Raw genomic sequence first — 57,671 nt, forward strand, 5'->3', positions numbered from 1 at the left:
GGCCCGAGGTCATCCGGTTCCACAGGTAGCCCTCGAGGGTGCGCGGCATCGATCGGCCCAGCGCCTGCAGCACGGGACCCGGTGCTGGCCTGCGCAGTCGGTCGGACGGGCGGACGATCCGTCCCGTCCCGTCGCCGTCCACATCGACGGTGCCGACGGAATCGAGCAACGACTCGCCGGTCGTGCCGATCAGTCCGGGCACGCGAAGCTCGACGACCCGGGTGTCGGGGCCGGGAAGAGGCACGTGGCACGCCTCCTAGCTGGGTTGATGCGTTCTACGGTGGCCGAACTGCCACGGTAAACGCCGAGCGCGAATGTGCCGTGTCGACGCACCAGCGCGTCCGACGGTTACCCCACACGGGTGGTGGACGCGTGGGCTGCGCCGGTGTGCTAGAGCCACCCGGTGGAGTGTTGTCGCGTCAGAGGTGAAACAACTCGTCGTTGACTTCGCCCCGGCCGGTAGCGAGCCACGAGGAGCTGGACGCGCGGTCGACCGGACTCGGCACGGCGGTCGGATTCGTCCTCGGCCGCCCCCATCGAGGCGCTTCGCGGTGCTGTCGCCCGCCCGTCGTCCGGCCGTCGCCCGGCCGCCGCCCCCCAATGAGGCGCTTGGCGCCGCTGGCTAGTCTGCACTCGTGGGTCGATTGGTGGTCATCGAAGGGCTGGACGGCGCGGGCAAGCGCACGCTGACCGACGCGCTGACGGCGGCACTGCGCGACGCGGGTGCGAGCGTGGCCACGACCGCCTTCCCCCGGTACGGCGCGAGCGTGCACGCCGACCTCGTGCGCGAGGCACTGCACGGCGAGCACGGCGACCTCGGTGAGTCCGTCTACGGGATGGGTCTGCTGTACGCGCTCGACCGCCGCGGTGCCGCCGACGACATCCACGACCTGATCGTCGGCCACGACGTCGTGCTGCTCGACCGGTACGTCGCCTCGAACGCCGCCTACCAGGCGGCGCGGCTACGCGAAGGGGCCGACAGCGACGTCGTGCGCTGGGTGCGCGAGCTGGAGATCGACCGGTTCGGTCTGCCCGTGCCCGATGCGCACCTCCTGTTGCGGGTGACGCCCGACGTGGCCGCCACCCGTGCCCGCGGCCGCGCCGAGGCGGACACGGCGCGGGCCCGCGACGCGTTCGAAACCGACGACGACCTGCAATCCCGCTGCTCGGCCGTCTACGACCAGCTGGCTGCCGCGAATTGGCTGTCGCCGTGGCACGTGATCGACGGCGCCGACCGCGTCGATGCCGTCGACCTGGCGAAACGACTCCTCGCCTGATCGGCGCGTCCCGCGTCCCGTCGGTCTGGCGGAGATGGGAACTGCGAGGGGCAGACTCCGCGAGGGGAAGCTCCGGGGCGTTGAGCGCCCCGAAGGTGCCCTTGGGGGCACTCACTGAGCCGGGAGCGGGTGGTTCGCCAGGAACGTGCCGCCCGGGTCCACGCGGTCGCGGAGGTGCCGCAACCGGTCGGCAGCAGGCGGGGTGAACGCCGAGCACACCTCGTCCGGTGTCGACGGGCCGAAGGTGAACGACAGGTTCGCGCCCAGCACCTCCGGTGCGAACGGTGCGAGCACGTCGGCGTGCAGCGCGGCCACCTCGTCGCCGGTGGCCTCGGACGTGGGCGCCACCGGCGAGAGCACCGACACGAGGTACTCGGCCTCGCGGTACCCGACGGCTCCCGCCACCCGCGGCGACCGCGCGAACGCACCCCCGAGATGCCGGAGCCCGGCTACACACATCACCGGCGCAGCGGGTCCCACCGCGGCCGGGAACCGCGCCAGTGCGCCGGGCTCCAGTGACCGGAGCATCGCGGTCCGCGAACGATAGGCGTAAGGCCGGTCGGGTTCGTCGAAGATCGCACCGGAGTCCGAGAACGGCCGCATGCACAGCGTGTCCCGTAGCACCGGCACCGCCTCCCGCAGCCGTTCGACGCTGCGCACTCCATCGTCACTGTGCACCCCATCGACGCTGTGCTGGTCGTCGTGCGGCACGTCGCCGGCCGGCGCCACGCACACCTGCAGCTGCGCGACGTGGCGGCCGCGGAGGTCCTCCGGGACTCCGGGCACATCGGGGAGGACGAGCATCGCGACGCCGGACGTCACCTCGTCCGGTACCGACGCGGTCCACCGGCGCCAGCGTTCGAGGACATCGCCCGCTTCGGCCACGTCGACGTAGAGACTGCCACCGTAGACCTCGGCGACCGTCACGAGGTCGATCTCCATCGCCGTGACGATGCCGCTGCCGGCTCCACCGCCGCGCAGCGCCCAGAACAGCTCGCGTTCGAGCTCGCCTTCCGACGCCGACGTCACCCGGCGGAGTGTGCCGTCGGCGGTCACGACTTCCCATGCGCGCACGTGATCGGCGGCGTAGCCGTAGCGCCGTCCCAGCAGCCCCATGCCGCCGCCGAGCGTGTACGGGACGGCGCCGACGTGCGGGGAGCTGCCCGACAACGGCGCCAGGCCGTGCGGGGTCACCACGTCGAGCACGTGTTGCCACGTCGCGCCGCCCTCGACCCTCGCCGTGCGCCGCGCGGGGTCGACGTCGACGCGCGTCAGGCCGCGCAGGTCGACGAGTACGCCGCCGTCGAGCGCAGTGGTCAGGCCGTGTCCGCTGACCTGCGCGGATGCGTGCAGGTCGTGGTCAGCCGCGTAGGCCACCGCGGTGCGCACGTCCTCGGCCGAGCGCGCCGACACGACGCAGCCGGGCCGGTGGACGGCAGCGCGCTGATAGCCGGTGCATGCGGCGTCGAACCCGTCGTCGCCGGGCAGGCGGGCGGCGCCGTCGAGGTCGGGGAATGCAGGGTCGGCGGAGCTGCCTGCAACGGAGCCGTCGGAGAAGGAACTGGTCGGGCCGGTCGTGTTCGTCATGGCGGTGACCGTAGGAACACTCGAGGACACATCACGTCCTCGAATCGTGGCAGTGTTACCGGCATGTCCGTTCGTCAGGAGATGCCGGGCAGACTGCTGCGGCTGCTGGCCCTGTTGCAGAGCAGGCGCGAATGGCCGGGGCGGGAACTCGCCGAGCGGGTCGGCGTGACCACGCGGACGCTGCGCCGCGACATCGACCGGCTGCGTGCGCTGGACTACCCGGTGGAGAGCACGGGCGGCACCGGTGGCGGATACCGGCTGGGACGAGGCGGCAGACTCCCGCCGCTGGTGCTGGACGACGACGAGGCGGTCGCCGCCGGCGTGGCACTCGCGGCGGCCGCGTCCGTGAACCCCGGCCTCGGCGAGAGCGCCACTCGGGCACTGGCCAAGCTCGGCCAGGTGCTGCCCGCGCGCCTGCGGCCCCGGTTGGCGGCCGCGGGGTCCGTCGTGGTGGCGCCGGCGCGCGGTGTGCCGGCGGACGACTTGCCCGGCGAACCGGACCAGTCCGGCGGACCCGGCGGCGACATCGGAGGCGGACTCCCCGCCGTCGACCCGGACCGGCTCGCGCTGCTCGCGGCCGCGTGCCGGGACGCCGAGGTCGTGTCGCTGCGCTACGTGAGCAGGGGCCGCGACACCGACCGTCGCGTCGAACCGCAACGGCTCGTCGTCGCCGAGGGGCGCTGGTACCTGTCGGCCCACGACCTCGGCCGCGACGCTGCGCGGATCTTCCGGCTCGACCGGATGCGCGACGTCACCGCGACGGGGCGGCGGTTCGTGCCGCGACCACAGTCCGAGGACCCCGTTGCGCAGCTGCGGGAGTCGTTCGCGGCGGCAACGTATCGCCACACCGCGCACGTGACGATCGAACTGCCCGAACCCGAGGTCCGCCGGTGGGTGCCCGCGCTGCCGGGCGGGCTGTCGGCCGACGGTCCGGACCGGTGCCGGGCCCGGGTCTCGGCCGATTCGGCCGAGCTCGTGGTGCAGTACGTGGCGCTGCTCGCCGCACTGGCGGCCGCTCGTGGTGCCGGGGTCACCGTCGAGGCAGGACCTGAGGTGACCGGACCGCTCCGCAGCCTCGGCACGACGCTGGCGGCCACCCCGTGAGGGTTGGCCGCCAAGGGGCCGGTGGCTGTGCATGAGCCGACGCCGGGTGGGCAGCGCCTGTGCGGCCGCCCACCCGGCGCCGGGTCCCCCTCGGATCGGTTCAGCCCAGCACCGGGCGACCCAACGGCAGGGGCTTGCCGCCCGTGAGCTGCCCGCCGCGTGGGCGGACGAACTGCGGGTCGTGTCGATGCCGTGTGTGGAGTGGTTCGATCACCAGGACCGCTCGAATGAGGGCGTAATCGCCAATGTCGCCACGATTTGTCGTTTTCCGAGAAGCATGCACGTGCGGTTCGTTCGGGCTGTCCGCGTGCCCGGGCGATCTCGCTGTGCTGACTTTACCCGCAGGAACAGGAGACCATGATGCAGTCTCAGAATGAGATTACCCCGATGAATCGTGGCGATATTCGAGCGCTGGAGGCCGTGGCGCTGGAGGCGACCCGGAGTGCCGCGGTCGCGAGTTACGAGTGGGTCGGCCGTTACGACCAGGACGCGGCCGACGCCGCGGCCACCAGGGCCATGCGGGAGGCGTTGGCCGGCGCGCCAGGGCGGGGGACCGTCGTGATCGGGGAGGGTGAGAAGGACGACGCCCCGATGCTGTTCAACGGTGAGGTCGTGGGCAACGGGTTCGGCCCCGAGTTCGACATCGCCGTCGATCCGCTCGAGGGAACCTCGTTCTGTGCGAAGGACCTTCCCGGTGCACTGGCCACGATCGCGTTCGGGGAGCGGGGCACTCTGTGGTCGCCGGGGCCCGGGTTCTACATGGAAAAGATCGTGGTGCCGCCGGAGGCGAAAGACCAGATCGATCTCGACGACCCGCCGGAGCAGACGCTGGCCGACGTCGCGAAGGCTCTCGGAAAGCAGGTCGGCGAGCTTCGTGTCATGATCATGGGCAAGCCACGGCACAAGAAGCTGATCGAACGCGTGGTGCAGACCGGTGCGTCGGCGGCACCCCCGAAGGAGTCATGACGGCTGCGGCGGTCGGCGCGCTGGGCGGGGGCATGCTGGGTCGCCTGGCTCCCCAGCGTGACGAGGAGGCGGATGCCATCCGCGTGGCGGGAATGTCGCTGGACCGCATCTACAGCTGCGACGAGCTCGTGGCCGGCGATGCCTTCTTCGTCGCCACAGGCGTCAGCGGGGGCAACCTTCTCGGGCGGCCACAGGCCCGCGACGGCGCGGCCACCGCCGAATCACTCCTGATCTCGCGGAATCAGATTCGCCGCATAGCCCACACGACGTTCGACGAAGCCGCGGGTTAGGCCGCATCGGCTTCGTTGTGCAACCCGCCATATTCGATGACGACCAGGGAGCTTCGGTGACGCTGCATATCGACGACCTCCGCGTTCGTCATCTCGGCGAGTGTCGTTACGATTCGCCGCTCTCCGAGATGCTCACGACGAAACAGACCTCTCCGCACTACGTCGCGGAGGGCGATCGGGTCCTGCTGGAGGACACCGTGTCCATGCTCGCCGGGCACGACGTTCCTCCGGAACAGGTCCCGAGTTTCGAAGCCGCGGGGCCGCGCAAGAAGACCTATTTCGACCCCTCCTCGGTCACCGCCGGAATCGTCACGTGCGGCGGACTGTGCCCGGGGATCAACAACGTCATCCGAGGGCTCGTGCAGGAACTCGCCGTGCACTACAAGGTGAAGCGGATTCTCGGGTTCCGGAACGGACTGCGCGGCCTGACGTCCGAGTACCGCGACGACACGGTCGAGCTGACGCCGGAGCATGTTCGCGACATCCACAACGCGGGCGGGACCATCCTGGGCAGTTCGCGCGGCAATCAGGACCCCGACGAGATGGTCGACAGCCTCGTCGAGCACGGCGTCGACGTCCTGTTCGTCATCGGTGGCGACGGTGGTATGCGGGCCGCGACGTGCCTCAGCACCGCGATCGAGGCGCGGGGACTGGACATCGCCGTCCTCGGCGTGCCGAAGACGATCGACAACGACCTGCCTTTCACGGATCAGTCCTTCGGGTTCCAGAGCGCGTTCGCGAGCGCGATGGACTTCATCTCGTCGGCCTCGGTCGAAGCCGCGGCCAGCCCGAACGGTGTCGGACTCGTGAAACTGATGGGCCGCCACTCCGGATTCATCGCTGCCTATGCCGCGTTGGCGGCCAACGGTGCCGACATCGTCCTGATCCCGGAGATCGCGTTCGCGCTCGACGGGCCCGACGGGCTGTTGGCCTACGTCGAGCAGCACGTGCGGAAGAAGGGCTACGTCGTCATCGTGCTCGCTGAAGGGGCGGGTCAGGATCTGCTCGAGGAGCCGGGGCTGCCCCACCGGAACGGCCAGGCGACCGATGCCTCCGGAAACCTCAGACTGGGCAAGATCGACGACCTGCTCAAGGAACGCATCACCGATCACCTGACCGCGGTCGGCCTCGCCCCCACGATGCGCTACATCGACCCGAGCTACGCCATCCGCAGCGTCGTCGCGAACGCCTACGACAGCGTCTACTGCCTGCGGCTGGCCCACGCCGCGGCGCACGCGGCCATGGCGGGCCGGACCGAGGTCGCCGTCGCGCGCTGGCGGCGGCGTTTCGTGCACGTGCCACTGTCGCTGATGACCAGCCGCCGGAACCAGGTCGATCCCGACGGTGACCTGTGGATGTCGGTACTCGAAACCACGTGCCAGCCTGCGGAGTTCGGGGTGCAGCGGGAGGGCGAGAAGGTCCCCTCCGGGTTCTGTTGACCACGTGGCGCGGTCCCACGGCGACGGTTCGGTGCGCCGAGTCGTCGCCCGCCGAGCGCAAGCACCGGCCCTTCGCGTTCGGTGCCTGCGCCGTCGTGGTGCACGGCGACGTCGCGACGAGGCCGGAGCGGCGGTGGGAGGCGTCAGGTGGGGAAGTGGCCGAGCTGGGCGGACAGCTCCATCGCCGCTTCCCGCATCGGGCTGATGATCTGCCGGATGCGCTGCCGCGACAGGCGGTACGACGGGCCGGAGGCGCTCATCGCCGCGATCACCGAACCGCCGTCGCCGTAGATCGGCACCGCGACGGCGTGCAGCCCGAGTTCGAACTCCTCGAAGCACGCGGCGAAGCCGTCGTCGGCGATGCGGCTGAGTTCGGCCGTCAGCTCGTCCGGCGCGGTCGTGGTGCGGGGCGTGTACTCCTCGAGCCGGTCGCGGAGCATGTCGCGGCGTTGCGCGGGCGGCAGGTACGCCAGCAGCACCTTGCCGCTGGACGTCGCGTGCAACGGCGTGCGCCTGCCCGTCCAGTTCTGCGCGGTGATCGACGCCGACCCGACCGCCTGGCTGATGTTGATCGCGATGCCGCCGTCGGCGACAGCGATGTTGACCGTTTCCCCGAGCGAATCGGCGAGGCTCTGACAGGTCTGATTGCCCAGCTTGGCCAGGTCCATCCGGCCGGTGGCGGCGCCCGCCAGCCGCACGATCCCGAGGCCGATCTGGTATTTACCCCGGTCGCTGATCTGCTCGACGAGGTTGCGCATCTCCAGTGCGGACACGAGCCGTGACGCGGTGGACTTGTGCACTCCCAGTTCGTCGGCGATCTCGGTGATGCCCGCTTCACCGTCTTTGGCCAGGTGCTCGAGGATGCTCACCGCACGGTCGACGGACTGCACCGGGCTCCTCGGCTCCTCGCTCTTCGGCTCCTGCCCGGGGGCGGGTTCCGCGGCCGGGCCGGGTGCGAGGTCGGTCCGCACCGGGTCGGCGGCGCTCAGCGGAGAGTCGTCGGAGTTCCCGGCGGCGGAGGGGGCAGCGTCGGAGTTCCGCATAGCGCAACAGTAACTCCTGTAGCGGCGAGAATCGCCCCGTTCGGCGGTAGATGTGAGGTATCACCTTGATAAGCCCGCCGCAGCCACTCTGTCGAGTAACCCGCCCGGCATTCCTATGGGGCACCCGGTTACGCCGAACGGACCAGTGCCGGTGTGGCACGGACACGCCGAACCAGGGTCTCCCGCAGCCGCCGAGGACCGCAGTGCGAATATGTTGTTCATGAAGGCACGTGTGCTGGTCGTCGACGACGACCCCGCTCTCGCGGAGATGCTGACCATCGTGCTGCGCGGCGAGGGCTTCGAGACCGCGGTGGTGTCCGACGGTTCCCGCGCGCTGTCGGCGTTCCGCGAGATGAAGCCCGACCTGGTGCTGCTCGACCTCATGCTGCCGGGGATGAACGGCATCGACGTCTGCAAGGCCATCCGTGCCGAATCGGGCGTTCCGGTCGTCATGCTCACGGCCAAGAGCGACACGGTGGACATCGTGCTGGGCCTCGAATCCGGCGCCGACGACTACGTCGTCAAGCCGTTCAAGCCGAAGGAACTCGTCGCACGTGTACGCGCGCGGCTGCGTCACAACGACGGCGAACCGGCGGAATCGCTCGTCATCGGTGATCTCACCATCGACGTGCCCGGCCATCAGGTGACCCGCGAAGGGGAACCGATCTCCTTGACGCCGCTGGAGTTCGACCTGCTCGTGGCGCTCGCGCGCAAGCCGAGGCAGGTGTTCACCCGCGAGGTGCTGCTCGAGCAGGTGTGGGGCTACCGGCACGCCGCCGACACGCGACTGGTCAATGTCCACGTGCAGCGACTGCGTTCGAAGGTGGAGCGCGATCCGGAACATCCCGAGGTCGTGCTGACCGTGCGCGGGGTGGGCTACAAGGCGGGCCCACCATAATCGGCTCATGAGGGAACGCCTGACCGGACTCGGCGCGCTGCTGCTGGGACTGGCCCGCCGCGTCGCGGCGTTCGGGCGGCGCAAGAGCACCGCGTTCAGCGAGCTGTGGCGGCATTCGCTGCAGTTCCGTGTCACTGTGTCGACGCTGGCGATGTCGGCCGCGGTCGTGTTCGTGCTCGGCATGGTCCTGCAGAACCAGATCACCGACCGGCTCATGACGACCAAGGAGGACGCGGCCGGCGCGCAGCTCGGCGCAGTGGTGCGCACGGTCGAGAGCGAGCTCGTCGGTGACGCGGGCCAGGACGATGCGCTGCGCGAGCGGCTCACGAACGCGGTCAACCGGATCACGACCAGTTCGGTCGCGGCGCAGGACGCGTCGAGTTCGGCAGCGGGCACGTTCGAGCCGGTGCTCGCAGCCGGTGATCCGGAACGGCCTGCGGAGAGCACGATCTCCGCAGGGCCGTACGACAAGGTCTCCGAACGGCTGCGCGGGTTCGCCGAGAACAACACTCCCGCCAAGGAGTTCCACACCGCCGCCGGCACGACGTACCTCGCGATCGGCGCACCGATCACGACGACGACCCGGCCGCTGCAGGTGTACCTGCTGTTCCCGCTCACGTCGGAGCAGAACACGGTCGCGACGGTGCAGAACACGCTGATCGTGGGTAGTTTCGCCCTGCTGGCGCTACTGGCCGGCATCACCAACATCGTCGTGCGGCAGGTCGTCCAGCCGGTGCGGCGGGCCGCCGGTGCGGCCGAGGAGTTCGCCCACGGCGAATTGGATCGCAGACTCGAGGTCATCGGCGAAGACGATCTGGCGAAGCTGGCGGTCGCCTACAACGAGATGGCGGCGAGTATCCAGCGGCAGATCCGCCAGCTCGAGGAGTTCGGCGAGCTGCAACGGCGGTTCACCTCGGACGTCTCGCACGAGCTGCGCACCCCGTTGACCACGGTGCGCATGGCCGCCGACGTGCTGCATGCCTCGCGGGAACAGTTCCCCGCGGGACTGGCGCGCTCGACCGAGCTGCTGACCGACGAGCTCGACCGGTTCGAACAGCTGCTCGCGGATCTGCTGGAGATCTCCCGCCTCGACGCCGGCGTGGAGGAACTGTCCTCCGAGGTCACCGATGTCCGGCAGATCGCGGAACGTGCAGTCGAGCAGGTGAGCGGGCTCGCGGAGTCGATGGGGAGCCCGATCGAGGTCGACCTTCCGGACGAGCCGGTCGACGCAGAGGTCGACGCCCGTCGCATCGAACGGATTCTGCGGAACCTGCTGGCCAACGCCGTCGACCACGGCGAGGGCAGGCCGGTCCGGCTGCATCTCGCCGCCACCGCCCCCGAATCACCCGCCGAGGGAGAGACCGGCGCCGGGCCGGCGGCCACGGAGCCCGGTATCGGGGAAGTGGCGCTCGGGGAAGCGGGATCCGGCGAGGCCGCCGAGCAGACCGGAGCCGTGGCGATCACGGTGCGCGACCAGGGCATCGGACTGCGCCCCGGGGAGGCCGAGCTGGTGTTCAACCGCTTCTGGCGTGCCGACCCGTCGCGGAACCGTCGCACCGGCGGGACCGGGCTGGGGCTGGCGATCAGCCAGGAGGACGCGCGCCTGCACGGTGGCACACTCGATGCGTGGGGCGAGCCCGACAACGGGTCGTGTTTCCGTCTCACGCTGCCGCGCAAGGTCGGCGGTGCGTACGTCACGAACCCGCTGCCCGTGCCGCGGGAGGACGACGGCCCGGCCGCCGATACCGACGCGGACGGCGACCTCCGGTCCGATGCGCAACCAGGGGAGACGGTGTGAGGACACAGGACCTGCGTGCCGCGGTGCGCCCGCGACGACTGCGCGCATGCGCCGCGCTGGGCATGGCCGCCCTGCTGGTGGCCGGCTGCGCCGCGATCCCGGCCGAATCGCAGCCCGAGGCGCTGCCGCAACAGCAACGGGGCCAGCAGACCGAGGCGGTGCCGGAACCCGAACCCGGCCTGGACCGGTTGTCGCTCGTGCGTGAGTTCGTGGAGGCCAGCGCCGACCCGGCCAGTGACTACGCGGCGGCCCGCGCGTTTCTGTCGGAGCAGGCGCGTGAGCAGTGGGAGCCCGACGCATCGGTCGCCGTGATCGAGGACGAGTTCAGCACCGTCTACACCAGTGACGACGAGTCGTCCACGTCCGCCACCACCGGACCGACCGCACCCGGCGAGCGCCTCGGCGAACGCGACAACGGCAGCGACAACGACAACGGCAGCGGTAGCGGCAGCGATAACGACAGCGGAGACGAACAGAGCGGGCAGACCGGTGGGGACACCACCGAGGAGGACGCCGACGGGCGGTCGAGCAGTGCACCCGCACCGACGGTGACTCCCCGGCGGCAGGAATCACTGCCCACGACGACACCACCGGAGGAGCCGACGGCGTCGTCGGCACCCGACGAACAACTCGTCACGATCCGTGGCGGGTACGTCGGCAGGCTCGCGGCCGACAGCTCGTTCATCCCTGCCGACGATGCCGTGGACCAGGACGTGCGCCTGCGCAAGGAGAACGGCGAGTGGCGCATCGTCGACCCGCCGCAGAGCGCGCTCGTCACGAGCTCCGACTTCGACGAGACCTACTTCCGGGTGCCGGTGCACTTCTTCGCGCCCGAATCGGATGTGCTGGTGCCCGACCTGCGCTACGTCGTGGCCAGTCCGCAGTCGGGCCTGCCGGCCCGGGTGGTGGACCTGCTGCTCGCCGGCCCTTCGGACGGGCTGACCGGTGCGGTCCGCAATCCGCTGGGCGACAGCGCCTCGCTCGAGACGAACGTGACGACGACCAGGGACGGCGCGATCGCGGTGCCGCTGACCGGCGTCGCGGAGAAGAGCTCCCACGACAAGGAGCTCATCGTCGCGCAGCTCGTGCGGTCGCTGCAGGCGGTCACCACGAGCCGGGTCCGGCTGCTGTCCAACGGCAGTGCGCTCGTCCAGGGCCACCGGGACTGGCGGCCGGGTGAGCTGCCCGCCTACGAGGCGCCTGCGACGCCGAGTTCGGATCTGCCCGGTCTCATGACCGCCGACGGCAGGGTCTATTCACTCGGTAACGGGTCGCCGATCCCCGGACCGGCAGGCAAGGGACAGCACCACGTGCTGAGTGCAGCCCAGTCGCTCGGCGGGGACCAGCTGGCTGTCGTCGAACGGGCGGCCGATCGGGTGCGGCTGCGGATCGGCCCGTACGGCTCGCAGGGCCAGGAGGTCGAGCTGGACGCGAGCAGGATGACCCGGCCGACGTGGGTGCCCGCGACCACACGCAGCGAACAGTCGCGCGAGGTGTGGACGGTCACCGGCGGTGAGCGGGTGGTGCAGGTCGTCACCGACGCCGAGGGCCGGTGGGTCACGCAGTCGGTGAACTCGGCCGAGATCAACCCGATCGGCGACATCGACCAGCTGCGGTTGTCCCGGGACGGCACGCGCGCGGCGATGGTCGTCGGCGGCAAGGTCGTCGTCGCGGCGGTGGCGCGTGATTCCGAAAGCCGTGCCTCGGTGGCGTTGCGGGCACCGCGCGTGCTGCAGGGTGACGAGCTCGACGACGCCGTCGCGCTGGACTGGACGGGGCAGGATGCGCTCGCGGTCGCCACGCAGTCGGATTCGAGTCCGGTCGTGCGGGTGCCGCTCGACGGACTGCGGGTCGACCAGTTCAACAGCTCGAATCTCATCGCACCGATGCGCGGCATCACGGCTGCTCCGGGACGGCCGACGGTGGTGGCCGACGCGACGGGCCTGTGGACGGCGAGCGATCTCGGTGACGTGTGGCGTCCGCACGACCAGCGCTCGTCCTCGGGGGTTCCGTTCTACCCCGGCTGACGTGGGTTCGGCGGCCGCGTGCGGTGCGCCGAAATGTCAGGGCCGCGCGGCATGCTCTCGGGCGTGACGAAACGGGAGACGACGGCGCTGAGCCGGGTCGGCACCTCGCTGCTCGACCTGGCTCTGCCCGAGGACTGTGCGGGCTGTGGCGCACCGGGTGAGGCGTGCTGCCGACCGTGCCGTGCGGCGTTCGACGTGCCGCGGCCGGTTGCCTCCTGCGGGCCGACCTACTCGCTCGCCCGCCACGCCGGCGTGGCCAGGGCTCTGGTGGTGGCACACAAGGAACGCGGCAGGAGGGGCCTGACCCGGCCGCTGGGGCGTGCCCTCGCGGCCGCCGTCCCGCACCTGCCCGCGGCGAGGCCGGATGCCACAGGCACGTGGTGGCTGGTTCCCGCTCCTTCCCGGCCGAGTGCTGCCCGCGCGCGTGGGGGTTCGCATGTGCTCGCGCTCGCGAGAGCGTGTGCGGCGGCGCTGAGCGAGGCCGAGCTGCCCGCCGCGGTGGCACCCGCGCTGCGGCTCACGATGGGCGCGCGCGATGCGGTCGGGCTCGATCGGGTTCAGCGCAGGGCGAACCTCGCGGGCAGGCTCCGGATCCGGGCGACGGGTGCACCGCCGCCCGGTGTACCCGTCGTGCTGCTCGACGACGTCGTGACCACGGGAGCAACCCTCGCCGCGAGCCGCGCCGCGCTGCGCGAGGCCGGGATCGAGCCGTGCGCGGCGCTGACCCTGACGGCCGCCTGAGCGGGGCCGGACCTGTCCGTCCCGTCGCACGAGGGCGGTGCAGCCACGGCTCACGGTGGGTGATGACGGCTCTGCTGCCGCGGTCCGCGCGACCGCCGACCGCACCAATGTCGCTCGAACGGGTGAGTTGGAACTGCCCCGGGACGTTGTTCGTTGTCCTGACATGAGCAGCAGCGCCGTTACCGTCTGCCGGACGTTCACGTGCCGGCACTGCGGCGGCCGGGTGTCGCTCACCCCGATGTTGCTCCGATCGAGTCCCGCGAAGGGCTTGCACACCGGTTCGCGGCTTCGGAACGTGACTGCGGTTCACCGTCCGACGTCCCCCGCACCGGGGGCTGGTCTCCACGCCGGAACCGGACTAATGTGCACCGCTAACAGCAATTCCGGGCAACAGGGAGGTGGCCAGTAAATGTCCCTGGCGCCGGTGGAAATCTGAATTCCCGAAATTGATCATGAGGGCTTGTTGGCGATTCATGATCCTTTTCTTGTCCCCGGTGCCGGTGTTCGCTGCAATGGACTCGCATTTCCGCGAGGGAGGTCGCGTATGGATATCGTCGTCAAGGGCCGCAACGTGGAGGTTCCGGAGCACTACCGGCAGCACGTGAGTGAGAAGCTGGACCGGCTCGAACGATACGACCGCAAAGTCATCCGCTACGAAGTGGAGCTTTTCCACGAGCGCAACCGACGTCAATCCAAGAACTGCCAGCGTGTGGAAATAACGGGCAGGGGCAAGGGTTCTGCCATGCGAGCGGAAGCGAGTGCGGGCGATTTCTACGCCGCGCTCGATGCCGCGGTGAGTAAGCTCGAGAACCGGATGCGCCGGGCGCACGACCGCAGAAAAGTACATTACGGGCGGCGCGTTCCGGAATCGGTTGCGGAAGCCACCGCGGGCGGGTCCGACGGCCGGTCGGGCGGCAGCGCGACCGCTGTCATGGAAGCACCTGCAGAGTCCGGGGACATGATGAACGGCGTGGCCATGTCGTCGGCAGCGGACACGGTCAGCGCGGACGGCGCCATCAGGCTCCCGTCCCAGCGACTCGACGACGGATTCGACGACACGGAGTCCGTCGACCGCGGCGATACCGGCGATGAGTACGAGCCCGGCCGTATCGTGCGCGAGAAGCAGCATTCGGCGAAGCCGATCACGGTCGACGAGGCCCTCTCCGAGATGGAGCTCGTCGGGCACGATTTCTATCTGTTCAACGACGCCGACGCGGGCAAGCCGAGCGTCGTCTACCGCAGGAAGGGATTCGACTACGGAGTGATCCGGCTGGGCTGATCCGCCGACCGGGCGTCCGTTCCGCACTGGCCCGCGCACACCTCGTGTGCGCGGGCCACTGCCGTGTCCTGCCGGTGTGTGCCCGGTGTGCCACTTTCGTCGCTGCCGGTGCACCGGCTTGCCGAGCCGTGTGCGCACGGGGCTGCGCATTCCCTACGATGGACAGTGCTGCGTGGTCGCGGGTGTGTGCGAAACGCCGGCCGCCGCGCGGCGGACTCGGCTGCCCAGGCGCGGGCCGGGGTGGCGCACGAGAAACCGAACCAACAAGCGAGGTCGACCCGGATGCTTCTGAACCGCCTGCTCCGTGCGGGCGAGGGCAAGATGGTGAAGCGGCTCAGCCGTATCGCTGCGCACATCAACTCCCTCGAAGACGACGTCACAAGCCTCTCCGACGCCGAGCTGACGGCCAAGACGGACGAGTTCCGCAAGCGGAGTCAGTCCGACGGCGAGTCGCTCGACGACCTGCTGCCGGAAGCGTTCGCGGTCGCGCGGGAGGGTGCCCACCGGGTTCTGGGCCAGCGCCCCTACGACGTCCAGGTGATGGGCGGTGCCGCGCTTCATCTCGGCCAGGTCGCCGAGATGAAGACCGGTGAAGGCAAGACGCTCACCTCGGTCCTGGCGGTCTACCTCAACGCCATCTCCGGCAAGGGCGTCCACATCGTCACGACGAACGACTACCTGGCGAAACGTGACGCCGAGTGGATGGGCCGCGTCCACCGCTTCCTCGGCGTGAGCGTGGGCTCGATCGTCGCCGACATGCCGCCGTCGCAGCGCAAGGAAGCCTACGACTGCGACGTCACGTACGGCACGAACAACGAGTTCGGTTTCGACTACCTGCGCGACAACATGGCGTGGAGCCTCGACGACTGTGTGCAGCGCGGGCACAACTTCGCCATCGTCGACGAGGTCGACTCGATCCTCATCGACGAGGCGCGTACGCCGCTGATCATCTCGGGCCCGGCGGACCAGTCGTCGCGCTGGTACGTCGAGTTCGCGCGCATGGCGCCGCTGATGCAGAAGGACACCCACTACGAGGTCGACGAGCGCAAGCGCGCGGTCGGTGTCACGGAGGCGGGCGTCGAGCTCGTCGAGGACCAGCTCGGTATCGACAACCTCTACGAGGCGGCCAACACCCCGCTGGTCGGGTTCCTCAACAACGCCCTCAAGGCGAAGGAGCTCTACAACAGGGACAAGGAGTACATCGTCCGCAGCGGTGAGGTCATCATCGTGGACGAGTTCACCGGCCGTGTCCTCGCTGGCAGGCGCTTCAACGAGGGTATGCACCAGGCGATCGAGGCCAAGGAAGGCGTCGAGATCAAGGCCGAGAACCAGACGCTCGCCTCGATCACGCTGCAGAACTACTTCCGCCTCTACGAGAAGCTCTCCGGTATGACGGGTACCGCCGAGACCGAGGCGGCGGAGTTCCACCAGACCTACAAGCTGGGCGTCGTGCAGATCCCGACGAACCGGCCGATGATCCGTGCCGACGAGTCGGACCTGATCTACAAGTCCGAGCAGGCCAAGTTCGAAGCGGTCGCCGAGGACATCGCCGAGCGGCACGAGAAGGGCCAGCCGGTGCTGGTCGGCACGACGAGTGTCGAGAAGTCCGAGCACCTGTCGAAGCTGCTGCTCAAGCGCAGCGTCCCGCACGAGGTGCTGAACGCCAAGCAGCACCACCGCGAGGCGCTCATCATCGCCAAGGCGGGTGAGCGTGGCGCGGTCACGGTCGCCACGAACATGGCCGGCCGCGGTACCGACATCGTGCTCGGCGGCAACCCGGACATCATCGCCGATGCGACGTTGCGGGATCGCGGGCTCGATCCGGTGGAGAACTCCGAGGAGTACGAGGCCGCCTGGCCGAAGGTGCTCGAAGAGGTCACCGCGGAGGTCAAGTCCGAGGCGGATGCCGTGCGTGAGGCGGGCGGCCTGTACGTGCTGGGCACCGAGCGGCACGAGTCGCGGCGCATCGACAACCAGCTGCGTGGTCGTTCCGGTCGACAGGGCGATCCCGGGTTGTCGCGGTTCTACCTCTCGCTGGGTGACGAGCTCATGCGGCGGTTCAACGCCGCGATGGTCGAGACCGTCATGAACCGGCTGAACCTGCCCGAGGACGTGCCGATCGAGCACAAGATGGTCACCAAGGCCATCAAGAGCGCTCAGACGCAGGTCGAGCAGCAGAACATGGAGATCCGCAAGAACGTCCTCAAGTACGACGAGGTGCTCAACCAGCAGCGCAAGGTGATCTACGCCGAGCGCCGTCGGGTGCTCGAGGGCGAGGACCTGCGTGAACAGGTGCAGCGCATGCTCCGCGACGTCGTCGCCGAGTACGTCAAGGGCGCGACCTCCGAGGGGTATGCCGAGGACTGGGACTTCGAGCAGTTGTGGACGGCGCTGAAGACGCTGTACCCGGTGTCGCTGGACTGGGAGCAGCTGGTCGAGGACGACGAGGACCTCAGCCCGGAGCGACTGCGGGAACTGTTGCTCGAGGACGCCGTCGCGGCCTACGACGCGCGCGAGGCCGAGCTCGAGACGACCGTCGGCGAGGGCGCCATGCGCGAGCTCGAGCGGCGGGTCGTGCTGTCGGTGCTCGACCGCAAGTGGCGCGAGCACCTCTACGAGATGGACTACCTCAAGGAGGGCATCGGCCTGCGTGCGATGGCGCAGCGCGATCCGCTCATCGAGTACCAGCGCGAAGGCTACGACATGTTCTCCGGCATGCTCGAATCGCTCAAGGAGGAGACGGTCGGGTTCCTGTTCAACCTCGAGGTCGAGCAGCCGCAGCCGGACGCCGATGCTCCTTCCGCGGCCGAGACACCGGTTTCCGGCGACCCCCAGGGCACGGCGTCGCGACAGGGCACGGCGTCGCAACAGGGCACGGCATCGCAGCAGAGTGGCGGGTCGCGATCGGGCAGGCACGCCAAGCCTGCGCCGGCGCAACCCACGTCCGAGTCGTCTGCGCCGGCCGCCCTGCAGGGCAAGGGGCTCGACGGCGCTGCACCGCAGGGCCTCACGTACTCGGGACCGTCCGAGGACGGCGGTGTCGAGGCGCGTGGCACCGAGGCCGCCAAGCAGAAGAACAGCGCCGGAGGCGGCAGTCGTCGCGAACGGCGCGCCGCCGCACGGCAGGAAGCCAAGAACAACAAAAAGTCCGCCAAGAAGTGAGTGAAGGTTCTGGTCGGCCTGCGTTGCGGTGCCGGTAGCAGAACCTCAGCGCGCCCTGCCCCATCGCCTTGAGTGGGGCCTGCCGGAGTAGTCCGGCAGGCCCCACTCAATGGGTCGGCGGGACGTCTGGTCAGGCGCCCTGCCGCGAGCGGTTCGTCAGGTCGTTCCCGGGTCGAGCACGGCGAACTGGGTGCAGCACCATTGCCGGGCGCGGCGTTCGAAACGTGCAGTCACCGCCGTGATCCGGGTGCGCGCGTGCACGGTCGCCGCGACTTCGAGCGAATCGTCGGACGCACGGCACAGATGTGCGGACTGCAGTTGGTAACGCGGCCGGTTCCGTGGTTGATCGCTGCGCATTCGTTCGGCCAATTCCGGCGACAGCCACGGTGTGAGCTGCGCTGCCGCACGCAGTCCGGCGTGGACTTCGAGAAGTGCACCCAGTATGTGTTCCACCTGTTTTTTCGTGATGTCCTTGCGTGGCCTGCTTCCGGTTCGCTGGTCGGGAATTCCGCTCAACAGGGCCGCAGTGGTGGCGTCGGGCAGCGGATTCAGTCCGGTGGGATCCGCCGTTCCGGGGCGCCGGGATTCGTAGTCGGCGATCGGCTCGATACTCGGACGTCCGGGCTGAGTAGTCGTACTCATTTTTCCTCCACGTAATTCTTCCCGGTTTTTGCGAGCTCGTTCGTGCCCGCTACGGAATAGAGGTTCGCGAAGTCGTGACGGATTCTGAAGACGCCCGGTTTGATGTATTTGAAGAAAATTCCTGCGAATGTCGCCGTGATCGGCTAGGGCCCCGTCGGGTTACGCTCTGCGGTGTGACCGGATCGGATAGCGACGGACCGGCGCTGAACGGGATCGTGCTCGACTACGCGGGCGTGCTCACCGACAGCGGCGGAGAGAACCTGCTCGAGCTCGTGGACATCGCACGTGCGCACGGAGTGCGTACCGCACTGCTGTCCAACGCCGTGGGCGGCGGCTCCGTCCGGCGTCGGCTGGCAGAGCGGTTCGACGATCTCGTGTTCTCCGGCGAGGTCGGTGTGATGAAGCCGGAGCCCGAGGTCTTCCTGCTCACCGCCGAGCGGCTCGGTCTGCCGCCGGGTTCGTGCGTGTTCGTCGACGACGCCCCCGGCAACGTGTTCGGTGCGGTTGCAGCGGGAATGGTGGGCGTCCGGCACAACTCCGTGGGGGAGACGATCACCGAACTGCTGGCTCTGTTCCCCGACCTGCCGGACTGAACGCGGACGGCGTCGCTCAGGCGGCGTGGCCGCGGCGCACCAGGTCGAAACAGAGCACGGCCGCGGCGGCCGACACATTCAGCGATTCGACGTCGCCGGGCATGGGGATCGACAGCCAGCTGGCGACGTAACTCGCGACGTCGGGGTCCACGCCCTCGGTTTCGCCGCCGAGTACGAACGCCGACCGGGTGGGCAGCTCGGCGTCGAACAGCGGCTCGGTCTCGCCCCGAGCCGTGCCGGGAGGCGTCGCGTCCGTCGAGCCGAGCGCGTACACGGCGAAGCCCGCGTCGGTGAGCTGTTCGGCCGCTTCGAGCGCGGTGCCGGTGCGCAGCACGGGCGCGCGGAACGCGACCCCGGCGGAAGCCTTGACCACCAGCGGGTCGAGCGCGGCGACGCCCTTGCGCGGGACGACGATGCCGCCGAGGCCTGCCGCGGTGGCGGTCCGCAGGATCATGCCGACGTTGGCCGGCGTCGTGATGCCGTCGAGCAGCAGCAGCGGAGCAGGCGGATTGCGGTCGGTGAGCGCCTGAGCGAGCGGCCGCATGCGCGGGGCGACGACGTCGGCGAGTACGCCCTGGTCCTGCTTGCCGTTACCGGCGAGCACCTTCACGCGGTGGGCGCTGGCGCGTTGCACGTCGACGCCCGCCCCGGTCGCGGCCTGCCGGATCTCCGAGACGGCGGGGCCGGTCGCCGTGTCGGCGAGAATCACCTTGTCGACCTCGAGTTCCGGGTCGGCGAGCGCTTCGAGGACGGGCTTGCGGCCGTAGACCGTGAAGAACCGGTCCTTCGGAGATACAGGGTGCGAGTCGGTCACGCTCGTGAGTGTTCCACGTGCCCCGCAGGCCCTCTGTGCCAGGATCGAGGCATGCCCGACCGTCTCCCGGCTCCGGATGCCTACCTGCTGTACGGCGAACAGACCTCGACGCCGATGCACGTCGGCAGTGTCGCCGTCTTCGAGCGGCGCAGCGGTGGTCTCGATTTCGACACCGCGTTGCAGGTCATCGGGCAGCGGCTCGACTACCTGCCCCGCTATCGCAAGCGGTTGCTGCCCGTGCCGGGACACCTGGCGCCGCCGGTGTGGGCCGACGACGTCGATTTCGACCTGAGCTACCACGTGCGCCGGTCGGCGCTGCCCGCTCCCGGCAGTGATCATCAGCTGTTCGACCTGGTCGCCCGGCTGATGCAGCGGCCGCTCGACCGGGAACGTCCGCTGTGGGAGGCGTACTACATCGAGGGACTCGAAGGTGACCGTGTCGCGCTCGTCACGAAGGCGCATCAGGTGCTCGTCGACGGGGCACGCACGGTCGACCTCGCTCAGGTGCTGCTGGACGCGGGCGCGGGGGCTCGCGCCCAGGGGGCGGCCGAGTGGACACCGCGCCGGTTGCCGGCGTGGCCACAGTTGGTCGCCGACGCGCTCACCGGTGCCGCGGCCCGGCCACGGGACCTGGTCGAGAACGTGCGGTTCCTGGCACGGGACGTCGTGTCGAGCGTCGGCCGCACCGCACACGCGGCGGGTTCACTCGCCGCTGCCGCGCGGTCGGCGACCGGCCCCGCGCCTGCGGCACCGGCACGGCGGCTCAACTCGCGGGTCTCCGGCGGGCGGGTGTTCGCGGGCGTACGCACCGAGCTGGACTCCTTCAAGCGCATCCGCTCGGCCCGCGACTGCACGGTCAACGACGTCATTTTCACGGTGCTGACCGGTGCGCTGCGGAAGTGGTTGGAATCGCGCGGCCAGCACGTGCAGTCCACCGCATCGGTGCGCGCGCTCGTGCCCACGGCGGTGCAGCCCGAGGACGCCGAGTTCTCGCCCGCGGAACTGACCACGAGCAGACTGGTGCCGTATCTGATCGACCTGCCGGTCGGAGAGCCGGACCCGGCGATGCGGCTGCAGCATGTCGCCCACGAGATGGACGGACAGTTCGGCTCGGACCGGCCGGTGACGGCCCGGGCAATGGTGAAGATGGGAGGATTCGCACCCGCGACGATGAACGCGCTCGCCGCCCGCGTCGCCGGTTCGGTGCCGCGGCGCGGGTTCAACGTGCTCATCGCCAACACGCCGGGCCCGCAGGATCCGCTGTACGCCGGTCCGGGACGGTTGTCGGCGATCTACCCGGTGTTACCACTCGGGCGCGATCAATCGCTCGCGGTGGGCGTCACTTCGTACCAGGGTGATGTCTACTTCGGACTGAATGGTGACCGGAAGGCCATGCACGACGTCGACGTCCTCGCCGACATGATCGAGGAGTCGCTGGAAGAGCTGAGGGGTAACAAATGGTGAGGGTGTACGTACCCGCGACGATCGGCATGCTGCGGCATCTCGTCTCCGATGGGCAGCTGACCCCCGTGCGGGGGACGGCGTTCTCGCTGACCCCGGCGTTGCGCGAAGCATACGTCAGCGGGTCGACCGAGGAGCTGGAATACGCCGCGTTGCTCGACGCCGCGCGGGCGTCGCTACGGCTGCTGGCCTCGCACGACGACGCGGAGGCGGACTCGGGAGCGGGGATCGACGAGAAGGAGCCGCCGCGCCGGGTGGTGATCGCCGCGGACGTCGAGGACTCCGACGTCACCGAGCGGCCCGACCTGGACAGCGCCGTGGTGCGCGTCGCGGGGGCGGTGACGATGGACGACCTCGCGGCGGTCCACGTCGATGGAGTGGATGCCGAGCAGGCCGTGCTGGCCGCGGCCGACGCGATCGACCGTGCCGACCTGGGCGACCTGGACGCGGATTTCGTGCTGGGAGAGGCCGAGGACCACGAGCTGGCCTGGTACGCGCCGCAGGAGGTGCCGTTCTTCCTCGAGCTCCTGTGACCGGAGCTGCTGTGACCGTGTTGCGCCCTCCGGAGGCCGTGTTGCGGTTTCCGGGGCCCGTGTTGCGGTTTCCAAGGCACGTGTTGCTCCCTCCCGTCGGCCCCGGGCTGACGCGGGACTGCGCGCCGGGACGGGGTCTCCGGCCGGCCGGGGTCGATCCGTACCGAACGGATGTTGCGCCTGTTCTCCCCTCGAGGCCCGGTGCGGCGGCAGAATCGGCACCGGAGATGTGAACCCGCCCACAAGGCAGCAGAGGAGAGCGTCATGAGCACCATGGACGCCGTGACATCCGTACCGGTGCCGGCCAACGAGCCGGTGCACTCGTACGCACCCGGCAGTGCCGAGCGGGAAAGCCTGCAGCGCAGGCTGGCCGAACTCGAAGGGCAGAAGGCCGAGCTGACCCAGACGATCGCCGGTGACCGCCGCATGGCGGGCGGCGACCGGTTCGACGTGGTCCAGCCGCACGACCACGCCCACGTGCTCGGCGTGAGTGCGCAGGCCACGCGTGAGGACGTCGGCGCTGCCGTGACAGCGGCGAAGGACGCGGCCCGCGAGTGGAGCGAGCTGCCGTTCGACGAGCGGGCCGCGGTCTTCCTCCGCGCCGCCGACCTGCTGGCAGGGCCCTACCGCGACACGATCAATGCCGCGACGATGCTCGGGCAGTCGAAGTCGATCCAGCAGGCCGAGATCGACGCGGCGTGTGAGCTGATCGACTTCCTGCGGTTCAACGTCCACTACGCGCGGCGGATCCTCGCCGAGCAGCCGAACTCGGTGCGCGGCGTGTGGAATCGTATGGAGTACCGGCCGCTCGACGGTTTCGTCACCGCGATCACGCCGTTCAACTTCACCGCGATCGCGGGCAACCTGCCGAGCGCGCCCGCGCTGATGGGCAACACGGTGGTGTGGAAGCCGACGCCGACCCAGCAGCTGGCTGCGCACTTCACGATGCGGGCCTTCGAGGAGGCGGGCCTGCCGCCGGGTGTGATCAACCTGGTCACCGGCGACGGCCAGGCGGTCAGCGACGTCGCGCTGACCGATCCGGGGTTCGCGGGCCTGCACTTCACCGGGTCGACGGCGACGTTCAAGAAGCTGTGGCGCACGATCGGCGACAACCTCGACTCCTACGGCTGCTATCCGCGGATCGTCGGCGAGACCGGGGGCAAGGACTTCATCGTCGCCCACCCCAGCGCGGACTCCGACAAGGTTGCGGCGGCGCTCGTGCGCGGCGCGTTCGAATACCAGGGGCAGAAGTGTTCCGCGGCCTCGCGGGCCTACCTGCCGCGGTCGCTGTGGGAGGGCGGCCTGCGGGAGCGCGTCGCCGACCTGACCCGCAGCGTCACCTACGGGGACGTGGCGGACCTGTCGAACTTCGGCGGCGCGGTCATCGACGCGCGCGCGTTCGCCAAGCACCGGGAGCTGCTGTCGGGTGTGGACGGAGACGCCGAGCTCGAGGTGCTCGTCGGCGGCGGGTGTGACGATTCGGTGGGCTACTTCGTCGATCCGACGGTGCTGGTCACGACGAACCCGCAGCACGAGGTGATGTCGACCGAGTACTTCGGCCCGATCGTCGCCGTGTACGTCTACGACGACGCCGAGTACGAGCGGGTGCTCGAACTGTGCGACACGACCGCCGCATACGCGCTGACGGGCGCGGTGTTCGCCGACGATCGCGGCGCGATCGGCCAGGCACACCGCGTGCTGCGTCACGCGGCGGGCAACTTCTACGTCAACGACAAGCCCACGGGTTCGATCGTCGGGCAGCAGCCGTTCGGCGGTGCCCGCGCCTCGGGCACGAACGACAAGGCCGGGTCGATGTTCAACCTGGTGCGCTGGGCCAGTCCGCGTTCGGTCAAGGAAGCGTTCGACGCCCCCACGACCATCGGTTACCCGCACATGGGTTGAGGACCGCGACTGCACCTTCCCGCGTGTCCTGCACTCAGGCTCGCGTGTTCTGCACTCAGCACCGCGTGTTCTGCTCCCACCCGTTGCCCGGCCACCGCCCCTCGATCGGCGCGCCGACGGGCGACGCCGCTTCGCGCGTGCGTGTTCCCGGTGCAGGCTCGCCGGGCAGACGAAAGCCCCGGGTCTTCGCGTGAAGGCGGAAGCCCGGGGCTCGTCGAATGCCGGAGTTCAGCGGGAGCGCGTCAGTTCGGCATGCCGCCCGACGGCATCTCCTGCACCTGGTCGGCGGGAGGTTCCTCGACGTTCACCGGAGCGCCCCAGTCGGAGTAGGTCGACTCGACCTGCATGCCGCCGTTCGCCATCTGCGGGTTGCCGCCGGCCTTCTCGGCGAACTTCTTCATCATCTCGCCCATGTCCATCGTCACCTTGACCGGCAGGTCCTCGCCGTTCAGCCAGATCTCCATGGGGACCGTGGCGTCGACGTCCTCGAGCATGCCCTGGCTGGTGCCGGTCATCTGGTCCATTTCCTCGGCGAGCTTCTTGAAGTCGAGGTCGAGGGTGTAGTGCGTGGTCTCCTGACCGTCCAGCGTGGTCCGTTCGCTGCCGGTGATCTCGCCGGCCTTCTGCGCGAACTCGAGCATCTTGGTCGGGTCGTTCATCTCGGCGCCCTGCGCGCCGCCCTGACCGAGCGCGTCGAGGTCCCCCTTCATCCAGGTGCCGCCCATGTTCATGTACATGGTCTGGCCGATGATCCTGGTCTCGATCTCCTGGCCTGCGCCCGGCATCGACATGGTCATGGCGACCTTCGGCTCGTCGCCGAACTCGCCCTCGCCGGTGTAGGAGATCTCCTGGCCGCCGACCGACATCGTTCCGGTGAACTTGGTCGTCTTCTCCGTCGAAGTGCTCTGCGACGCGGTGTCGGCCAGCGTGCTGGCGTCCTCGAACAGGTTGCCGACCGAGGCACCGTTACCACCGTTGCCCTCGGCCGAGCCACCGCTGCCTGCGGCGTTGTCGTCGCCACCGCCGCAGGCGGACAGGGTGAGCACCAGGGCTGCGGCCCCGGCCACCAGTGAGGTTTTGCGCATGTGAGATCCCCAAAATCGTCGCTGCAGTCGTTTCCGTGCGCTGCGTTTTCACTTCGATGCGCGCATCACAATAGCGGTTCCGTGTCCCATGCCACGTCGTGTCGGCGGTTTCTCGTGACCTTCCCCGCACGGAGAAAACGGGGCGTGACAGGGCAGCGACGGAGGGTCAGGTGTCGAGCCCCGCGCGCGACGCCAGGAGCCGCCGCAGGGACGCCAGTCGCGCGCCCGCTCCCTCGACGTCGTCCAGGGAGCAGTCCGGATCCGCAGGCGGGCCGAGGTGGCCGCAACCCGAAGGGCATTCCTCCGCGGCTTCGGCGAATCCGCTGAACGTCCCCACGATGTCGTCGGGCGTCACGTGCGCGAGCCCGAACGAGCGCACCCCCGGGGTGTCGACGACCCAGCCCCTGTCGTCACCGGGCAGCGGCAGTGCGATCGCGCTCACCGACGTGTGCCTGCCCTTGCCGACGGCGCTGACCTCCGCCGTGGCGAGGCCTGCCTCCGGTACGAGCCGGTTGACCAGGGTGGACTTGCCGACGCCGGAATGACCGACGAGCGCCGACACCCGCCCGGACAACTGCGCGACGAGCTCGCCCACATCGCCGTCACGGCTGGTCACGACGGCCGGTACCGCCAGCTCGGCGTATTCGGCCAGCAGTTCGCCGGGATCGGCGAGGTCGGCCTTCGTCAGGCACAGGACCGGGTCGAGCCCGCCCGTGTAGCAGGCGACGAGACACCGGTCGATGAACCCGGTGCGCGGTGGTGGATCGGCGAGGGCCGTGACGATGAGCAACTGCTCGGCGTTGGCCACGACCACGCGTTCGTACGGGTCGGTGTCGTCGGCGGTCCGCCGCAGCACGCTGGTGCGCTCCTCGACGCGCACGATCCGCGCGAGGCTGTCGGCCCGGCCGCTGACGTCGCCGACGAGGTGCACCCGATCGCCGACGACGATCGGTGTCCTGCCCAGTTCTCGGGCGCGCATGGCGGTGACGGCGCGATCCGGATCGGAGTCGACGGCGCACCGCCAGCGGCCACGGTCGACCGACGTGACCATCGCGGGCACGGCGTCGGCGTGGGTGGGACGGCGTTTGCTGCGCGGCCGGGTGCTCTTTCCGGGGCGCACGCGCACGTCGCTCTCGTCGAGACTGCGCCAGTCGCCACGGGCCACGGACGTCCACCTTCCTGCCGGTTCGCCTGTCGAGGACACGAGCCCGCCTCCGGCACGCGCGCGGCGTTGCCGCCGGGTTCGCCTGTCGGGTAATGATCCCTCATGGGTCTCGCCCGGCACCGGCAGCCGTGCCACGCTGGGTGAGGAGTCCGTCTGACGAACACAGGGAGACGCCATGTGCGGCCGTTACGCCGCCACGAAGAGCCCGGCCGCGTTGATGCAGGAGTTCGAGGCGGCCGACGGCACGGAGGGGCACGCACCCACGGAGAACTACAACGTCGCGCCGACCAAGAACGTGGTCGGTGTCGTGGAACGTCATCCTCGTGACGCCGAGGGCAACGTCGACACCGAGGCGCAGGCCGAACGCGTGCTGCGGGTGCTGCGGTGGGGTCTGGTGCCGTTCTGGGCGAAGGACGCCGCCATCGGCAATCGCATGATCAACACGCGCGCGGAGACGGCTGCGGACAAGCCCGCGTTCCGCAAGGCGCTGTCGCGGCGCCGCTGCCTGATCCCCGCCGACGGCTGGTTCGAGTGGAAGGTCGGACCGGTCCCGGAGGGGCAGCCGAAGAAGAAGGCACCGAAGGAGCCGTTCTTCATGACCGGCAGGGACGGCTCGTCGCTGGCGTTCGCGGGCATCTGGGAGACCTGGCGCGACCCGAAGGGTGAACCGGACGCACCGCCGCTCGTGACGTGCTCGATCATCACGACCGAGGCGCGTGGCCAGCTCACCGACGTCCACGACCGGATGCCGCTGTTGCTGACCCCGGACCGCTGGCACGACTGGCTCGACCCCGACCGAACGGATGTGACGTCGCTGCTCGAACCTCCGGGCCTCGACGTCGTCGACGCGCTCGAACTGCGCCCGGTCTCGACGCTCGTGAACAACGTGCGCAACAACGGCCCGCAGCTGCTCGACCGTGCCGAGCCGGCGGTCGAGCTCGACCCCGACCGCGCTGCGGAGCCGGATGACACTGCGGAGTCGGGGGATGCTGCGGAGCCGGGGGATGCTGCGGAGCCGGGGGATGCTGCGGAGCCGGGTGACGCGGGGTCGGAGGCGGCGCTGTTCGACGTGCCGGGTGCGCGATGACCACGGCCGACGTCGACACCCCGCACGGTCCGGCCCGGGTGGAACTGCATCTCGCCGACGAGGCGGGTGCGGGACTGCTGCTCGGGCACGGCGCGGGAGGCGGGATCGGCGCGCCGGATCTCGTCGCCGTCGCAGGAGCGGCGCGGAAGCAGGGCGTGCACGTGGCGCTCGTGGAGCAGCCGTACCGCGTGGCGGGACGGAAGGCGCCCGCGCCTGCGAAACAGCTGGACGCGGCGTGGCTGGCGGTCGTCGAGGAGCTGTCCGGCCGATGGTTCGAAGGCCTGCCGCTGGTGTTCGGCGGGCGGTCGTCGGGGGCCAGGGTGGCGTGCCGGACGGCCGAAACGGGGCAGGCCGATGCGGTGCTGTGCCTGGCGTTTCCCGAGCATCCGCCGGGCAAGCCCGAGAAGTCGCGGCAGGGCGAACTCGACGGCGTCGGCGTTCCCACGCTCGTGGTGCAGGGGGACAAGGACCCGTTCGGCAGGCCGGAACCGGGGCCGCACCGGGAGATCGTCATGGTGCCGGGTGATCACAGCCTGAAGGCCGACCTCGACGGAGTCGCCCGTTCGACCTCCGAGTGGCTCGCCCGGGTGACCCGCCCCCTCGTCTCCTGACACGCACCGCAGCGACCCGGCTCACCGTGGACGCCCCAAGGTGCCCTTCGGGGGACGTAGCGGTGGGCCGGACGAGGGGTCGCCCGGGCGGGGGACTCAGGACGTGATGGATGCCACGGTGGCGTCGGTCAGGGTGATCAGGTCGGTGGGGGAGAGTTCGATCTCCAGGCCGCGGCGGCCGCCCGAGACCAGCACCGTGGCGAACGTTCCCGCAGAGGCGTCCACGACGAGCGGCAGGCGCGAGCGGTGGCCGAGCGGTGAGATCCCGCCGACGACGTAGCCTGTCGCCCGCTGCGCCGCCGCCGAGTCGGCCAACTTCGCCTTCTTCCCGCCCGCGGCCGCGGCCAGTGCCTTGAGATCGAGTTGCCCCGTGACCGGCACGACCCCGACCGTCAGCGCCCCGTCGACGGCCGTGACGAGCGTCTTGAACACTCGCTCCGGTTCGACGTCCAGCGCCTCGGCCGCTTCCAGTCCGTAGGACTCGTGGCGAGGGTCGTGGTCGTAGGTCCGCAGCGTGTGCTCGATCTTGCGCTTGGTCAGCAGTGCCGTCGCCGGTGTCCCCTTGCCCGCCATGACGTGCAGGCTAGGCGAAGCGTGCGCCGCGTCCGTCCCAGGGCGGGAATACCCGATCGAGCGTCCTCGTTGCAGGGGGTGTGCCGACGATTCTGACCAGACCCGAGAGCGCCCGAGGCGTATCCTCGGAGGAGACATATGTGCCGTCGGTGGCGGGTAACCGAAGCCGGCGTGAGAGGCACAGCACGAGCGCCGAGATCATTGTCGACCCGGCCATCGATCTGGAAGGGAACGGTTTGCCGAGCACGCAGAACGCTGCCGAGCCCGCAACCGCCGAGACAGCCGAGCGACCGAGCGCCGAGACCGCGACGGCGCCCGGTTCCTCCGATCATGCCGCGGAGGCCGAGCACCCCGGGGCCGAGAATCCCGGGGCCGAGAATCCCGAGGCCGAGCGCCCCGAGGACGAGCAGGCTCGCATCGCGCGGTTCGAACGGGACGCGATGCCGCTCCTCGACCAGTTGTACTCGGCTGCGCTGCGCATGACCCGCAACCCTGCCGACGCCGAGGACCTCGTCCAGGAGGCCTACCTCAAGGCGTATTCGGCGTTCTCTTCGTTCAAGAAGGGCACGAACCTCAAGGCCTGGATGTACCGCATCCTGACCAATACGTTCATCAACGGGTATCGCAAACGCCAGCGGCAGCCGTTGCAGCAGCCCACCGAAGAGATCACCGACTGGCAGATCGCCAAGGCGGAGAGCCACACCTCCACCGGACTGCGTTCGGCCGAGGTCGAGGCGATGGACAAACTGCCGGACACGGACGTGAAGGCCGCGTTGCAGCAGCTGCCCGAAGAGTTCCGGCTGGCCGTGTACCTCGCCGACGTCGAGGGATTCGCGTACAAGGAGATCGCCGAGATCATGGAAACGCCGATCGGCACCGTGATGTCGCGGTTGCATCGTGGTCGCGGTCAGCTGCGGAACCTGCTCGCCGACGTCGCCACCGACCGTGGCTTCATCCGGCCGGCGACTGCGGCGTCGGCGCCGGAGGTGGCGGGCCGATGAGCACCCTGGAACAGCCGGAACACAAACCCGAGCAGGGTCGTGATGTGTGCTGCGACGAGGCGCTCGCGGAGATCTATCTGCTGCTCGACCGCGAGTGCAGCGCCGAACGCGACGCGCAGCTGCGCAAGCACATCGAGGACTGTCCGCCGTGCCTCGAGGAGTACGGCATCGACGACCAGATCAAGCAGCTGCTGTACCGCAAGTGCGGCGGTGATCAGGCGCCGGCGGATCTCAAGGAGCGACTGCGGGCCTCGATCCGGAAGACCGTCGAGGAACGCGGCGGTGTGCGGCTGAGCGAGACCGAGCTGACGATCGAACAGGTCAGCGAAGGACCCGACGGCAGCTGATCCGGCACGCCCGACACAGCAACAGCCGACACGGCAAGACCCCGGCCGCTTCCGAGGAAGTGCCGGGGTCTTCGCCGTTCCTGACGGCCGCGCGGGGCGGGTGATCAGGTGTTGGGCTTCTTGCCGTGATTCGCCTTGTTCTTCTTGCGGTCGCGGCGCTTACGTGCACTCTTCGACATGATCATTCCTCCATGACGTACTGGCCCCAGTGTCGCATGCACGCTCGTCGACGCCGCCGATCGGGCGCGAGCCGGACGGGGCGCCGCAACCGTGACGCGTACGCCCGGCGGCTGGGAGTTGCGCGAGCCGGGTGGGAGTATTGCGGAGCGGATCCCGACCGGTCCGTTTCCGAATTCGTGACGATGTGCGGTGGTCGATAAACCGATGTCCACACTTGCGGAGCTGCTCGCCGACAACACCGGACTGCCGGGCGAAGCCGTCGACCACCTGCAACTCGTGGTGGCCGAATGGCAGTTGCTGGCCGACCTGTCGTTCGCCGACTTCCTGATGTGGGTTCCGGTGGCCGGCGGCGAGGGCGATTTCGTGTGCGTCGCGCAGGTGCGGCCGACGACCGGCCCGACCGCGCACGGCGAGGACGTCGTGGGCACGCGATTCACCCCGGACGACCATCCGCAGTTGTCCCGGGCCGCCCGGGAGCTGCGGTTGTGCCGTGAGGAGGAGCCGCACTGGTACAACGATCTGCCGATGCGCAGGGAGGCGATCCCGGTACGGTTCGGCGACCGGGCGATCGCCGTGCTGAGCCGTGATACGAACCTGGCCTCACCGCGGGTGCCGAGCCCGCTGGAGATCGCCTATCTGGGCAGTGCGGCCGACCTGTGCCAGATGCTCGCCGATGGCACGTACCCCAGCCCGGACGGTGGCACCGACGTGCACACGAGCCCGCGGGTCGGTGACGGGCTGATCCGGCTGGACCAGCACGGAACGGTCGTGTTCGCCAGCCCGAACGGCCAGTCCGTCTATCACCGCATGGGTTACGAATCGGATCTGATCGGGGCGCGACTCGCGCCGTTGACGCGATCGCTGATCCGCGATCCGTTCGACGCGACCGAGATCTCGCACCGCATCCTCGACGCGGTTGCGGGCAAGCCGAGTACACGTGCGGAGGCGGAGTCGCGGCACGGCGCGGTGGCGCTGTTCCGCACGCTGCCGCTGCGTCCGGCGGGGCGGCCTGCGGGCGCGCTCGTGCTCGCGCGCGACGTCACCGAGGTCAAGCGCCGTGATCGTGCGCTGATGTCGAAGGACGCGACGATCCGCGAGATCCATCACCGGGTGAAGAACAACCTGCAGACCGTCGCGGCGCTGTTGCGGTTGCAGTCGCGCCGGACGCCGAGTGGCGAGGCCCGGCAGGACCTGACCGAGTCGGTGCGGCGCGTGTCGTCGATCGCCATGGTGCACGAGGCGCTGTCGATGTCGGTGGACGAGAAGGTGGACCTGGACAAGCTGTTCGACAACGTGCTGCCGATGGTCGGCGAGGTGGCGACCGCGGAGGCGCACGTGACGCTGTCGCGCAGCGGTTCGTTCGGCATCGTCGCGGCCGATATCGCCACGCCGCTGGTGATGGTCGTCGCCGAGTTGGTGCAGAACGCCGTGGAGCACGCGTTCGAGCCCGGCCAGTCGGGCGAGGTGGAGATCGCGGTCGACCGCTCGGCAGGCAGGCTCGACATCGTCATCCGCGACGAAGGACGAGGCCTGCCCTCGGGGTTCTCCCTGGAGCGCGCGGATGGGCTGGGGCTGCAGATCGCGCGGACACTGGTGGAGTCCGAACTGCGCGGATCGCTGTCGCTGCGCGGGGGGAGCAACGGCGGTACCGAGGCGACGCTCCGGGTGCCGCTCAACCGACGCGGCTGAGCGGCCGCTGTGGCTGACCGACCGCTGTGACTGAGCCGGCCGCTGTGACTGAGCGGCCGACCGCTGAGAAACCGAACGGCCGTACTCCGCGGGAAACGCATGGCATTCGCGACAACTGTGCGGCGAATGCGTTCGCTCGACTCATTCCGCGCACGCTTGAGGGCCGGCACCCGAATAGGGATGCCGGCCCTCAAACCTTTTGCCTCGGCCCCAGTAAAAGTATCTACGTCGATCCGGGCAAAAGGCAGGTTGCGTTGCCTGCGACGGTCTGCTCAGGCGTTGCTGTGCTGACCGGCCTGTGCACGGCGACGCTTGAGTGCGCGACGCTCGTCCTCGTCCATGCCGCCCCAGACGCCGGCATCCTGGCCGCTGGCCAGGGCCCAGGCGAGGCAGTCGGAGGCGACGGTGCAGCGGTGGCATACTGCCTTCGCGGCGGATACCTGCGAGAGAGCGGGACCGCTCGTTCCCACGGGAAAGAAGAGTTCCGGGTCCTCGTCTCGGCAGGCCGCGCGGTTGCGCCAGTCCATTCTTGAGCTCCTTCTCAAGACGCGGGGGTGCCGCGCCAACGTCGTCTTGGCGGTCGTTTTCGGGGTGCTTGTGAATGCTTTCACGAGTCCCGGGCTTCGACAAGTGTTTTCGACGGATCGGTGAGTCAGGTCACGGCCGCGAAATGCCGATCTGACCTGCGGGTTTGCCGTTCGGCAGCTCCGCCCGTCGATCGAACTTTGCGGCGAGTGGAGCCTCAGCGTCGATAAGCGGCAGCAGGGTTTTGGTGGAGGTGATCAGCTGCTGCTGTTCACCGGCTGCGACCAGTCATACCGCGACGGTGAGCGCCCGCGGGACGCTCCGGAACTCCACCCTGGTGCGTGTTCCGACCAGGTCTCCGTCGACCTGAAAGTTTACGGGTTTTTCGGCTTTCACGCAGACGGACGACACATCGTCGTGGCGAATCAGGCGTCCACCTCGGTGTTTGCCCTGTTTCAGGGCCTGCCTGAGGTGGCGCAACACGGTGGCCATCCCCATGCCACGCAGCCCGAAAAGCCCGAGTCCGGTGTCGAACGAGCTCGTGGTGTTCAGATGCACCGGACGCGGGCCGAGGTAGCTCCACGGGTCGGTGTTGGACACGAACACGGTCCGCACGTCCGCGGGGTCCTCTCCGGGGACCTCGACACTGATCGCGGGCCTGCCGTGCGGCGGCCTCAGGTAGGCCGAGACGGCCGTACGGGCATACAGCGCCGGGCTCGTGCGCTTGCCCCGTCTGGCGTCCACTCCTGCGACGACGTCGGCGTCCCAGCCCAGTCCCGCGTTGAACGTGAACCAGCGACGGCCGCTCGCCACGTCGTCCGCGGGACCGCCCGCATGGGCGGAGGTGCTCCCGCTGTCGGCGACGCCGAGCCCGACGCAGCGGGTGGAACTCGTGTCCACGGCGTGCAGCAGGCGGTGAGTGGCTTCGACGGGATCGTGCGGAAGGCCGAGTGCGCGGGCGAAGACGTTCGCGGAACCGCCGGGGACGACGCCGAGTATCGGGGCGGGCGGGATCGAGGCGGGCGGGATCGGGGCCGCTGCGCCGGCCTGCGCAGCCGCCCGGGTGACGTCGCCGGCGTCGTGCACGCCCGCGGACGCATGCCTCGCGGCGCGTCCTGCGCCGTCCATGAGGCCGTTGACGACCTCGTTGACGGTGCCGTCCCCGCCGTGCGCGACGACGAGGCCGACGTCGCCGAGCTCACCACGCGCGGCCGAGCGCGCGACGGTCATCGCGTGACCACGATGCTCGGTCTCGACCACGTCGAGCTTCACCTGGCTGGCGAGGGCGTGCGCCAGCACGTCACGCCCTCCCGGCGAGGTTGCGGTGGCCTGCGGATTCACGACGAGAACTGCGCGCACTCGTCCAGCGTAGGTGAAGCGTCAGCCCGTTCTCGCCGTGCGCTGCTGTCGCCGTGCGCTGTTCTCGCCGTGCGCTGCTCTCCGCGCGTGCTGCCTCTCTCCGCGCGTGCTGCCTCCTGCTCGGTCGGCGAACGTGTCGACTTCCGCCGTGACGAGTGCACCCCGGACGACCACCGGCTCATCGACGACACCTCGAATCCTTGCCCCGATGGTGGGCGGCGGAAAACGGCCGTCCGGGTGGCATACCATCGAAACCGTTCACGCACGGTCACATCCGAGGGAGGGCCCGCTCGTGGCGCTCGCCGACAAGATCTCGCCCGCGCCCCGCGAAGTCCGGTACGCGGGGCTGCTGACGGCACTGCCGGGCTTCGCACTCGTCGCGATCGGAATCCTGCTCGCGGTCACCGGCAGGAGTCCCGATCTGGTCGCCGAAGTGAGTTACTACCTGGTGCTCGGTGTCGCGGTGCTGGCTTGCGCAGCCGGACTGCTGTTCGGCAAGACCTGGGCGCGGTCGCCGTCGCTCGTGGTCGCGCTGATCCTCGTGGGTGTCGGCTGGTACGCCGCAGGTCCGTCGGACCAGTCCGTGTTCGGCGTGCCCATCATGATCGCCGGGATTGCCGTGGTGGTGCTGCTGTTCCGCCGGGACTCGCGTGCGTGGGTGCTCGGCCAGCGGCCGGAGGAGACCGAGGAGGAGGCTGCCCGGCGCGGCGGTGTGTCCGGGCGTGCGGCCGAGCGGGAACACGACGAGCCCGACGAGCGCTGACGGGCCCCTGACAGCACTGACGGGCCCTGACAGGCCTGACAGCCCTGACGGGGCCTGATGCGCCCGACCGGCGCTGGCCAACCCGTCAGCGCTGACGAGCCCGCCGAGTGGAGCGTCAGTTCGCCTCGTTCGCCAGTGCCCGCAGCGGGGTGTCGGCGAGGCGGTAGACGGTCCATTCGTCCATGGCCTCGGCCTCCAGCGACTCGTAGAACGCCCGCGCCGGATTCCAGTTCAGGACCCACCATTCGAGGCGCGCATAGCCCCGGTCGACGCATTCGGCGGCCAACGCGGCGAGCAGTGCCTTGCCGAGGCCGGAGCCGCGGTGCTCGGGGCGGACGAACAGATCCTCGAGGTAGATCCCGTGCACCCCGCGCCAGGTCGAGAAGTTGAGAAACCACAGCGCGAATCCCACGACCTCGCCGTCGGCCTCCGCGACGTGACCGTAGAGCGCGGGCTTGTCCGCGAACAGCGCGGTGTGCAGCTGCCCGGAAGTCAGGTGGCACTCCTGCGGGGCCTGCTCGTATTCGGCGAGTGCGTGGACGAGGTCGACGACGGCGTCGAGGTCGTCGGTGCGGATTCTGCGGATCGTCATGGCTTCGAGCTTCGCATTGCCGGCGGAGGGCTCGTCGGTCACGGGTCCGGCAGGATCGGGGCGGGGTCAGGTCGGCGGGACGTTGAGGTGGCGGATCTGCGGAGCACCGCGGTCGTAGCCGAGTGCGGAGATGCTCGCCGGGTCGACGCGGAAGCCTTCGCCGATCGCCACGTCGAGGCCGAGCCAGCGGGCGATCAGTACCCGGCTGAAGTGGCCGTGACCGATGAGCACGACGTCGCCGTCGGTCAGTGCCGCCGTGGCGCGCTCGAGAACGCGGTCGCCGCGTGCGGCGACCCGGGAAGGTGTTTCGCCGCTCGGGGCACCGTCGGTCCACAGTGTCCAGTCGGGAACAGTGCGCCGAATCTGCTCACTCGTGATGCCCTCGTACTCGCCGTAGTCCCATTCGCAGAGTTCGTCAGAGGTCTCGTCGACGTCGATGCCGGCCAGCCGTGCGGTCTCCCGTGCGCGCGTGCGCGGGCTGCACAGTACGAGGGCGGGGGCGCCGCCGCCGTGCAGGACGGCGTAGGTGCGGCCCGCAGCGTGGGCCTGGCGTTCGCCGATGCCGGTCAGCGGCACATCGGTGTGGCTGGTGTGCTTGCCCACGGCGGACCATTCGGTCTGGCCGTGCCGGAGGAGCAGGATCGAGTGTTCGGACACGGGGGAACCGTATCCCGGCGAGTCGGTTACCGGTGAGTAATATGCGGGTATGACTTCTCAGGACGTGGCGAGCCCGGCGACGAACCCGACCTATGCGATGTGGCGGAAGCTGTCCGGTTCGGCGATCGGCAAGGGTGTGTTCTCCGCTGCGCTGTGCCTGCGCGTGCCGTACTTCGGCTCGGTGTTGCCGAGGGTGCGGGACATGCGGCCGGGCCGGTGCGAGGTGGCGGCCCCGAAGTGGTGGGGTGTGCACAATCACCTCTCGACCTTCCACGCGATCGCCGCCTGCAATCTCGCCGAGATCGCGATGGGCATGCTCGCCGAGGCGACGGTTCCGACGACGCACCGGTGGATTCCGAAGGGGATGTCGGTGTCGTACGTCGCGAAGGCCGGGACGTCGCTGACGGCGGTGGCCGAACTGCCGGAGCTGCCGCAGCTGCCGGACGCCGGTGACGACGGCGTCGAGGTGCTCGTTCCGGTCGTCGTCCGGGACAAGTCCGGGCAGACGGTCGTCACTGCCGACATCACCGTATGGGTCACGTCGCGGAAGTGACCCGAGTCGCGGCGCCGGGCCGGCCGGTAGGTGTGCGTGCCCGGTTCGTCCCGGGGCGAGCCCGAGGGACGTTGTTGGCGCTCGGTCATTAATCCGACGGGGTGAAGTTCGATCGCTATGCGAAACATTCTCGCGTTATTGGTTGTCTACTCGCAGGTAGCCACGCCAGCATCCTCCCATGACGACGTTGTCCCGGAGGAAGTTCCTCGGCTACGCGGCCCTGAGTTCGGCCGCCGCCTACGGCCTCACCACGGTTTCCACCCGGCCCGCGCGTGCAGCCGAGGCACGTGAGGGTCTGCCGGACTTCTCGCAGGCCGTCGTGATCGGCACCGGTTACGGCGCGGCGGTGACGGCACTGCGGCTCGGCGAGGCCGGAATTCCGACGGTCATGCTCGAGATGGGGCAGCTGTGGGACACGCCCTCCGCCGACGGGTCTGTCTTCTCGCCGATGCTCTCGCCCGACAAGCGGTCGATGTGGCTCAAGGACCGCAGTGAGATGCCGCTCGCGTCGTTCCTGTGGTTCGACATCAACAGGAACATCGAGCGCTACACCGGCGTGCTCGACCGCGTGCGCTACGGCGACATGTCGGTCTACCTCGGCCGCGGTGTCGGCGGCGGATCACTGGTCAACGGTGCGATGGCCGTCACGCCGCGGCGGTCGTACTTCGAGGAGATCCTCCCCGACGTCGACGCAGGCGAGATGTACGGCACGTACTTCCCGCGCGCGAACGCGGAGCTCGGCGTCAACGAGATCGACCGGGACTGGTTCGAGGACTGCGACGCGTATCAATACGCGCGGCTGTCGCGGAAGCACGCGGAGAAGGCCGGCTACCGCACCACGTTCGTGCCGAGCGTCTACGACTTCGACTACATGCGGCGCGAAGAGGCAGGGGAGGTGCCGCGGTCGGCGCTCGACTCCGAGGTCATCTTCGGTAACAACCACGGCAAGCGCTCGCTCGACAAGACCTACCTCGCCGCCGCGCTGGGGACCGGCAACGTCACGATCAAGACGCTGCAGGAGGTGCGCGACATCCGCCGCGCGGCCGACGGCACGTACCGGCTCACCGTGCGCGAGCTCGACGAGACCGGCGGCACCGTCGCGCGGCGGGAGATGGGTGCGCGGCACCTGTTCCTCGGCGCGGGCAGTATCGGGTCGACCGAGCTGCTGGTGCGCGCCAGGGACACGGGCACGCTGCCCGGTCTCGGTGAGGAGATCGGCAGGGGCTGGGGCCCGAACGGCAACGTGATGCTCGGGCGCGCCAATCACATGTGGAACCTCACGGGCAGTCTGCAGTCCGGTATGCCTGCACTGGGGATCGACGCCTGGGACGACCCCGCCCACCCGGTGTTCGCCGAGATCGCGCCGATGCCGGCGGGGATCGAACTGTGGGCGAGCCTGTACCTGGCGATCACGAAGAACCCTGCGCGCGGGCACTTCACCTACGATGCGGCATCCGACTCGGCGAAGCTGCAATGGACGGCCGAGCAGGGGCAGGCGTCGATCGATGCGGCGAAGGTGCACTTCGACCGGATCAACGGCGTCAACAACACGGTGTACCGCCACGACCTGTTCGGGGACACCCGGGCGTTCGAGAACCGGTTCACCTACCACCCGCTGGGCGGCGTGGTCCTCGGCGAGGCGACCGATCTGTACGGGCGGGTCAAGGGCTACGACAACCTGTACGTCACGGACGGCGCCCTGATCCCCGGCAGCACCGGCGTGAACCCGTTCGTGACGATCACGGCCCTGGCGGAGCGCAACGTCGACCGCGTCCTGGCGGCGGACATCCGCCGGTGAACGCCGTCGGGCCGCGGGGTGCTTGATGCCCCCAAGGGCACCTTCGGGGCGTTGAACGCCCCGAATTCTCCCCTGATCAAGCCTGGCGACGCAGAACCTGCTCCTCAGGTAGCGGCGAGCAACGGGTGGGCAGCCCGATCTCCCGTTGGGCCGTCCGCTCGGCGGCATGTGAGTCGAGTGCGACGGGAACGATCGTGAGGGGAACGATTGGGGCTCCCGCCCGCCGGCCCGGCCACCGCCCCTCATCGCCACGCTGACGCGTGGCTGTGTTCGATGCCCCCATGGTGCCCTTCGGGGCGTCAGGCAGGTGCGTCGGCGCTCAGCTCTGCGTAGCGGGCGAGGCAGTCCTCGTAGCGAGGCAGCAGACCGGAGTCGCGGGCCTCGGCGAGTGACGGGGCGGTGCGGTCCTTGTCGGACAGGACGTACTCGACGTCGTCGGGCCACGGCAGGCCGAGCTCCGGGTCGAGCGGGTCGATGCCGTGCTCGGCGGACGGGTTGTACGAGGTCGAGCACAGGTACGACATCACCGTGTCGTCCTCGAGCGCGATGAAACCGTGCCCGAGCCCTTCCGCGACGTAGACACCGCGGTAGGTCCGGCTGTCGAGCGTCACGGTGTCCCATGTGCCGAACGTGGGTGAACCCGTGCGCAGGTCCACGACGACGTCGAGCAGCGAGCCCTTCGGGCAGTAGACGTACTTGCCCTGGCCCGGCGGTACGTCGGTGAAGTGGATACCGCGGATCGTTCCGCGCCGGGACACGCTGTGGTTGGTCTGCGCCACCGTCATCGGATGCCCGACGGCTCCGAGGAACGTCGGCTCCTGGAACGGCGCGGTGAACAGGCCGCGTTCGTCACCGAAGACAGGCGGGGTGAACTCCACGGCGTGCGGGACGGCCAGCGTGCGGGCTTCCATACTTGAATCGTAGGCAGTGGCGCGGAGCGCCTCCGGTTGGGCGGTGGCGGGAGACGGTCGGGCCTTGGGCAGTGGCGCGACAGGCGTGCTCGGACGCCACCCAAGCCGGACGTCCGTCTTGCTATTGGTGACGTGACCTGCGAAAACGAGTCGATTCCTGTGATCCGGGCCGCACCGGGCGGCTGACCGGGAGTGAAGATGTCACACTGGACGAACCGCCGCGTCCGCGGCTACGCCTGAACCAAGGGCCTTATGACGGACACCTTGCCGGCAGACGGTGCTACCGCACCGAGTCGCCGGGAACAAGGAGCCCACGAGCTGGCGGAGTGCCCGCCGGCAGTTCCCTTTTTCAGCCCTGGAGATAGACGTGTCCCAAGCTCAGGTGAGTGACGACGACATCTACGGCGGACACGAGGGCGGCAAGCTCTCGGTGTCGGCCACCCGCCCCATCACGCAGGCGCGTGACCTGTCCATCGCCTACACCCCCGGGGTGGCGAAGGTCAGCCGCGCCATCGAGCAGGAGCCTGCTCTCGCGAAGCGCTACACGTGGGCGGACCGGCTCGTGGCGGTGGTCAGCGACGGCTCGGCGGTACTCGGACTCGGCGATATCGGCGCGAGCGCATCGCTGCCGGTCATGGAAGGCAAGTCGGTCCTGTTCAAGACGTTCGCCGGGCTGGACTCGATCCCGCTCGTGCTGGACACCAGCGACGTCGACGAGATCGTCGAGACCCTGGTGCGCATGCGCCCTTCGTTCGGCGCGGTCAACCTGGAGGACGTGTCGGCGCCGCGGTGCTTCGAGCTCGAGGACAAGCTCAAGGAAGCGCTGGACTGCCCGGTCATGCACGACGACCAGCACGGCACGGCCATCGTGGTGCTCGCAGCATTGCGCGGTGCGAACCTGGTGACCGGCCGGGACATCGCCGACCAGCGGGTGGTGATCTCCGGCGCGGGCGCCGCGGGCGTGGCGTGCGCGAAGATCCTGCAGGCCGCGGGGGTCGGTGACGTGACGGTGCTCGACTCGCGCGGGATCATCCACACCGGCCGCGACAATCTCAACGCGATCAAGGCCGAGCTCGCCGAAACGACCAACCAGGCGGGCCTGAGCGGCGGGATCGACGAGGCCATGGCCGGTGCGGACGTGTTCATCGGGCTCTCGAGCGCGACGATCGACGAGAATCTGCTCGCGACGATGGCGCCGGAACCGGTGGTGTTCGCACTGTCCAATCCGGACCCGGAAGTGCACCCGGAGCTTGCGGCGAAGTACGCGTCCGTCGTGGCCACCGGTCGCAGCGACTTCCCGAATCAGATCAACAACGTGCTGGCCTTCCCCGGTGTCTTCCGCGGAGCGCTCGACGCCGGCGCGCGAGCGATCACCGAGAACATGAAGCTCGCGGCGGCGGAGGCGATCGTGTCGGTGGCCGCCGACGAGCTGTCGGCCGACCGCATCGTGCCGAGTCCGCTCGACCCGAGGGTCGCCGAGGAGGTGGCGACCGCGGTCGCCAAGGCAGCAGAGGACGACGGCGTCGTCGCCTGACGATCACGCTTCTTTTCCGCACGCGCGACGGCCGTGCTCACGGATCACACCGTGGGCACGGCCGTCGTATGCGGTAGCGGCTCGTCAATCGGCGAGCTCGTCGCGGACCTCGGCGACGCGGTGGCGAGGCAGGTCGATGAGCCGGTCGCCTGCCACGTCGTCGGGTGCGTCCGGCCAGGTGTTGCCCAGCCGTCCGTGTGCCCGCGTGAGCACGGCCCGCGCCGCCGCGTCGGTGTGGCCGGTCGCACTGGCCGGTGGTTCGGCGACCACCACGGCGTGTGTGTTGTCCGGCGTGCTGCGCAGCAGGCGGAGGCGGTACTTCGGCCCGATCAGGCCGGTGAGTGCGCGCTGCGACACGGCGTCGGCGAGGTCCGGATGCGAGTTCGGCAGCAACACCGCCACGCGGTCGGCGTTGACGGCCAACAGCGTGCGCAGGAGCCACGGACCGGGGTCCGCACCGAGGTCGATCGCGACGGCCGTGCCGGGTTTCGTCGTGATCGGTTTCGTCCAGTCGGCCCCGCGCTCCTCGACGTCCAGGCCGTTCTGGCCCGCGATGCCCCGCAGCGCGGTCAGCAGTTCGGTCGTGGTCTCGCCGGCCTCGAGGGACTGTGCACCGCGCGTGTAGATCGTCTGCTTGCTGGTCTTTCTGCCGCCCTTGCGTGCCTTCGTCGTGGGCTGGCAGACGTAGAGGTCTGCCGCGCTGCCGATCGCCTGCGCGCCGCTGTAGCGGTGGAAACCGGGCACGATCGATTCGAAGGCCAGCCCCAGGCCGACGAGAGCGCGCTGGGTGCGGTGGCCGAGGGCCGGATGCCGGGGGCTGTAGCCGTAGGCGAGCACCAGCCTGCCCGCGGGCGGGTCGTCGAGACACTCGAGCCCGCGCGTGGCGAACAGAGCCATGCCCTCCGGGGTGTACGGCGGGTCGCTGAACACGATGTCGGCCTTGCCCATCACCGATAGCGGGAGGCCGAACCGCAGGTCGGCGTGGACGGTCCGGATCGTACGGGAGCTCTGCCGGTCGACGTAGTCGAGAATGCGGTCGTCGACGTCGATCACGGTCAGGTCGGCCTCGGGACGCAGTGCACGCACCGCCAGTGCCGTGAGGTCGTGATCGCCGAGGAACGTCAGCCGGGTGCTGCGCAGGTCGTAGTGCTCGTCGAGCCAGCGGGCGCGGCGTACGACCGTGTCGGCGGTGGCCTGCACGTGGTCGAGTGCCGGCAGCGGCGGCGGTACGTGCGCGATGTGCCGCGCGACCTCCGTCTCGAGCCCGTCGGTCGCGTGCGGGCTGCCCGCCTGCTCCCGGTGGGCCTCGACGACGTCGGGGCGCAGCCGTACGAGGTCGCCGTCGCGTTCGAGGTCGTCACCGAAGGCCTGGAGCAGTTCCTCGACCGTGCGCCGCGGAGCGGCCAGTTCGCGCACGAGGTCGTCGAACAGCCAGCTGCGCTCGGCCAGTAACGCGATGGCGTATCGCAGCGACTTCGCGTCCACGCCGAACACCTGACGCACCGAATTCATGGTGCCTACCCTATGGCTCGGAGGTCGCGGCTTCGTCAGGACCGGTGGTTACGCGCGGTCGAGGTGCTGTCGCAGTCCGCCACGGAGCTGGCGGTACGGGGAGGGACAGGCCGCAGGGCGCGACGCCGGGGGTCCGTGCGCCGGGTTCGAGCCGGGAACGCATTATCGAACTTCTGATCGATGTCAAGGGGTTTCGGCAGGGGGTTGGAGCAGCTGTGGGCGCTGTTCGGAGTCGAGTCCGGTCGGTCGAGTAGGCACGAGCACTGACGGAATGTGACCACGCGGTCGTGGTTGTGGCCGCGTTTCGGAGTGGCCGCGTGCGAGGTTCCGAGGTTCGACGGGCGAGGTGCCGTACCGGCGCGGCAGGGGTGCCGGTTCCGTCGTGAACCTCCTGCTACGACCTCAATTCCAGACGTTAGTTCCAGACGTTCGGATGGGTCCGAACGAATGGTCCTGACGATCCGGTGCAACGGAAATCGCACTTCCCGGTCACAACTTGGAACCATTCTCCACGAAGAAGTGGACCATCGTGTCGCAGGTATTGCTGCAAACGGAGCAGCAATACGACTTTGGTTGCATATTTTTTGAAAACTACAGGCGATTTGTTCTCGCTACGGTCTCGACACCGTCTCGGTTATTCCGGACAAAGCTCGAGCGGAAGGGACAAACGTGCGTAGCGATAAACGAAAGGTCGGCACGGCCGTAGGGGTGGGAACCGCCGCCGCGGCACTCGTGCTGGGCATGGCGGGCACCGCCAACGCTGTGCCGCAAGAAGGCTCCATCGTCGGCGCCAACGCGGAAACCGCGGTCGAGGGCAGCTACATCGTCGCGATGAAGGACGGTGTCCAGACCACGGCCGCCGACCTCGGCGGCGAGGTCAAGCACAGGTACTCGAGCGCGCTGAACGGCTACTCGGCCGACATGTCGGAAGCACAGGCGAAGCGGATCGCGGCCGACCCGGCCGTCGATTACGTCGAGCAGGTGAAGCGGGTGCACACGGCTGCGGACCAGGCGAACCCGCCGTCGTGGGGACTGGACCGCGTCGACCAGCCCGAGTTGCCGCTCGACGACAACTACTCCTCACCGAACGACGGTGACGGCGTCACGGCCTACATCATCGACACCGGCATCCTGACGTCTCACGAGGACTTCGGCGGCCGGGCCACGCACGGTATCGACACCGTCGATGGCGACAACGACGCGACCGACTGCAACGGTCACGGCACGCACGTCGCCGGTACCGTCGGCGGCACCGACTACGGTGTTGCCAAGAACGTCGACCTGGTCGGCGTCCGGGTGCTGGACTGCCAGGGCAGTGGCACCAACGCGGGCGTCATCGACGGCATCGACTGGGTCACCGAGAATGCTTCGGGCCCGTCGGTCGCCAACATGAGCCTCGGTGGCGGTGCCTCGACCTCGATCGACGAGGCCGTGCAGAACTCCATCGCCTCCGGCGTGACCTACGGTCTGGCCGCGGGTAACGACTACGGCGCCGACGCGTGCAACTCCTCGCCGGCCCGTACGCCGGAGGGCATCACGGTCGGCTCCACGACCAGCACCGACGCCCGTTCGAGCTTCTCGAACATCGGCTCCTGCCTGGACATCTTCGCCCCGGGCAGTGACATCACGTCCGCGTGGATCGACAGCGACACCTCGGAGAACACGATCTCCGGTACGTCGATGGCGACCCCGCACGTCGTGGGTGCGGCAGCGGTGTACCTGTCCGCCAACCAGAACGCCACTCCGAAGCAGGTCGGCGACGCGCTGGTTGCCGGCGGTTCCGAGGGTGTCGTGTCCAACCCGGGCACCGACTCGCCGAACGTGCTCCTGAACGTGGTCGGTGACGACTCGACTCCGCCCGACGACCCGGACCCGGAGCCGGAGCCGGGCGACTGTGAAGCCGTCACCAACAGCGACACGACCGCCATTCCGTCTCCCGGCTCGATGACCAGCACGGTCACGGTCTCCGGCTGTGAGGCCGCCTCGGCCGACGCCACGGTCGACGTCGACATCACGCACCCCTACCGTGGCGACATCGCGCTGGACCTGGTCGCCCCGGACGGTTCGGACTACAACCTGAAGACGTCGGGGTGGGACTCCGGTGACGACATCAACGAGACCTACACGGTCGACCTGTCGGGCGTTTCCGAGCCGAACGGCGAGTGGACGCTGAAGGTGACCGACGCCTACTCGTGGGACACCGGTTCGCTCAACAGCTGGACCCTCACTCTGTGAGACCGGCCTGAACCACGTCGCCCGGTACGCATCCCCGACCGGGTGAGCCCGTGAGAACCCCCAAGGGCACCTCGGTGGCTCCCACCCGCCAGCCCGACCACCGCCCCTCAAGGGCACGCTGGCGCGTGGCTGTGTTGCACTCCCGAAGGTGCCCTTGGGGGCACTCTCTTGCTACGGGGAGTACTGCCCACAGCTCACTCGGACGGGGATCGTGGGCGGACACAGAAAACCGGCCCGGCGGAGGTGCTTCTCCGCCGGGCCGGTTTTCTGTTGCCGTGGTGTCGGCTTACTCGAACGCCTTCGTGATGAGCGCCTTCTGCTCGACGTCGTGCACCTTCGACGAGCCGGCCGACGGTGCCGCCATCGGCCTGCGCGCCACCACGTCGAGCGTGGTGAGCACGTCCGGCAGCTTGCGCGGCAGGTTCAGTCCGAAGTACGGCCAGGCGCCCTGGTTCTCCGGCTCCTCCTGCACCCAGGCGATCTGCCGGGCATTGGTGAAGCGCCCGAGCGTCTCGGCGAGCTTCTTCTTCGGCAGCGGGTAGTACTGCTCGATCCGCACGATCGCGACGTCGTCGATCTCGCGCCTCGTCCGCTCGGCCACCAGCTCCCAGTACAGCTTGCCGGAGGTCAGCAGCACCTTGCGGGCCTTCTCCGGCTCGACGTCCTGGTCGTCGACGACCGACAGGAACTTCGATTCACCCGTGAAGTCCTCGACGTTCGACGTCGCGGCCTTGTTCCGCAGCATCGACTTCGGCGTGAAGACGATCAGCGGGCGCTTCACCCCGTCGAGGGCGTGGCGGCGCAGCAGGTGGAAGTAGTTCGCGGGGGTCGAGGGCACGGCCACCGTCATCGAGCCTTCGGCGCACAACTGCAGGAAGCGCTCGATCCGGCCCGACGTGTGGTCCGGTCCCTGGCCCTCGTGGCCGTGCGGCAGCAGCAGCACGACGTCGGAGAGCTGGCCCCACTTGGCCTCGCCGGAGGAGATGTACTCGTCGATGACCGACTGGGCGCCGTTGACGAAGTCGCCGAACTGCGCCTCCCACATCACCAGCGCGTCCGAGTTGGCCACCGAGTAGCCGTACTCGAAGCCGACGGCCGCGTACTCGGACAGCGCCGAGTCGTAGACCATCACGCGGCCCTGTCCCTCACCGAGATGCTGCAGCGGCGAGTACTCCTTGCCGCTGTCCCGGTCGATCAGCACCGAATGGCGCTGGGTGAACGTGCCACGGCGCGAATCCTGGCCGGACAGCCGCACGAGCTTGTCCTGCAGCGCGAGCGAGCCGAACGCGAGCAACTCGCCGAAGGCCCAGTCGATGCCGCCTTCGCGGGCCATTTTGGCGCGCCGGTCCATGACCGGCTTGACCCGCGGGTGCGGCGTGAAGCCCTCGGGCACGTTGACGAACGCGTCGCCGATGTGCTCGACGGTCTCGCGGGAGACCGCGGTCGGCAGGTTCGCCGGAACCCGCTGTTCCTCCTCGACCGACGGGCTCGGTGTCACCGGGTGCTTCTCCAGCTCACGCACCTCGTTGAAGACGTGCTCGAGCTGGCTGGAGAAGTCCCGCAGCGCCGCCTCGGCCTCTTCCATCGAGATGTCGCCGCGGCCGATGAGCGCCTCGGTGTAGGTCTTCCGGACGCTGCGCTTCTTGTCGATGATGTTGTACATGCCCGGCTGCGTCATCGAGGGGTCGTCACCCTCGTTGTGACCGCGCCGCCGGTAGCAGATCATGTCGATCACGATGTCCTTGTTGAACGCCTGGCGGTAGTCCACAGCCAGCCGCGCGACCCAGTAGGCGGCTTCCGGGTCGTCGCCGTTCACGTGGATGATCGGCGCGCCGATCATCTTGGCGACATCGGTGGCGTACTTCGACGACCGCGCGTGCTCGGGCGGGGTGGTGAAGCCGACCTGGTTGTTGATGATGACGTGCACGGTGCCGCCGGTGCGGTAGCCGCGCAGGAGCGAGAGGTTCAGCGTCTCGGCGACCACGCCCTGGCCTGCGAACGCGGCGTCGCCGTGCAGCAGCACCGGCAGCACCGTGAAGCCGTCGACGTCGCCGCCCTTGTCGAGGATGTCCTGCTTGGCGCGGACGATGCCCTCGAGGACGGGGTCGACCGTCTCCAGGTGCGACGGGTTCGCCGTGAGCGACACGCGCGTCTCGCCGTCGCCGAACATGCGGAAGTACTTGCCCTCGGCGCCGAGGTGGTACTTCACGTCGCCGGAGCCGTGCGCCTGACCGGGGTCGAGGTTGCCCTCGAACTCACGGAAGAGCTGTGAGATCGGCTTGCCGACGATGTTGGCCAGCACGTTCAGCCTGCCGCGGTGCGGCATGCCGACGACGACCTCGTCGAGGCTGTGCTCGGCGGCCTTGTCCAGCAGCGTGTCCAGCATCGGGATGACCGTCTCGCCGCCCTCGAGCGAGAACCGCTTCTGGCCGACGTACTTGGTCTGCAGGAACGTCTCGAACGCCTCGGCCGCATTGAGCTTGCTCAGCACGTACTTCTGCACCGTGGGCTCGGGCTTGTCGTGCGGGATCTCGACGCGGTCCTGGATCCAGCGCCGCTCGTCCGGGTCGAGGATGTGGGTGTACTCGACGCCGACGGTGCGGCAGTACGAGTCACGCAGTACGCCGAGGACCTCGCGCAGCTTCATCTTCTCCTGGCCCGCGAACCCGCCCACGGCGAACTCCCGGTCCAGGTCCCACAGCGTCAGGCCGTGCGAGAGGACGTCGAGGTCCTCGTGGCGGCGCTGGCGGTAGTTCAGCGGGTCGGTGTCGGCCATCAGGTGGCCGCGCATGCGGTAGGACTCGATGAGCTCGAGCACCCGGGCGGTCTTGTCGATCTCGCCCTCGGGGATGTCCGAGACCCAGCGCACCGGCTCGTACGGGATCCGCAGCGACGTGAAGATGTCGTCGTAGAAGCCGTCGGCGCCGAGCAGCAGCTCGTGGACGCGCTTGAGGAACTCGCCCGACTCGGCGCCCTGGATGATGCGGTGGTCGTAGGTCGACGTGAGCGTCATGATCTTGCTGACGCCCAGGTCGATGAGGGTCTTCTCGCTCGTGCCCTCGAAATGGGCCGGGTACTGCATCGCGCCGACGCCGATGATCGCGCCCTGGCCGGACTGCAGCCGCGGCACCGAGTGGTTCGTGCCGATGCCGCCCGGGTTGGTCAGCGAGATCGTGGTGCCCGCGAAGTCGTCGGCGGTGAGCTTGTTGCCCCGAGCCTTGCGGACGATGTCCTCGTAGGCCTGCCAGAACTGCAGGAACGTCATGCTCTCGCAGTTCTTGATGGAGGCGACGACGAGGTTGCGGCCGCCGTCCTTGCCCGGCATGTCGATCGCCAGGCCGATGTTGACGTGCTCGGGTGTGACGGCGTTCGGCTTGCCGTCGATGACCGCGTAGTGCCGGTTCATGTTCGGGAACTCGTGCAGCCCGCGGATCATCGCGTAGCCGATGAGGTGCGTGAACGAGATCTTCCCGCCGCGCGAGCGCTTGAGGTGGTTGTTGATGACGATGCGGTTGTCGGCCATCAGCTTCGCCGGCACCGCACGCACGCTCGTGGCCGTCGGGACGCTCAGCGACGCGTCCATGTTCTTCGCGATCGCCGCAGCGGGACCGCGCAGCACCTTCGACTCGGGCTCGCTCTTCTCGGCCTTCTCGGCCTTCTCGGGCGCTGCCTTCTCGGAGGAGGCCTTCTCGCCCGTGGCGTCACCCTTGGCGGCGTCGCTCGTGGTTGCGTTCTTGTCGCTCGGAGCAGGAGCCGCGCCCGTGGATGCGGCGGCCTTGTCGGGCGCCGCCTTCGACGGGGCGGACCGAGCCGGCGCCGGGGCCGAGGGAGCAGCCTGCTCCGGGGCGGCCTTCGGCGGCTGCGCGGGCAGGCCGTTACCTTGCGCAGGAGCCTGTGCCGGAGCCTGCGTCTGGCCGTTGGCCGACGGGTCGGCTGCCGTCGCGTCCGGCTTTCGCTCGTGCGTGGGGGAGAAGTCGGCAAAGAACTCATGCCACGCGGAGTCGACGGAAGAAGGGTCGGCGAGGAACTGGTCGTACATTTCCTCGACGAGCCATTCGTTGGGGCCGAACTGTGACGCAGGGTTGCTGCTGGACACGGCTTGGACTCGCCTCTATCTGTCTCGATGTGCCAATTACGCGCGTACCAGGCTAACCCCCGTGCTGTCGGCGCAGTCATCGAACACGCACTTCGCGCCGGATCCGCCGGTGGGGGCGCAGGCCTGGTTCCCGCTGAATCGATATCGTTCGTCGGGCTTACACCCGAGCGTCATCGACGGGGCGGGCCGGCGCAGGTTTTCGTGACGGGGGTCATGCCGGCGATTCGACCCGGGGTGATGCGGCTGCCGCGTGGTCACCGAGTCGCCACAACCGGGCGTACGCCCCGTCGGCGGCGAGCAGCTCGGCGTGCGATCCGCCCTCGGCGATCCGGCCGTGCTCGAGCACGACGATGTGGTCGGCGCGTGCGGCCGTCGCGAGCCGGTGGGCGACGACGAACGTGGTGCGTGTGGCGGCGAGGTGATCCGTGGCCCGCAGAACGGCGTCCTCGGTGGCGGGATCGAGTGCGGCGGTCGCCTCGTCGAGAAGTAGCACGTCGGGGTCGACGAGCTCGGCCCTGGCGAGCGCCACGAGCTGCCGCTGGCCCGCCGACAGCGCACGCCCGCGCTCGCCGACCTGCTGGGCGAAGCCGTCGGGCAGCGCGGCGATGCCGTCGAGCGCGCCGACCGCACGGACGGCGGCTTCGACCTCGGCATCGGACGCCTCCGGCTTGCCGTACCGCACGTTGTCGGCGACGGAACCGACGAACAGGTGCGGTTCCTGCGGAACGATGCCCACGCGGGCGCGGAGCGTGGCCGGGTCGTAATCGCGCACGTCGACGCCGTCGATCCGTACCGTGCCGGTGGTGGCGTCGTAGAACCGCGCGAGCAGCTTGACCGCCGTCGACTTGCCCGCGCCCGTCGCGCCGACGAACGCGACCGTGGTGCCGGCCCGCACGTCGAGCGAGACGTCGGCGAGCGCCGGTGCTTCGGCACCGGGGTAGTGAAATCCGACGCCGTCGAGCTCGACGTCACCGCGCAGCCGTTCGCCCGCCGCGACCGGTCGCTCCGGGGCGGGCACCGACGTCGGCGTCCGCAGCAGATCGCCGATCCGGCGAAGGCCGACCTTCGCCTGCTGGTAGCCGTCGAACACCGACGAGAGCTGCTGAATCGGCGAGAAGAACAGCCCGAGGTACAGCAGGAACGCCATCAGGACACCGGGAGACAGCTCGCCTGCGGCCACCCCGGTCGCCCCTGCCGTGAGCACCAGGACCTCCGCGACTCCCGACAGCAGGGTCACGAACGGGAAGTACGTGGCCACGTACCGCTGTGCGCGCAGGCGGGAGCGGCGGTAGGCGTCGCTGCGGGAAGCGAAATCGCGGGCGGAGCGTTCCTCGCGGGTGTAGGCCTGGGCGACGCGGAGCCCGCTCACGTTCTCCTGCATGTCGGCGTTCACGGCACTCACACGTTCACGGGCCTCCGTGTAGGCGGCCGAGGCCCGCCTGCGGAACAGCACCGTCGCGATGATCAGCACCGGCAGCACCGCGAACACGTACAGCGCCAGTCCGGGAGCGGTGACGACGAGTGCGACGCCGACGCCGACGAGCGTGAGCACGCTGACGACCGCCGTGGCGAGACCGGTCTGCAGGAACGTCGACAGCGCGTCGACGTCGGTGGTCATCCGCGTCATGATGCGCCCGGACAGTTCGCGTTCGTAGTAGTCGAGCCCGAGCCGCTGCAGGTGGGCGTAGCTGCGCACGCGCAACAGGTAGAGCACGGACTCGCCGGTACGGGCGGTCAGTCGCGTCTGCAGCGCGATGGCGAGCCAGTCGATCGCGATGATCACCAGGCCGACGGCGGCGGCGACGAGCACGACCGATTCGGCGCCGACGCGCACGCCGTCGTCGACTCCGCGCTGGTAGAGAGCGGGCACGGCGATCGTGGCCAGTGCGTCGATCGCGACGAACGCGATGACCGCAGCCAGCAGTCCGCGGACCGGGCGCAGCAGGCTCGCGAGCCGGAACCGCGGCTCGGGCGCCGTGGGGTCGAGACCCCCGAGGTCGGGTTCGTCGGTGGCGGGAGGCAGTGCGTCGACCCGGTCGAGCAGGTCGGGCGTCGGCGGCAGGTCGAGAGAGGCGTGCCCGCCGGGGCCGCCGCCCCGGCCGCTCGTGGCGGCCGCCGGGGCTGTTGACGGTACCGTTGGTCTCGACGAGTCGTGGTCCGCACGGCCTGCCGAGCCGTCCGTTTCCCCGGGTTCCTCGCCGCCGTGCTGTGGCCACAGCTCCGGGGTGATGCCGCCTGCGGCCGGCTCCGCCGGCACCCGGTGGCCGGGCTCTTCGGCGTCGTCTCCGGGGCCGGACACGAGGTCGCGGTACAGCCGGCAGCGCGCCTCGAGTTCGTCCGCGGTGCCGACATCGACCACCCGGCCGTCGTCGAGCACCGCGATCCGGTCGGCCAGCGTGAGGGTGGAGCGTCGGTGGGCGACGAGGATCGTGGTGCGATCGCGCATGACGTCGCGCAGCGTGTCGTGGATGGCGGCCTCGGTGGCGGTGTCGACCGCGGACGTGGCGTCGTCGAGGACGAGTACGCGGGGATCGGTGAGCAGTGCCCGGGCCAGGCCGAGGCGCTGTCGTTGACCGCCGGACAGTGTGAGCCCGCGTTCGCCGACCAGTGTGTCGTATCCGTCGGGCAGCGCGGAGATGAACTCGTGGGCCTCGACGGCCCTGGCTGCGGCCGTCACCTCCTCGCCCGAGGCGTCCGGCCTGCCGTAGGCGATGTTGTCGCGCACGGACGTCGAGAACAGGAACGCCTCTTCGAACACCACGCCCACGGCGCGGCGCAGCTCGGTCAGGCCGAGGTCCCGGACGTCGGCTCCGCCGAGCCGCACGGCGCCCTGGTGGACGTCGTAGAAGCGGGGGAGCAGCAGCGAGATCGTCGACTTGCCGGAACCGGCGGTTCCTACGAGTGCCAGGGTCTCACCGGGCCGGGCTCGCAGGGACATCCCGTCCAGCACCGGTTCGGACAGGGTGTAGCCGAATCGCACGTCGTCGAGCTCGACGCTCAGCGGTCCGTCGGGGACGGGTTCGGGATCCTCGCGCTCGCGAACCTCGGGCTGGGCGTCGACGAGTTCGTGCACGCGTTCCGCGCCCGCGCGCGTGAGCTGTGCCTGCACGACGAGGCTCGCGAGCATGCGCGCCGGTCCGGTGAGGGACGAGACGTAGGTGGCGAACGCCAGGAATGTGCCGAGGCTGATCTCGCCCCGCAGTGCCAGGATGCCGCCGACCGCCAGCACGGCGATCTGGCCTGCCGCGGGCAGTGCTCCGGTCGTCGCCGTCGGGACGGCCGACAGTTTCGCGGCGCGGAGGCGCTCGCCGAACAGCCTGCGTGCCGAACGGGAGAGCTCGGCCGTTTCGCGCTGCTCCTGGCCGAAGCCCTTGACCACGCGCACGCCGGTGACGGTCTCCTCGACGTGCTGGGCGATCTCCGAGGCGCGCTGCTGAGCCGACCACGTGGCCGGAAACAGCTTGCGCCTGCTCACCGCGAGGACGATCGCCACTCCGGGGGCGACGATCAGCGCGATCACCGTCAGCAGCGGCGACATCCACAGCATCGCCCCGAGCGCCAGCACCGCGAACACCACCGAGCCCGCCGACAGCGGTACCTGCATCAGGAACCCCGTCACGAGCTGCAGGTCGGTGATCGCACGCGAGACGATCTGCCCGGTGCGCAGCGAGTCCTGGGTGCCGCCGTCGAGTCGTGACACCGCGGCGAAGACCGACTGCCGCAGGTCGTGCTGGACGTCGAGGGCGAGCCTGCCGCCGACGTAGCGCCTGCCGAACGCGGCGCCGAACGCCACCAGGTGCAGCACGGCGAGCGCGGCCGCCAGCCACGGGAGGTTCGCCGTAGATCCGGCGACGGCCCCGTCGATCCCCTCCCGGATGAGCAGCGGACTCACCGCCTGCACGCTCACGCCGAGGACGGCGGCCCCGAACGCGAGGATCACCAGCGCCGGATGCCGCCAGCACGCGGCGGCGACCCGGCGTACCCAGCCGCCGCGGCGGCCGGGCGGTCCGGGAGTGCCGGGCGGATCGGTGCTGCTCGCGGTGTCGCTCTCCGCGCTGCCGATCCGCCCCGACACTCCCGGTTCCTCCCTGTTACGTGATGTCGCGCTTCTGGTTGACCAGCCAGCCGCCGACGAAGACCACCATCGTCCAGCCGAAGAAGATCAGCGCCGAGGCCCACCACGAGAATGCACCAGGCGCGCCGGCCGAGAACTGCAGGCCCCACACGGCCTCGTCCTGCAGCCCGGGGATCCGCACGCCCGCAGCACCGAACGCCTCGGCGCCGATCGCCCCGACGATGCCGTTCAGCGTGCCGTTCGGCAGCACTCCGCCCATCCAGGCGACGTTCTCCTGCCAGAGGCCGTAACTGATGAACACCCACACGTTCTCGATCAGCAGCATGTAGATGCTCAGCGTCACGACGCTGCCCGCCACACTCTTCCACAGCGCACCGACACCGACGCCGAACAGCGTCGCCAGCACGCCCGCGAGCAGCGACGTGCCGATCACGGCGAGCCACTGTCCGCTCGACGGCATGCGGGCGCCGTCGACGACGAACGCGATGCCGAGGCTCGCGGCGGCGGACACGGCCAGCCCGTACAGCGCACCCCAGATGCTGTAGGTGATCATCTTCGCGCCGAGTGCCATCGGGCGATTCGGGGCCGTCAAGAACGTCGTCGTGATCGTCTTCTTGCTGTACTCGCCGGCGACCGCCAGCACGCCGAGAATCACGGCGAACAGCAGGCCGACGTTGATGCCGTGGCCGATGGCGAGCAGGCCCATCGGGAGTTCGCCCGTCTCGATGCCGAGCGTCCGGGTGACCGTCAACGTGTCCTCGCTGTCGAGCACGTTGGCGAGCGAGTTGGTGAACGCACCCCAGCCGAGCGCGAACAGCAGCGACGCGAAGAACGCGGGGATGAGCAGCGCCCACCAGCTCTTCGTGGTGACGATCTTGCGCATCTCGGCCTTGATCAGGTTACCCATCACTGGCCACCTCCCCAGCCCTGCTGGCCCTGCTGGCCCGGCTGCTGGTAGCCCGGCGCCTGGTACGGATTCTGCGGCTGTCCCGGCTGCGGTCCCTGCTGGAAGCCGGGTGGCGGGCCCGGTGGTTGCTGCGGGGGTCCCGGAGGCTGCTGTTGCGGCGGAACGGGCTGCTGCGGAACGGGCTGCTGCGGAACGGGCTGCTGGGGCGGCAGCGGCCCTCCGGCGTACTGCGGGCTGGTCATCTGGAAGAACAGCTGCTCGAGGTCCGCCTTCTCCTCCTCCATGCCGTAGACCGCCACGCCCGCCTTTGCGGCGGCGTCACCGATCTGCTGCACGTTCGCGTTCGCCACGGCCACGCGGCCGTCGTGAGCGGGCTGCACCTCGCCGACGCCGGCTTCGCGCAGCGCGGTCACGAGCGCGTTCGCGTCGGCGGGCTGAACCAGTACCCGGGACTGCTGCGAGGCGCGCAGCTGTTCGAGCGGACCGTAGTAGCGCGTCATGCCCGCGCTGACGATCACGACCTGGTCGATCATCTGCTCCACTTCCGAGAGCAGGTGGCTCGAGACCAGCACCGTGCGGCCCTGCTTCGCGAACGACTGGAGGAACCCGCGCAGCCACGCGATGCCCTCCGGGTCCAGACCGTTGGACGGTTCGTCGAGCACCAGCACCTGCGGATCGCCGAGCAGCGCCGTCGCCAGCGACAGGCGCTGGCGCATACCGAGCGAGTAGCCGCCTGCCGGGCGGTCCGCCGCCGAGGCCAGGCCGACCAGTCCGAGCATCTCGTCCACGCGTTGATCCGGAACGCCGATCGCGGCCGCGTACACCCGCAGGTGGTTCCGCGCCGTGCGCTTCGCGTGGAAGCCCTCGTTCTCCAGTACCGACCCGACGACCCGCGCCGGGTTGCCGAGCTGGGTGTACGGGCGTCCGTTGATCGTTGCCGCACCCGATGTCGGTGTCACCAGTCCGAGCAGCATGCGCAGGGTCGTCGTCTTCCCTGCGCCGTTCGGCCCGAGGAACCCGGTCACCGAACCCGGTTCCACGGCGAAGCTCAGGTTCTGGACCGCCGGCACGGTCCCGAACTGTTTGGTGAGGTTCTGCACCGCGATGCGGCCACTGCCGTCGTGCATTGTCATCCCCTTTTGGTGCGCTGTGGCCCCTCCGACCGCGCTTGGCGTGCGGCCGCGCCGCGTGACGGTGATGCGCGTGCCTCATCCTCCCGGTGGATGAGGGCGTCCACTGCGCTCGCGGACACGGCGCCCGCCACTGTGGCGGTCGCCATCCTGCCGCATGCCGGGTGGGGCGGGTGGAGAGGTTGGCGATTCGCCGTTGTCACGCCAGGCAGGCACCCCGAAGATGGTGACTCTGTGTGCTGATATCGGGATTGACCGTGTGTTACGTCCAGGATTGCCGGAGCGTGACTACGCCTAGTGAACAAAAAACCTCAAAGGTTTACCTACCCCGGGGCGGCGAACCGCGGGGCGACGACTTAAGCTTGTACGTGGCGGCCCGCTCCCGGTGACCCCCAGGCTGGTTGAGCGGGCCGCCCCTAGTCGCGTGGCGCCTTCGCGCCGACACTCCCTCCGCCGCTCAACCTCGTGTTTTCCGGGGTCCGACCCCGGACCCGGCCGGAGGGGCTTCGCCCCCGGACCCCCGTAGGTCGGCGGGTTCGGGTTGGTGGGCGGGTGTCGGGGTGCCAGTTGCCGGCTCACTGCAAGTGACTCCGTCACTTTTCGAGCGAGGTCGGCCGGTTCGGGTGCATGCGGTCGGGGCCGGCGCCCGAGTGGACGCCGGCCCCGCGCTGTCGCTCCCGAGTTACAGGTCGGCCGAGTTACAGGTCGGCCGGGGTGTGGGTGAGGCCGTGAGCCGTCGCGACCGGAGCGTTCGTCAACGCGCCCGCGTGCGTGTTCAGGCCCTTCGCCAGGTTCGGATCCGCACGCAGCGCACCCTCCCAGCCGTCCTCGGCCAGCCGCAGCACGTACGGCAACGTCACGTTCGTCAGGCCGTACGTCGACGTCCTGGGAACCGCCCCGGGCATGTTGGCCACGCAGTAGAACACCGAGTCGTGAACCCGGTAGGTCGGCTCGTCGTGCGTGGTCGGACGCGAATCGGCGAAGCACCCGCCCTGGTCGATCGAGATGTCCACCAGCACGCTGCCCGGCTTCATCCGCGACACGAGATCGTTCGACACCAGCTTCGGTGCCTTCGCTCCCGCCACCAGCACGGCGCCGACCACGAGGTCTGCCTCCAGCACGGCCTGCTCGAGCGAGAACGCGTTCGACGTCACCGTGCGGATCCGGCCGCCGAAGTCGCTGTCGATCTGCCGCAGCCGGTCCACGTTCGTGTCCAGCACCTCGACGTCGGCGCCCAGGCCCAGCGCGATGCGCGCCGCGTTCAGGCCCGCTACACCGCCGCCGATCACGACCACGCGCGCCGGGTGCACCCCGGGGATGCCGCCGATCAGCATGCCCCGGCCGCCACCGGGCTGCATCAGCGAGTACGCACCCACCTGCGGAGCCAGCCTGCCCGCCACCTCCGACATCGGAGCCAGCAGCGGCAGCGACCCGTTGGGCAGCTGCACCGTCTCGTACGCGACGGACGTCGTGCCCGCGGCCATCAGCGCTTCGGTCAGACCCCGGTCCGCAGCCAGGTGCAGGTAGGTGAACAGCACTTGGTTCGACCGCAGCCTGCCGTACTCCTCGCTGATCGGCTCCTTGACCTTGAGCACGATGTCGCCCTCGGACCACGTGTCGTCGGCCGTCGGCAGAATCTTCGCGCCCGCCGACACGAACTCCTCGTCCCTGATCGCCGAGCCGAGTCCGGCGCCCGTTTCCACGTAGACCTCCTGACCGCGAGCGGTCAGCTCGTGAGCCCCCGCGGGGGTCAGTGCGACCCGGTACTCGTGCTTCTTGACTTCCTTAGGGACGGCGATGCGCACGGCTTCCTCCTCGGTGGCGGGCGCCCGCCGGTCAGGCAGGCGCACGTCGGTCCTCATCCTTGTGGGGAATGGTGTCTCCGACCACGGTGAACCACCCGGACGGCGGTGTCATCGTGCTGAGCGAACAATCATCGGCCGGAATGATGGTTCCCTGATGACAAGCCGTTGACCTCCAGTCGACTCGAGATCACAGGCTGGTCGGCATGCGAGTGGTGTGGTGGACGAAGCAGGGCGGGCCGGCGGTGCTGCAGCCGGGCGAGGCAGCCGTTCCGGCGCCGGGACGCGGTGAGGTGCTGATCGACGTGGAATACGCGGGCATCACCTTCGTCGAGACGCAGTTGCGCGCAGGGCGCGGCCCCTTCGCGTGGGAACCGCCGCTCATCCCGGGTAACGGGGTCGGCGGCGTGGTGTCGCGGACCGGCGGCGGAGTCGACCCCGCGCTCGTCGGTACCCGGGTGGTGAGCGGTCTGTCGGGCAGCGGTGGCTACGCCGAGCACGCGGTCGCCGCGGCGGATCGGCTCCTGCCCGTGCCCGACGGTCTGGCGATGGCGGACGCCGTGGCCGTCCTCGCCGACGGGCGTACCGCGATGCTGCTGCACCGGGCGGCGACGCCGCGTCCGGGGGAGCGGGTGCTCGTCGAAGCGGCTACGGGTGGCGTGGGCAGTCTGCTGGTGCAGCTCGCCGCGCATGCGGGCGCGAGCGTGACGGCCGCGGTGGGCGGTGAGCGCAAACGTCTCCTCGCTCGTGACGCGGGCGCCGCCCACGCCGTGGACTATCGCGATCCACGATGGCCGGACCAGGTGCGGGAACTCGCCGGTGGGATGGACGTCGTCTACGACGGGGTCGGCGGGGACATCGGACGGGCGGCGTTCGGCCTGCTCGCTCCGGGCGGCCGGATGCTCGTGCACGGCATGGCGAGCGGAGCCATGACCGACATTCCACCGGACGAGGCCGAGGCGCGCGGAGTCACCGTCACGGGCGGGCTCGACGCCACCCCGGAGACGATGCACGCGTGTGCGCGGGACGCGCTCGCGGAGACGGCGGAGGGACGACTGCACCCCCGGGTCGGCGCCGTCTATCCGCTGGAACGCGCGGCCGATGCGCACGCCGCGATCGACGAGCGGACGACGGTGGGCAAGACGCTGCTCGCCGTGGATTCGTGACCGCCTCGCCGCCGGGCCCGGCCGTGGTGATCACGACCAGCGCAGGGTGAGCAGTTGCGCGACGAGGGCCAGCCGCACGTCGGCGTCGTCGAGGTCGAGGCCGGCGAGGTCGAGCAGCTTGCGCATCCGGTACCGCAGCGTGTTGGGGTGCACCTGCAGGGCCGCGGCCGCGCTGCGTGGATCGCCGGGGTGGCGCAGCCAGTGGTAGAGCGTGTCGACGTACGCGGTTCCCTGTTCCTGGTCGTGTTCGAGCAGCGTGCGGAGCGGGCCGAGGCCGGTCACGTTCGCGCCGCGGGCGGCGGTGGCGGTGCGGTGCAGCGTGAGCGGGGTCCACACCTCGTCGAACGTGACGGTGCGCCCCGGCACGATGCCCGACCGCAGCAGGCCCAGTGCCTCGTCCGCCTCGGCGCGGGAGGCGGGTAGCTCGCCCAGCTCGTAGGCACCGCCTGCGGCCGCGTGGAGCTCACCGGCCTTCGGCCCGGCCTGCATCTCGTCGAGCGCCGACCGCAGTTGCGGCCAGGCCCCCGATCCTCCGGCCTCCGGTACGACCGCGTACAGCAGGCCCGCGTGCTCGGCAGCGACGGGCTGTCTGCCGATTCCCTGCGACAGTCGTTCGAGCAATGCCAGGCGCATGCCCTCGCCGTCGAGCGTGTCCCCGCCGGGCGTGTCGATGACGACGACGCGATGCGGCTGCTCGGTCAGGCCCAGTTCCGCGACGGCCTTGCGTGGTCCGGCTTCGCCGTGCAGCAGTGCCCGCAGCAG

45 protein-coding genes and 1 pseudogene (2 of these 46 running past the window's edge) are annotated in these 57,671 nt (G+C 69.7%); 25 read left to right on the forward strand and 21 right to left on the reverse strand.

Translation table 11 applies throughout. From position 1 onward, the window contains the following. Nucleotides 1-244: the beginning of a hypothetical protein gene (locus tag LY41_RS09630; protein ID WP_253863525.1), read on the reverse strand. It extends 2,069 nt beyond the left edge of the window; only the first 244 of its 2,313 coding nucleotides appear in the window; the start codon lies at nucleotides 242-244; the stop codon falls past the left edge of the window. Nucleotides 245-635: 391 nt separating this feature from the next. Between LY41_RS09630 and LY41_RS09635 the strand changes: the two genes are divergently transcribed. Continuing rightward, entirely contained in the window at nucleotides 636-1,277 is a 642-nt protein-coding gene (locus LY41_RS09635; protein WP_253863526.1) for a dTMP kinase, read from the forward strand. Between the two features lie 111 nt (nucleotides 1,278-1,388). Here the strand turns inward: LY41_RS09635 and LY41_RS09640 are convergent, their stop codons facing one another. Then, nucleotides 1,389-2,864 (reverse strand): FAD-binding oxidoreductase, encoded by a 1,476-nt coding sequence (locus LY41_RS09640; protein ID WP_253863527.1) that lies wholly within the window; start codon nucleotides 2,862-2,864, stop codon nucleotides 1,389-1,391. 63 nt (nucleotides 2,865-2,927) lie between these two features. Here LY41_RS09640 and LY41_RS09645 point away from each other — a divergent pair, with 63 nt between their 5' ends. The 3 genes and pseudogenes from LY41_RS09645 to LY41_RS09655 all read left to right on the forward strand — a co-directional run bounded on the left by LY41_RS09645 (nucleotide 2,928) and on the right by LY41_RS09655 (nucleotide 6,663). Continuing rightward, nucleotides 2,928-3,968: a helix-turn-helix transcriptional regulator gene (locus LY41_RS09645; protein ID WP_253863528.1), complete on the forward strand. Its 1,041-nt coding sequence runs from the start codon at nucleotides 2,928-2,930 to the stop codon at nucleotides 3,966-3,968. 387 nt (nucleotides 3,969-4,355) lie between these two features. Further along, nucleotides 4,356-5,224: pseudogene (locus tag LY41_RS09650) on the forward strand (fructose-bisphosphatase class II). A 56-nt stretch (nucleotides 5,225-5,280) separates the two neighbouring features. Then, nucleotides 5,281-6,663, forward strand: a complete 1,383-nt coding sequence (locus LY41_RS09655) for an ATP-dependent 6-phosphofructokinase (protein WP_253863529.1) — start codon at nucleotides 5,281-5,283, stop codon at nucleotides 6,661-6,663. 143 nt (nucleotides 6,664-6,806) lie between these two features. Here the strand turns inward: LY41_RS09655 and LY41_RS09660 are convergent, their stop codons facing one another. Continuing rightward, nucleotides 6,807-7,553 (reverse strand): IclR family transcriptional regulator, encoded by a 747-nt coding sequence (locus LY41_RS09660; RefSeq protein WP_253864065.1) that lies wholly within the window; start codon nucleotides 7,551-7,553, stop codon nucleotides 6,807-6,809. A 373-nt stretch (nucleotides 7,554-7,926) separates the two neighbouring features. Here LY41_RS09660 and mtrA point away from each other — a divergent pair, with 373 nt between their 5' ends. From mtrA to secA, 6 genes are all read left to right on the forward strand, one after another. After that, on the forward strand, nucleotides 7,927-8,604 hold the full coding sequence (gene mtrA / locus LY41_RS09665; RefSeq protein WP_301296804.1) for an MtrAB system response regulator MtrA: 678 nt from the start codon (nucleotides 7,927-7,929) through the stop codon (nucleotides 8,602-8,604). A gap of 7 nt (nucleotides 8,605-8,611) precedes the next feature. Beyond that, the gene (locus LY41_RS09670; RefSeq protein ID WP_253863531.1) at nucleotides 8,612-10,402 is read left to right on the forward strand and encodes an ATP-binding protein; all 1,791 of its coding nucleotides are present in this window, start codon (nucleotides 8,612-8,614) and stop codon (nucleotides 10,400-10,402) included. Continuing rightward, nucleotides 10,399-12,429, forward strand: coding sequence for an LpqB family beta-propeller domain-containing protein (locus LY41_RS09675; protein ID WP_253863532.1), 2,031 nt, complete (start codon nucleotides 10,399-10,401; stop codon nucleotides 12,427-12,429). Before LY41_RS09670 ends, LY41_RS09675 begins: the two co-directional genes overlap by 4 nt. A gap of 51 nt (nucleotides 12,430-12,480) precedes the next feature. Next, nucleotides 12,481-13,170 carry a ComF family protein gene (locus LY41_RS09680; RefSeq protein WP_372493225.1) on the forward strand — a complete coding sequence of 230 codons (690 nt, stop codon included), beginning with the start codon at nucleotides 12,481-12,483 and terminating at the stop codon, nucleotides 13,168-13,170. A gap of 544 nt (nucleotides 13,171-13,714) precedes the next feature. After that, on the forward strand, nucleotides 13,715-14,449 hold the full coding sequence (gene hpf, locus LY41_RS09685; RefSeq protein WP_253863534.1) for a ribosome hibernation-promoting factor, HPF/YfiA family: 735 nt from the start codon (nucleotides 13,715-13,717) through the stop codon (nucleotides 14,447-14,449). A gap of 282 nt (nucleotides 14,450-14,731) precedes the next feature. Beyond that, nucleotides 14,732-17,611, forward strand: coding sequence for a preprotein translocase subunit SecA (gene secA / locus LY41_RS09690; RefSeq protein ID WP_253863535.1), 2,880 nt, complete (start codon nucleotides 14,732-14,734; stop codon nucleotides 17,609-17,611). A 156-nt stretch (nucleotides 17,612-17,767) separates the two neighbouring features. Here the strand turns inward: secA and LY41_RS09695 are convergent, their stop codons facing one another. Further along, nucleotides 17,768-18,253, reverse strand: a complete 486-nt coding sequence (locus tag LY41_RS09695; RefSeq protein ID WP_253863536.1) for an Rv3235 family protein — start codon at nucleotides 18,251-18,253, stop codon at nucleotides 17,768-17,770. Between the two features lie 173 nt (nucleotides 18,254-18,426). Between LY41_RS09695 and LY41_RS09700 the strand changes: the two genes are divergently transcribed. Beyond that, the gene (locus LY41_RS09700) at nucleotides 18,427-18,846 is read left to right on the forward strand and encodes an HAD-IA family hydrolase (RefSeq protein ID WP_253863537.1); all 420 of its coding nucleotides are present in this window, start codon (nucleotides 18,427-18,429) and stop codon (nucleotides 18,844-18,846) included. Nucleotides 18,847-18,862: 16 nt separating this feature from the next. Here the strand turns inward: LY41_RS09700 and LY41_RS09705 are convergent, their stop codons facing one another. Further along, entirely contained in the window at nucleotides 18,863-19,660 is a 798-nt protein-coding gene (locus tag LY41_RS09705; RefSeq protein ID WP_253863538.1) for a TrmH family RNA methyltransferase, read from the reverse strand. 51 nt (nucleotides 19,661-19,711) lie between these two features. Here LY41_RS09705 and LY41_RS09710 point away from each other — a divergent pair, with 51 nt between their 5' ends. From LY41_RS09710 to pruA, 3 genes are all read left to right on the forward strand, one after another. Continuing rightward, entirely contained in the window at nucleotides 19,712-21,124 is a 1,413-nt protein-coding gene (locus LY41_RS09710; protein WP_253863539.1) for a wax ester/triacylglycerol synthase family O-acyltransferase, read from the forward strand. Next, nucleotides 21,121-21,654, forward strand: a complete 534-nt coding sequence (locus LY41_RS09715) for a DUF6912 family protein (protein WP_253864066.1) — start codon at nucleotides 21,121-21,123, stop codon at nucleotides 21,652-21,654. Before LY41_RS09710 ends, LY41_RS09715 begins: the two co-directional genes overlap by 4 nt. A 273-nt stretch (nucleotides 21,655-21,927) precedes the next feature. Continuing rightward, nucleotides 21,928-23,556 carry an L-glutamate gamma-semialdehyde dehydrogenase gene (pruA, locus tag LY41_RS09720; RefSeq protein WP_253864067.1) on the forward strand — a complete coding sequence of 543 codons (1,629 nt, stop codon included), beginning with the start codon at nucleotides 21,928-21,930 and terminating at the stop codon, nucleotides 23,554-23,556. Nucleotides 23,557-23,798: 242 nt separating this feature from the next. Here the strand turns inward: pruA and LY41_RS09725 are convergent, their stop codons facing one another. Together LY41_RS09725 and rsgA are read right to left on the reverse strand one after the other, a co-directional pair. Next, nucleotides 23,799-24,641: an SCO4651 family lipoprotein gene (locus tag LY41_RS09725; RefSeq protein ID WP_253863540.1), complete on the reverse strand. Its 843-nt coding sequence runs from the start codon at nucleotides 24,639-24,641 to the stop codon at nucleotides 23,799-23,801. 166 nt (nucleotides 24,642-24,807) lie between these two features. Next, the gene (gene rsgA, locus LY41_RS09730) at nucleotides 24,808-25,806 is read right to left on the reverse strand and encodes a ribosome small subunit-dependent GTPase A (RefSeq protein ID WP_253863541.1); all 999 of its coding nucleotides are present in this window, start codon (nucleotides 25,804-25,806) and stop codon (nucleotides 24,808-24,810) included. A gap of 175 nt (nucleotides 25,807-25,981) precedes the next feature. On the opposite strand from rsgA, the gene LY41_RS09735 reads away from it, so the two are divergent. Both LY41_RS09735 and LY41_RS09740 read left to right on the forward strand, forming a co-directional pair. Beyond that, nucleotides 25,982-26,893 carry an SOS response-associated peptidase gene (locus LY41_RS09735; RefSeq protein WP_253863542.1) on the forward strand — a complete coding sequence of 304 codons (912 nt, stop codon included), beginning with the start codon at nucleotides 25,982-25,984 and terminating at the stop codon, nucleotides 26,891-26,893. Further along, a complete protein-coding gene (locus LY41_RS09740) occupies nucleotides 26,890-27,504 on the forward strand; it encodes an alpha/beta hydrolase family protein (RefSeq protein ID WP_253863543.1) in 615 nt (204 codons plus the stop codon). The genes LY41_RS09735 and LY41_RS09740 overlap by 4 nt, the downstream gene beginning before the upstream one ends. A gap of 96 nt (nucleotides 27,505-27,600) precedes the next feature. Here the strand turns inward: LY41_RS09740 and ybaK are convergent, their stop codons facing one another. After that, entirely contained in the window at nucleotides 27,601-28,077 is a 477-nt protein-coding gene (gene ybaK / locus LY41_RS09745) for a Cys-tRNA(Pro) deacylase (protein WP_253863544.1), read from the reverse strand. 416 nt (nucleotides 28,078-28,493) lie between these two features. On the opposite strand from ybaK, the gene LY41_RS09750 reads away from it, so the two are divergent. Together LY41_RS09750 and rsrA are read left to right on the forward strand one after the other, a co-directional pair. Beyond that, nucleotides 28,494-29,078 carry a sigma-70 family RNA polymerase sigma factor gene (locus tag LY41_RS09750; protein ID WP_253864068.1) on the forward strand — a complete coding sequence of 195 codons (585 nt, stop codon included), beginning with the start codon at nucleotides 28,494-28,496 and terminating at the stop codon, nucleotides 29,076-29,078. Next, nucleotides 29,075-29,425, forward strand: coding sequence for a mycothiol system anti-sigma-R factor (gene rsrA / locus LY41_RS09755; RefSeq protein WP_253863545.1), 351 nt, complete (start codon nucleotides 29,075-29,077; stop codon nucleotides 29,423-29,425). Before LY41_RS09750 ends, rsrA begins: the two co-directional genes overlap by 4 nt. Before the next feature lie 104 nt (nucleotides 29,426-29,529). Here rsrA and LY41_RS24050 read toward each other — a convergent pair whose 3' ends face one another. Beyond that, nucleotides 29,530-29,604, reverse strand: a complete 75-nt coding sequence (locus LY41_RS24050) for a 50S ribosomal protein bL37 (protein ID WP_369299111.1) — start codon at nucleotides 29,602-29,604, stop codon at nucleotides 29,530-29,532. Nucleotides 29,605-29,809: 205 nt separating this feature from the next. Here LY41_RS24050 and LY41_RS09760 point away from each other — a divergent pair, with 205 nt between their 5' ends. Further along, nucleotides 29,810-31,294, forward strand: coding sequence for a sensor histidine kinase (locus LY41_RS09760; RefSeq protein WP_253863546.1), 1,485 nt, complete (start codon nucleotides 29,810-29,812; stop codon nucleotides 31,292-31,294). Between the two features lie 272 nt (nucleotides 31,295-31,566). On the opposite strand, the gene LY41_RS09765 is transcribed toward LY41_RS09760, so the two are convergent. Both LY41_RS09765 and LY41_RS09770 read right to left on the reverse strand, forming a co-directional pair. Then, nucleotides 31,567-31,821 (reverse strand): WhiB family transcriptional regulator, encoded by a 255-nt coding sequence (locus LY41_RS09765; RefSeq protein WP_253863547.1) that lies wholly within the window; start codon nucleotides 31,819-31,821, stop codon nucleotides 31,567-31,569. Nucleotides 31,822-32,107: 286 nt separating this feature from the next. Then, entirely contained in the window at nucleotides 32,108-33,178 is a 1,071-nt protein-coding gene (locus LY41_RS09770; RefSeq protein ID WP_253863548.1) for a diacylglycerol/lipid kinase family protein, read from the reverse strand. 292 nt (nucleotides 33,179-33,470) lie between these two features. On the opposite strand from LY41_RS09770, the gene LY41_RS09775 reads away from it, so the two are divergent. Then, entirely contained in the window at nucleotides 33,471-33,941 is a 471-nt protein-coding gene (locus LY41_RS09775; protein ID WP_253863549.1) for a hypothetical protein, read from the forward strand. A gap of 115 nt (nucleotides 33,942-34,056) precedes the next feature. On the opposite strand, the gene LY41_RS09780 is transcribed toward LY41_RS09775, so the two are convergent. Both LY41_RS09780 and LY41_RS09785 read right to left on the reverse strand, forming a co-directional pair. Further along, nucleotides 34,057-34,533, reverse strand: a complete 477-nt coding sequence (locus LY41_RS09780; RefSeq protein ID WP_253863550.1) for a GNAT family N-acetyltransferase — start codon at nucleotides 34,531-34,533, stop codon at nucleotides 34,057-34,059. A gap of 66 nt (nucleotides 34,534-34,599) precedes the next feature. Then, a complete protein-coding gene (locus LY41_RS09785) occupies nucleotides 34,600-35,190 on the reverse strand; it encodes a histidine phosphatase family protein (protein ID WP_253863551.1) in 591 nt (196 codons plus the stop codon). Between the two features lie 49 nt (nucleotides 35,191-35,239). Between LY41_RS09785 and LY41_RS09790 the strand changes: the two genes are divergently transcribed. Together LY41_RS09790 and LY41_RS09795 are read left to right on the forward strand one after the other, a co-directional pair. Further along, complete coding sequence (locus LY41_RS09790; protein ID WP_253863552.1) at nucleotides 35,240-35,743, forward strand: hotdog fold domain-containing protein; 504 nt, start codon at nucleotides 35,240-35,242, stop codon at nucleotides 35,741-35,743. Between the two features lie 178 nt (nucleotides 35,744-35,921). Next, nucleotides 35,922-37,541: a GMC oxidoreductase gene (locus LY41_RS09795; protein WP_253863553.1), complete on the forward strand. Its 1,620-nt coding sequence runs from the start codon at nucleotides 35,922-35,924 to the stop codon at nucleotides 37,539-37,541. Between the two features lie 299 nt (nucleotides 37,542-37,840). On the opposite strand, the gene LY41_RS09800 is transcribed toward LY41_RS09795, so the two are convergent. Beyond that, on the reverse strand, nucleotides 37,841-38,452 hold the full coding sequence (locus LY41_RS09800; protein ID WP_253863554.1) for a dTDP-4-dehydrorhamnose 3,5-epimerase family protein: 612 nt from the start codon (nucleotides 38,450-38,452) through the stop codon (nucleotides 37,841-37,843). 367 nt (nucleotides 38,453-38,819) lie between these two features. Between LY41_RS09800 and LY41_RS09805 the strand changes: the two genes are divergently transcribed. Continuing rightward, nucleotides 38,820-39,986 (forward strand): NAD(P)-dependent malic enzyme, encoded by a 1,167-nt coding sequence (locus LY41_RS09805; protein ID WP_253863555.1) that lies wholly within the window; start codon nucleotides 38,820-38,822, stop codon nucleotides 39,984-39,986. Between the two features lie 84 nt (nucleotides 39,987-40,070). Here LY41_RS09805 and LY41_RS09810 read toward each other — a convergent pair whose 3' ends face one another. Next, a complete protein-coding gene (locus tag LY41_RS09810) occupies nucleotides 40,071-41,498 on the reverse strand; it encodes a bis-aminopropyl spermidine synthase family protein (RefSeq protein ID WP_253863556.1) in 1,428 nt (475 codons plus the stop codon). A gap of 741 nt (nucleotides 41,499-42,239) precedes the next feature. On the opposite strand from LY41_RS09810, the gene LY41_RS09815 reads away from it, so the two are divergent. Further along, nucleotides 42,240-43,733, forward strand: coding sequence for a S8 family peptidase (locus LY41_RS09815; RefSeq protein ID WP_253864069.1), 1,494 nt, complete (start codon nucleotides 42,240-42,242; stop codon nucleotides 43,731-43,733). A 286-nt stretch (nucleotides 43,734-44,019) separates the two neighbouring features. Here the strand turns inward: LY41_RS09815 and LY41_RS09820 are convergent, their stop codons facing one another. From LY41_RS09820 to ald, 5 genes are all read right to left on the reverse strand, one after another. Further along, nucleotides 44,020-47,829 (reverse strand): multifunctional oxoglutarate decarboxylase/oxoglutarate dehydrogenase thiamine pyrophosphate-binding subunit/dihydrolipoyllysine-residue succinyltransferase subunit, encoded by a 3,810-nt coding sequence (locus LY41_RS09820; protein ID WP_253863557.1) that lies wholly within the window; start codon nucleotides 47,827-47,829, stop codon nucleotides 44,020-44,022. A gap of 211 nt (nucleotides 47,830-48,040) precedes the next feature. Beyond that, a complete protein-coding gene (locus LY41_RS09825; RefSeq protein WP_253863558.1) occupies nucleotides 48,041-51,904 on the reverse strand; it encodes an ABC transporter ATP-binding protein in 3,864 nt (1,287 codons plus the stop codon). 16 nt (nucleotides 51,905-51,920) lie between these two features. Continuing rightward, on the reverse strand, nucleotides 51,921-52,811 hold the full coding sequence (locus tag LY41_RS09830) for an ABC-2 transporter permease (protein WP_253863559.1): 891 nt from the start codon (nucleotides 52,809-52,811) through the stop codon (nucleotides 51,921-51,923). Continuing rightward, nucleotides 52,811-53,938: an ABC transporter ATP-binding protein gene (locus LY41_RS09835; protein WP_253864070.1), complete on the reverse strand. Its 1,128-nt coding sequence runs from the start codon at nucleotides 53,936-53,938 to the stop codon at nucleotides 52,811-52,813. Before LY41_RS09835 ends, LY41_RS09830 begins: the two co-directional genes overlap by 1 nt. A gap of 701 nt (nucleotides 53,939-54,639) precedes the next feature. Beyond that, complete coding sequence (ald, locus tag LY41_RS09840) at nucleotides 54,640-55,746, reverse strand: alanine dehydrogenase (RefSeq protein WP_253864071.1); 1,107 nt, start codon at nucleotides 55,744-55,746, stop codon at nucleotides 54,640-54,642. Between the two features lie 203 nt (nucleotides 55,747-55,949). Between ald and LY41_RS09845 the strand changes: the two genes are divergently transcribed. Continuing rightward, nucleotides 55,950-56,909, forward strand: coding sequence for a zinc-binding dehydrogenase (locus LY41_RS09845; protein ID WP_253863560.1), 960 nt, complete (start codon nucleotides 55,950-55,952; stop codon nucleotides 56,907-56,909). Between the two features lie 30 nt (nucleotides 56,910-56,939). Here LY41_RS09845 and LY41_RS09850 read toward each other — a convergent pair whose 3' ends face one another. After that, on the reverse strand, nucleotides 56,940-57,671 hold the final stretch of the coding sequence (locus LY41_RS09850; protein WP_253864072.1) for a PucR family transcriptional regulator. Its footprint extends 840 nt past the window's final position; only the last 732 of its 1,572 coding nucleotides appear in the window; its start codon lies off the right edge, out of view — the gene reads right to left on this strand; it ends in the stop codon at nucleotides 56,940-56,942.

The sequence above is a fragment of the Prauserella halophila genome (genome assembly GCF_024171895.1).
Lineage (GTDB): Bacteria > Actinomycetota > Actinomycetes > Mycobacteriales > Pseudonocardiaceae > Prauserella > Prauserella halophila.

Bases quoted from the DNA above. Each gene is read 5' to 3' on its own strand.
- LY41_RS09640 (WP_253863527.1), bottom strand. From the start codon at position 2,864: ATGACGAACACGACCGGCCCGACCAGTTCCTTCTCCGACGGCTCCGTT.
- LY41_RS09645 (WP_253863528.1), top strand. From the start codon at position 2,928: ATGTCCGTTCGTCAGGAGATGCCGGGCAGACTGCTGCGGCTGCTGGCC.
- mtrA (WP_301296804.1), top strand. From the start codon at position 7,927: ATGAAGGCACGTGTGCTGGTCGTCGACGACGACCCCGCTCTCGCGGAG.
- LY41_RS09670 (WP_253863531.1), top strand. From the start codon at position 8,612: ATGAGGGAACGCCTGACCGGACTCGGCGCGCTGCTGCTGGGACTGGCC.
- LY41_RS09680 (WP_372493225.1), top strand. From the start codon at position 12,481: ATGCTCTCGGGCGTGACGAAACGGGAGACGACGGCGCTGAGCCGGGTC.
- hpf (WP_253863534.1), top strand. From the start codon at position 13,715: ATGGATATCGTCGTCAAGGGCCGCAACGTGGAGGTTCCGGAGCACTAC.
- secA (WP_253863535.1), top strand. From the start codon at position 14,732: ATGCTTCTGAACCGCCTGCTCCGTGCGGGCGAGGGCAAGATGGTGAAG.
- LY41_RS09695 (WP_253863536.1), bottom strand. From the start codon at position 18,253: ATGAGTACGACTACTCAGCCCGGACGTCCGAGTATCGAGCCGATCGCC.
- LY41_RS09710 (WP_253863539.1), top strand. From the start codon at position 19,712: ATGCCCGACCGTCTCCCGGCTCCGGATGCCTACCTGCTGTACGGCGAA.
- pruA (WP_253864067.1), top strand. From the start codon at position 21,928: ATGGACGCCGTGACATCCGTACCGGTGCCGGCCAACGAGCCGGTGCAC.
- LY41_RS09725 (WP_253863540.1), bottom strand. From the start codon at position 24,641: ATGCGCAAAACCTCACTGGTGGCCGGGGCCGCAGCCCTGGTGCTCACC.
- LY41_RS09735 (WP_253863542.1), top strand. From the start codon at position 25,982: ATGTGCGGCCGTTACGCCGCCACGAAGAGCCCGGCCGCGTTGATGCAG.
- LY41_RS09740 (WP_253863543.1), top strand. From the start codon at position 26,890: ATGACCACGGCCGACGTCGACACCCCGCACGGTCCGGCCCGGGTGGAA.
- ybaK (WP_253863544.1), bottom strand. From the start codon at position 28,077: ATGGCGGGCAAGGGGACACCGGCGACGGCACTGCTGACCAAGCGCAAG.
- rsrA (WP_253863545.1), top strand. From the start codon at position 29,075: ATGAGCACCCTGGAACAGCCGGAACACAAACCCGAGCAGGGTCGTGAT.
- LY41_RS09760 (WP_253863546.1), top strand. From the start codon at position 29,810: ATGTCCACACTTGCGGAGCTGCTCGCCGACAACACCGGACTGCCGGGC.
- LY41_RS09765 (WP_253863547.1), bottom strand. From the start codon at position 31,821: ATGGACTGGCGCAACCGCGCGGCCTGCCGAGACGAGGACCCGGAACTC.
- LY41_RS09780 (WP_253863550.1), bottom strand. From the start codon at position 34,533: ATGACGATCCGCAGAATCCGCACCGACGACCTCGACGCCGTCGTCGAC.
- LY41_RS09790 (WP_253863552.1), top strand. From the start codon at position 35,240: ATGACTTCTCAGGACGTGGCGAGCCCGGCGACGAACCCGACCTATGCG.
- LY41_RS09795 (WP_253863553.1), top strand. From the start codon at position 35,922: ATGACGACGTTGTCCCGGAGGAAGTTCCTCGGCTACGCGGCCCTGAGT.
- LY41_RS09800 (WP_253863554.1), bottom strand. From the start codon at position 38,452: ATGGAAGCCCGCACGCTGGCCGTCCCGCACGCCGTGGAGTTCACCCCG.
- LY41_RS09810 (WP_253863556.1), bottom strand. From the start codon at position 41,498: ATGAATTCGGTGCGTCAGGTGTTCGGCGTGGACGCGAAGTCGCTGCGA.
- LY41_RS09815 (WP_253864069.1), top strand. From the start codon at position 42,240: ATGGCGGGCACCGCCAACGCTGTGCCGCAAGAAGGCTCCATCGTCGGC.
- LY41_RS09830 (WP_253863559.1), bottom strand. From the start codon at position 52,811: ATGGGTAACCTGATCAAGGCCGAGATGCGCAAGATCGTCACCACGAAG.
- LY41_RS09835 (WP_253864070.1), bottom strand. From the start codon at position 53,938: ATGCACGACGGCAGTGGCCGCATCGCGGTGCAGAACCTCACCAAACAG.
- LY41_RS09845 (WP_253863560.1), top strand. From the start codon at position 55,950: ATGCGAGTGGTGTGGTGGACGAAGCAGGGCGGGCCGGCGGTGCTGCAG.